Genomic DNA, 57212 nt, shown 5'->3' with positions numbered 1-57212 from the left:
CCTGAAAATATAGAGTTAGATTTTACCTTTGTAAAAGAAAATGAAAAAGTAAAAGAAGAGATTCACAGAAAAAGTTTTACTTTTGCTGAAGATGCATGGAGAAAATTAAAACAAAATAAACTTTCTATATTAGGGTTGATATTTATTGTAATAATAACAACACTAGCAGTTGTTGTTCCTATATTTTCGAAATATAGTATATTTGAAACAAATTTAAGTATGACAAATAGATTTCCAAATGCAGCTCATTGGTTTGGAACAGATCAATTAGGAAGAGATATTTTTGTGAGAGTTATGTATGGGGCACGTTATTCTTTAGCAATTGCATTTATAGCATCTTTTTTAAACCTAATAATCGGAATTTTATATGGTGGAATTTCAGGATATTTTGGTGGAAGAGTGGATATGATAATGATGAGAATTGTTGATATTATATACTCTGTTCCAATGACAATTTATGTGATTTTAATAATGGTTACTTTTGAAAAAGGAGGTTTTTTTAATATAGTCTTAGCGCTAGCTTTGTCATATTGGATTGGAATGGCAAGAATTGTTAGGGGAGAGATATTACAACTAAAGCAGCAGGAATATATTTTAGCAGCAAGAACTTTAGGTGCTTCAAATAGAAGAATACTTTTTAAACATCTTTTGCCAAATAGCATGAGTTCAATAATAGTTACACTAACTTTACAAATACCATCAGCAATTTTTACAGAAGCATTTTTAAGTTTTATAGGTTTAGGAATTACTCCACCAGCAGCTTCTTGGGGAACATTAGCAAATGATGCATTAGGTGGATTTAGATTATATCCGTATCAATTAGTATTTCCAACTTTAGCAATATGTTTAACAATATTGGCATTTAATCTATTAGGGGATGGATTAAGAGATGCATTAGATCCTAAGGTAAGGGGGTAGTTATGGAAAAGTTATTAGAAGTAAAAAATTTAAGAACATCTTTTGACACACATCATGGAGAGGTTCAGTCAGTTAGGGGAGTTACCTTTGACCTTTTAAAAGGAGAGGTTTTAGGAGTAGTAGGGGAATCAGGAAGTGGAAAAAGTATTACTATGATGAGTATAATGAAACTTCTTGAAGAGAATGGAAAAATAAAAGAGGGTGAAATAATTTTTAAGGGGCAAAGAATTGATAATATAAATGAAAAACAGATGAATAAAATTAGAGGAAATACAATGTCAATGATATTTCAAGATCCTATGACATCGTTAAATCTTTTAATTCCTATAGGAAAGCAGATAATGGAAACACTTATTGTTCATAAAGGGATGAGTAATAGCGAGGCTTTTGAAAAAGCTGTGGAACTTTTAGATGCGGTGGGGATTCCCATGGGAAGAGCTAGAATGAATCAGTACCCACATGAGTTTTCAGGTGGGATGAGACAAAGAGTTATGATTGCTATGGCACTAGCTTGCAATCCAGAGCTACTTATAGCAGATGAACCAACAACAGCTTTAGATGTAACAATTCAAGCACAAATTTTAGATTTAATGAGAAAGATAAAACAAACAATAAATACATCAATAATTTTAATAACTCATGATTTAGGCGTGGTAGCAGAGATGTGTGATCGTGTAAATGTGATGTACGGAGGAGTAATTGTAGAACAAGGATTTACAAGAGATATATTTTATAATACGAAGCATCCTTACACAGCAGGACTTTTAAAAAGTGTACCAAACCCAGAAAGATTAGGAAAAGAACCACTAAAACCAATAATGGGAACACCACCAGATCTTTTAAATCCTCCAAAAGGATGTCCTTTTTATCAAAGATGTGATTTTGCAATGAAGATGTGCAAGGATAATATGCCACCATTTTTTCAAATTGATGATAATCATAAGTCAGCTTGTTGGTTAAATCATAAGGACGCACCTAAAGTTAATATAAAATAGGGAGGAAATATGGAAGAAAATTTACTAGAGATAAAAAATCTATGCAAATATTTTAACTTAAAAAAAAGTATATTCACTAAAAATAAAAAAATACTTCATGCAGTTGATGATGTAAGCTTAGAAATAAAAAAAGGAGAAACTCTAGGACTTGTAGGAGAATCAGGATGTGGAAAAACAACTTTTGGAAGAACTGTAGTAAAACTATATGAACCCTCGTCAGGAACTATTATATATAATAATAAAAATATAACCGATTTAAATTTTCAAGAGATGAAAGGGTTTAGAAGAAAAATTCAAATGATATTTCAAGATCCATATGCCTCTTTAAATCCAAGACAAACTATTGGAGATATAATAAAAGAGCCTATGGAGATTCACAATTTATACAAGGAAAATGAGAGAGATAAAAAAGTTTTGGAAATTTTAGAGTTAGTAGGATTAAACCCGTCTCATATAAGTAGATATCCTCATGAATTTTCAGGAGGTCAAAGACAAAGAGTTGGAATAGCTAGAGCTTTGGCTTGTGATCCAGAATTTATAGTTTGTGATGAACCGATATCTGCCTTAGATGTTTCTATTCAAGCTCAAATAATAAATACTCTAGAAGAGTTACAAAAAAAATTAGGATTGACTTATCTTTTTATAGCTCATGATTTATCTATGGTAAAACATATTTCTGATAGGGTAGGAATAATGTATTTAGGAAAATTAGTAGAACTTTCAACGAGTGATAGTATATATAAAACTCCACTACATCCTTATACAGAGGCATTATTATCAGCAATTCCAATTCCAGATCCAGATATATCTTTAAAAAAAGAAAGAATAATTTTAGAAGGAGATATACCAACTCCAATAAATCCAAAGGATGGTTGTAGATTTAAAAGCAGATGTCCAAAAGCATTTGAAAAATGTGAAGAGATAGAACCCAAATTAATAGAGGTAAGAGAAAATCACAAAGTTGCATGTCATTTATATACTAATATCTAAAAGGAGGAGTTTATGTTCGGGAGATTAAATGGAAAAAGTTTAGCAATAGCATCAGCAGTTTTATTTTTAGTTGCATGTGGTGGGAAAGATGAAGAGAAAAAAACACAGGCTTCAACAGAGAGTAAGAAAAATTCAATATCATATAATTTAGCAACTGATCCAAGAACAATAGATCCGCAGTTAAATACAGCAGTAGATGGTTCAATTGTTGCATCTAACATATTTGAAGGGCTTTTCATGGAGGGAGATGACGGAAAGTTAGTTCCAGCAGCAGCAGAAAGTGTTGAAGTATCTCCTGATGGAAAGGTGTATACTTTTAAATTGAAAGAAAATGGAAAATGGTCTGATGGAAAACCAGTAAAAGCACAAGACTTTGTTTATTCGTGGAAAAGAGGATTAACACCTGATACAGGAATGGAGTACGCATATATGTTGTTCTACATAAAAAATGGTGAAAAGTTTTATAATGGAGAGGTTACAGAAGAGGAAGTTGGAGTAAAAGCATTAGATGATAAAACATTAGAGGTAACTTTAGAAAATGCAACACCATATTTTTTATCTTTAACATCTCTTCCATCATATTTTCCACTTAGAGAAGATGTTGTAAAAGATAACCCAGCATGGGCTATAGATGCTAAAACTTACATAGGAAATGGACCATTTAAAATTAAATCATGGAGTCCAAAAGAGAATATATTATTGGTTCCAAATGAAAATTATTGGGGAAAAGATGATGTAAAATTAGATGAGCTTAGATTGGATATAATTGTAGATGATAAAACATATTTAAATGCATTTAAAGCTGGAGAAGTTGACATAATTGATGCTCCACCAGCTAGTGAGATACCATCACTTTTAGCTAGTGGAGAGGGAAAAATATATCCATACTTAGGAACATATTTTTATGTTGTAAATGTGTCTGGAAACAATAGCAATCCAGAAGTAGTAAAGTTTTTAGGAAATCCAAAAGTGAGAAAAGCACTTGCTTTAGGTTTGAATAAAAAACTTATTGTTGAAGAGGTTACAAAAGCTGGACAGCTCCCAGCCAGAAGTTTTGTTCCTGAGGGAATAGTTGCCACAGATGGAAATGACTTTACAAAAAATAGTACATATCTTCCTGGAGAGGGAGATGTTGAATTAGCTAAAAAATTAATGGCTGAGGCTGGTTACACAACACCAGAATCTATACCAAAATTAACATTTACATTTAATACAGGGGATGGACATGCAATGGTGGCTCAAGCAGTTCAAGATATGTGGAAGAAAAATCTAGGTGTAGATGTAGATTTAAAAAATGAGGAGTGGGCAGTATTCCAAACAACTAGAAATAATAAAAATTATGATATTGCAAGACATGGTTGGATAGCTGATTATAATGATCCGATGAACTTCTTAGACCTTTGGGTAACTGGAGGAGGAAACAATGTATCGGGATATTCTAATCCAGAGTATGATAATTTAATTAAGGAAGCTCAAAAGGAGAATGATCCAGAAAAGAGAACAGCATTGCTTCATAAAGCTGAAAATATTTTAATGGATGATATGCCAATAATTCCACTTTATTATTATACAAGTGTTGTTGCAGCTAATCCAAAAGTAAAAGGATGGGTAAAATCACCTTTAGGAGGATATTACTTTAAAAAAGCTTATGTAGAAAATTAAAATTAAAAACTTCACCTAATTTAAGGGTGAAGTTTTATTTTTTTATAATTTTTTAAATGAAATAGTAAAAAATAGCGAATAAAATTAAAAAAGAGAATGGAGGAGAGAGATGTTTAAAAATAAAAATATAACAATAGGATCCTTACTTGTAGCTCTTGGAATAGTTTATGGTGACATAGGAACCTCCCCTCTTTATGTTATGCAAGCTATTTTATACACTAATAACAATGTAGCTACAAGAGAGTTAATATTAGGAGGAGTTTCTTTAGTATTTTGGACGCTGACACTACAAACTACAATAAAGTATGTTGTTTTAACTTTGCAGGCTGACAATAATGGTGAGGGAGGAATTTTAGCTCTTTATGCTCTTGTAAAAAGATATTTTAAATGGTTAATAGTTCCAGCAATAATTGGTGTCGCAGCAATTTTAGCTGATGGAATATTAACTCCTCCAATATCAGTAAGTTCAGCTATTGAAGGATTAAATTTAATTGTATTTTTAAAAGAGGGTACAACAGTAACTATAGTTTTAGTAATTATTCTATTACTATTTTCTGTGCAAAAATTTGGAACAGAGAAAATAGGTAAAATTTTTGGTCCTATTATGTTTATATGGTTTTCTATGATTGGTTTTTTTGGAATCGTTCAGTTGGTACAAAACCCAAGAATACTAGAGGGAATAAATCCATACTATGCCTTTAAACTTTTAGTTAGTGGAAATGTCCCATATATATTAGGAGCTGTGTTTCTATGTACAACAGGGGCTGAAGCACTATACTCAGATCTTGGTCACTGTGGAAGAGTAAACATATATTATAGTTGGATTTTTGTAAAAATAACTTTGTTATTAAGCTACTTTGGACAGGGAGCATATCTACTTTCAAGAGAGGGACATACATTTGTAAATAGTCCATTTTTCTTAATAATGCCTAGATGGTTTATTATACCAGGGGTAATAATAGCGACGCTAGCTGCTATTATAGCCAGCCAAGCTCTAATATCTGGATCATTTACTTTAATATCTGAAGCGATAAAGTTAAATATTTTTCCTAAATTAGCTATAAGATATCCAACAAAGGAAAAGGGACAAGTTTATATAGGAACGGTAAATAAAGCTCTATGTATTGGATGTGTAGGAATAATATTTATTTTTAAACAATCACAAAATATGCAAGCGGCATATGGGCTATCTATAACAATAACAATGCTTATGACAACACTACTTTTATCTCAGTATATAAGATTTGTAAAAAATCAAAAAAAATTATGGATTGTTGTCTTACTAGTTTTTGGAACTATAGAACTATCATTTTTATACGCAAATAGTTTTAAAATATTAAGTGGTGGATATGTAACATTGATAATTACAGCGGCATTGGCATTTGTAATGTATGTATGGCAGTATAGCTTTGAAATTAAGAAAAGATATCTTAAGTTTGTTAATTTAACTGATTATAAAGAGAATTTTAATATATTAAAAACAGACAGTGAGCTACCTCTTTATGCAGGGAATGTAGTTTATTTAACAAAATCTAAATTATGGAATCAAGTAGAACCAAAGGTTATCTATTCAATATTTAATAATGAACCTAAAAAAGCAGATAACTATTGGTTTATAAATATAAATGTAACAGACGATCCTTATACAAGAGAGTATATTTTTAACAAAATAGAAGAGAATAGAATTTTTGTAATAGACTTTAATCTAGGATTTAGAGTATCTCAGGGAATAAATACACTTATGTTTCAAGTCATTCGTGATTTAATAAAATCAGGAGAGGTCGTATTTAAACCAAGAAACTATATGATAGATTATGAAAACCTTAAAGGTATTGGAAACTTTAAATTTATAATAATAGAAGAGGTATTAGCTTTAGAAAATGATTTCTCAGCATGGGATAGTTTTATAATTTCCACTCAGTTATTTATAAAAAAATTCACAGTTTCTCCTCAAAAATGGTATGGCATAGATACAAGTGTTGTAGATGTTGAAAAAGTACCTATTTTATTTGGAAAAAATTTACCAGAAGAAAATTTAAAAAGAATAAAATAAAAAAAGGTCGTATAGACCTTTTTTTATGCTTTTAAATAGTTGTATTCTTTCATTACTCTTTTAACGTAATTTTGTGTTTCTTTAAATGGAGGAATTCCTTTATATTTTTTTACATTTCCAATTCCAGCATTATACGCAGCTAAAGCTAATTTCAAATTATTATTTTGCTGTTCTAAACACCAAGCTATATATTTTGTACCACCTTTAATATTTGAGTTCATATCATAAGGATTAACTTTCATAAGTTTTGCTGTTTTAGGCATTAGTTGCATTAGACCTCTTGCACCGGCAGTAGAAATAGTACTATGATTAAAATCACTTTCTACTTTTATTATAGCAGCAATAAGCTCTGGTTCAACATCGTGTTTTTTAGAGTTTTCAATAATACTTTTATATATGTTAGTAGCAGTTTTTTCTGTATTAGTATGTTTTTTTACGTAATTTTTTATTTTATCTGTTGAAGCATCTTCTTTAGAAAATACACAGATTGTTAAAATAAAAAATAGCGCAACAAATTTAAATATTAATTTCAATAAACCTCACCTCTTGTAAAAAATATTACTAAGTTATTATACCATAAAAATCAAAAAAATAAAAGGAAACCACAGGTCAACTGATTTGATTGACTGTGATTTCCATAGCTACTTGCTTATTCTAAGAATAATTTTTATTTATTTATTTTGTAATCTTAGACTTTCTATGTGAGAATTTTCCTTAAGAACTATCCCCTCTTTTTCTTTTTTTCTCATTAAATCTTTAATTAGAATTTTTTTTAAATCCATAAAAACACCCCCAAAGTACTTACTTAATATAATATATACTATATATTTTTTTATAAAGCAATATATTCTAAATAAATATACTGCAAAAGATATGTAAAACCTTTTGAAAAAATAAAAAATAAACCTATAATAATTATAAATCATATATATAATAATTTGAAAAACCAGTTTTAGAAAAGTGATTTGAGATAAAGGATAAATTTAGAAAGAGTGAAAAAAATCACTTGAATACCAATTCAAAACAACAAAAACTAAAAAAGTATTGATTTTTAGTACAAAAAGAGCTATTATTAGTGTGCACTAATAATTATACATTTTATAGGAGGTCATTATGTCACACGCTTTTTTTATGCCATCAATTTCTTATATGGGAGAGGGATGTATTAAAAATCTAGGAAAAGAAATTAACTCAAGAGGTTTAAAAAAATCTTTAATAGTAACAGATAAAATATTAGTAAATATTGGACTAGTTAAAAAGTTAACAAATGTATTAGATGATAGCAAAGTAGAGTATATAATCTTCGATGAAACAAAACCAAATCCAACAGTGACAAATGTTAATGATGGATTAAAAATTTTAAAAGAAAATAATTGTGATTTTGTAATATCTTTTGGTGGTGGATCACCTCATGATGCAGCAAAAGGAATAGCTTTAGTAGCTGCTAATGGTGGAGATATAAAGGATTATGAAGGAGTAGATAGATCTGCACATCCTCAACTTCCTCTAATGTCAATAAACACAACAGCTGGAACAGCTTCAGAGATGACAAGATTTTGTATAATAACAGATGAAGATAGACATGTAAAAATGGCTATAGTAGATAAAAATGTAACTCCAATAATAGCTGTAAATGACCCAGAACTAATGCTAGATATGCCAAAGAGCTTAACAGCAGCAACAGGAATGGATGCTTTAACACATGCAATAGAAGCTTATGTTTCAACAATTGCAACTCCAGTAACAGATGCATGTGCTGAAAAAGCTATAGAACTGATTTCTAAAAACTTAAGAGATGCTGTATTCAATGGAAAAGATATTAAAGCAAGAGATAATATGGCTTATGCAGAGTATTTAGCAGGAATGGCTTTTAATAATGCTTCATTGGGATATGTTCATGCAATGGCTCACCAATTAGGAGGATTCTATGATTTACCTCATGGTGTATGCAATGCAATTTTACTACCTCATGTAGTTAGATATAATGCTGAAGTATCAAAAGAAAAATTAAGAAAAGTTGCAGTATTGTTAGGAATAAATCCTCATATTTTAAATGAAAACAATTCAGCTGATTTAGCAATAGAGGAGATTGTAAAATTATCAAATGATATTGGAATTCCAAAAGGAATAAAAGAGTTAGGAGCTAAAGAGGAAGACTTTACTATTTTAGCAACAAATGCTTTGAAAGATGCATGTGGATTTACGAATCCTAAACAAGCTACTTTAGAGGAGATTATTGAGATATATAAAAGTGCAATGTAAAAAATAATATAAATATTTTTAAATGAAGTGTCAGAAAATGTTTCTGACACTTTTTTATTTAAAATTTCATTTGAAGTTTAAAAATAGTTTTTACAATTAATTTACTGATAATTTATGTTATCTTAACAAGAAGGTGATATATTTAAAGTAGATTAAGATTTGAGGAGGAATAATGAAGAAAATTATATTATTAGCAACGTTCTTATCAACAGTATTAACATATGGGGAAACTTTACAAGAAATTCAAGAGAAAGCACAAAAAGAAGGAGAAGTAATATCTGTAGGAATGCCTGATAACTGGGCAAATTGGAAAGATACTTGGAGTCAAATAAAAGAAAAATATAATATAAAACATAGCGATACTGATATGAGTAGTGCTCAAGAGATTGCAAAATTTAAAAATGAGGGAAAAAATGCCACAGCAGATATTGGTGATATAGGAGCAGGATTTGCAAATATAGCTGTGAAACAAGGGGTTACTCAACCATACAAAACAAGTTATTGGGAAGAGGTGCCAGAGTGGGCTAAAGATAAAGAAGGACATTGGATGTTAGCATATACAGGAACAATAGCCTTTATAGTAGACAAAGATAAAGTTCCAGAAAAAGATATACCTAGATCTTGGGAAGCTTTAAAAAATAGTAAATTTAAAGTAAGTCCAGGAGATGTAGGAACGGCAGCTCAAGCTTCAAGTGCAGTTTTAGCAGTAGCTTATGCATTAGGTGGAAATGAAAATAATATTGAACCAGCAATAAAGTATTTTACTAATTTAGCAAAAGAGGGAAGAGTATCAGCAGCAGCACCAAATATTCAAAATTTAGAAAAAGGTGAGGTTGAAGTTGGATTGATTTGGGACTTTAATGGTTTGAGCTATAGAGATTCAATTGATAAAGATAGATTTGAAGTTTTAATTCCTTCAGATGGATCTCTTATAAGTGGGTATACGACAATAATAAATAAATGGGCAAAGAATCCAAATGCAGCAAAATTAACAAGAGAGTATATATTTAGTGATGAAGGACAAATAAACTTAGCTAAAGGAAATGCAAGGCCAATTAGAAAAGTGGATTTACCAAAAGAGATAAAGGAAAAAATGATTCCAGATGAGCAGTATAAAAATGCAAGAGCTATTGAAAATCATGAGGCTTGGGACAAAACTTCAAAAAATTTAGGAAGAGTTTGGCAAGAGGAAGTTTTAGTAAATAGAAAGTAGGAGGAATAATGAAGAAGTTAATTTTAGTTTTAATCGATGGTATGGGAGATCATGTAAGTCATAAAATGGGATATTTAAAAGCGTTAGAATCTGCTAAGATGGGAGAAAAATTTTCTTTATTAAGTGAGCTTCCAAGTCTTTCAAGGCCACTTTATGAAACTATTTTAACAGGGAAGACTCCAATAGAAAGTGGAATAATAAATAATCAAATAAATAGAATGTCTAAAGAGGAAAGTATATTTTCTTTGGCAAAAAAAGCTAATTTAAAAACAGCAGCAGTTGCATACCATTGGGTACACGAACTGTATAACGGACCTTTCAATACAGAAGAGGATATTGAAGTTGAAGATTTAGAAAAAAATATAAACTATGGAAGATTTTATTGGGAAGATAGCTATCCAGATTCTCATCTATTCTCTTTAACTAATAAGCTTATAAAAGATAAAAATCCAGACTTTTTACTTTTACATACAATGAATATTGATGATGCAGGTCATAAATATGGCGGACTTTCAAAAAAGTATGAAAATAGAGTTCACAAATTAAATTACTACTTCTCACACTATATACCTATGTGGCAAGAGGCTGGATATGAGATTATAATAACTTCTGATCATGGAATGGATGAAAAGGGAAATCACGGAGGAGATAACAAACTTGAAAGAGAAGTTCCTCTTTGGATTTTAGGAGATATATCTAAAGATTATAAAGAGAAAAAAATAGATCAAAAAGATATAAAGAAAATATGTTGTGATATTTTAGGAGTAAGTTGAGATTGGAGGAAGCCTTGGAAAATATTTTAAAACTTGAGAAATCCAAAAAAATAAGTATACCGAAAAGAGGATTAAAAGAACATGAGAAAGGATTTTTAATACTTATTCCCTTTATAATATTAATAGGAATGTTTTTAATAAGTCCTTTTATCTCAGTTTTCATAGGAAGCTTTTTAAATGAATTTAATGAGATTACTTTAGAGAACTATGAATATATATTAAAAAGTAAATTTATAAAGCAGTCTATTTTTAATTCAATAGAACTTGCTGTAGTTTCAACTTTTATGGGACTATTAATATCTCTTCAAGGAGCATACTCCTTAAACAGATTAAAAAATAGTTCGAAAAAGAATATATTACTATTTATAAATATGCTTTCAAATTTTAGTGGAATACCACTTGCTTTTGCTTTCATAATTCTTCTTGGAAGTAATGGTGTAATGACAATTTTACTGAAAAATATTGGACTAATAGATGGGTTTGATGTTTATTCAAAAACTGGTTTGATGCTTATGTACATATATTTTCAGTTGCCACTAGGATTGCTTTTATTATATCCAGTATTTGATAGAGTAGATCCGCAATGGCAAGAAATGGTTAATATAATGGGGGGAAGTACTTTTACATTTTGGAAAAGAGTTGGAATTCCAGTTATGTTAAAGGAAATTTTAGGAACAATGTTAATAATGTTTGCCAATGCAATGGGAGCTTATGCATGTACGTTAGCTTTAACAAATGGAACATATAATGTAATGACAATAAGAATTACTAGCTATATAGCTGGAGAAGTAGCTTATGAACCAGGCATAGCTAGTGCAATGTCAATAATACTAGGGGGAATATTGATTTTTGTTGTAATAATAAATGAAGTGATGCTAAAAAAGAAAAGAGGAAAATATGAAAAATAAAATTCATATGTGGATTGTAACAACTATATTAACTGCACTATTTTTACCAATATTAGGGACATTGGTGTATTCGTTAAGTACAAAATGGACAAATACTTTATTACCACAAGGATTGACATTAAAATGGTATTTAGAGATTTTTCAAAATGAAATGTTTTTAAATGCTGTGGGAAAAAGCTTTTGGATTTGTTTAATCTCTCTGTTTTTTATAGGAATAGTGCTTGTCCCAACGGTGTTTGTGACAACTTATTATTTTAAAAAAATAGAAAAAATGATGGAGTTATTGGTATTAATTTGTTTTGCTGTTCCTGGGGCAGTATCAGTTGTAGGACTTATAAAATTATATTCAAATGAACCTTTTAGATTAGTAGGAACAACTTATATTTTAGTGGGAGTATATTTTGTCTTAGCTTATCCATTTGTTTATAGAGGGATAAAAAATAGTTTAGATGGATTAAATATAAAAGAGTTAGTTGAAAGTGCTAATATATTAGGGGCCAGCACAAAAGTAGCTTTTTTTAAAGTGATAGTTCCTAATATATCAAAGGGATTAAGTGTTTCAATGTTGCTAACTTTTTCTATGTTATTTGGAGAGTTTTTATTAGTAAATATGCTAGTTGGAGGAAAATTTCAGACTGTTCAGATGTACATAAATAGCATAAAATCTGGATATAGTGGACATTATTCAAGTGCTTTAGTAGTAGTATACTTTATGATACTTCTAATGTTGACAGGATCAGCTTTTTATATAGGGGAAAAAAATAATAGGAGATAAATATTATGAACTTTATAGTTGGAAAAAATTTAGAGAAAAGATATGATAAAACTAAAGTTTTTAAGGATATAAACTTTAATATAAAAAAAGGTGAGTTTGTAACATTATTAGGGCCATCTGGTTGTGGAAAATCAACATTGTTGAGGTGTATTGCAGGACTAAATGATGTTAATAATGGAGATATTTATATTGATGGAGAAAATGTAACAGATAAATCAGCTAAAGATCGTGGCATAGGAATGGTTTTTCAAAACTACGCTCTTTTTCCAAATATGACAGTATTTGAAAATATAGCTTTTGGTTTAGAGATGAAAAAGATGAAAAAGGCTTATATAGAAAAAAAAGTTGATGAGATGTTAAAATTAGTTCATTTAGAAGAGAAAAGGGATTTTTATCCAGCTCAACTTTCAGGTGGGCAAAAGCAAAGGGTTGCTATAGCTAGATCTTTAGCAACAGAACCTAAGATACTGCTTTTAGATGAACCACTATCAGCTTTAGATGCTAAAGTTAGAAAATCTTTAAGAGAACAATTAAAAGAGATTCAAAAAGAAACTAATGTTACAACAATTTTTGTGACTCATGATCAAGAGGAAGCTCTTACAATTTCAGATAGAGTTTTTATAATGGATAAGGGAAATATAGTTCAAGTGGGAACTCCAGAAGAGATATATACAAATCCAAAGACAGTTTTTATGGCTCAATTTATTGGAAACTATAATATTTTAAAAGATGAGGAAACAAAAAGAATATTTGGAAATGAAATATTTGGGAATATAGCTATAAGACCAGAGGCTATCTATATAAGAGAAATAGAAAGAAATTATAACTTAGATAATTTCATAATAAAAAAAGGGGTAGTAAAAGATTTTTCTATACTAGGAAATGTAATAAGATATTTTGTTGAATGTAAAGGTGTAAGCTTAAGAGTGGATGTATTAAATAGAGGAGAAGGAAAACTTTATGAAGTGGAATCAGTTTTGGACTTAATGTTTTTAAAAAAAGAGATTAGATATTATTAACAAAACTTTTACGAAAATTTTATACTTATTTAACATCTATATGTTAGACTGATTTTAGAAAATAAAAACTAAGGGGGAGTAAAGATGAGTAAAATGAAGATTAAGTTAGTTACACTAACAGCATTTTTAACAATGACAGCAGTGACACAAGGGGTACAATTAAAAGATGTAAAGCCAGGATTTGCTAAAAATGTAATCTTTTTAATTCCAGATGGATCAAGTTCAACAGTTTCAACTTTAGCTAGAGCAGTATATAATAATGGTGAAAGTTTAAATATTGATGAGATGGCATCAGGAATGGTAAAAACTTATAACTCAGATACTTTTATAGCAGATTCAGCACCAGCAGGAACAGCTCTTGCAACAGGATGGAAAACACAAGATAAACTAATAGGGGTAAAACCTAAGGCAGCAACTTTAAATGGAGCAAGAGTTCCAGAGGTAGGAGATGAGTTAGCACCAGCAGCTTCTGTTTTAGAAGCAGCTAAGTTAGAGGGGAAAGCTGTTGGAATTGTTGCAACTTCTGAAGTTTTACACGCTACTCCAGCAGATTTTACAACACACTCAATACATAGAAATAACTACTCTGTAATAGGAGAGCAACAAGTTCATCAAAATCTAAATGTAGTTTTTGGAGGGGGAAGAAGTTATCTTAAAAAGGATAATGCAATAGAAGCAAATTCTAAAAAGCGTACTGATGGAGAGGACATGTTAGAGTCATTACAAGCTAATGGTTATAATATTGTTCAAACTTTAGATGAGATGAAAAGTTTAAATAAAGATTTCGTATGGGGGCTATTTGCTGAAAAAGATATACCTTATGATTTAGATCGTGATAAAGCAACAACTCCATCTTTAGCAGAGATGACAGAGAAAGCTATTGAACTTTTATCAAAAGATAAAGATGGATTTTTCTTAATGGTAGAGGGATCTAAAGTTGATTGGGCTGGACATGCAAATAATCCAATTGCCATTACATCAGAGTATGCAGCTTTTGATAAAGCTGTAGGAGTAGCATTAGACTATGCAAAGAAAAATAGTGATACTTTAGTAGTAGCAGTAACAGATCATGGAACTGGTGGATTATCTATAGGAAACTTAAAAACATCTAAAAATTATCCAGAGCTACCAGTAGATGTATTTACAAAAGATATGAAAAAAGCTAAATTTACAGAGGTTCTAACAGCTGAAAAAATATCTAAAGATAAAGCTAATACAAAAAGTTTAGCTAAAGAGATGTTAGGATTAGACTTAACAACAGAAGAGTTAAATATGATTGAAAAAACTCAAAAAACATCTGAGATAGAGACAATTTTAGGAAAAGCTATGAGTGAAAGAGCTCATTTAGGTTGGACAACAAATGGGCATACGGGAGAGGATGTACCTCTTTATGTTTACACATCTAACCATGCAAATCAGTTAACAGGAACTGTTAATAATTCTGATATAGCTTTGTATATTGCAAAAGCTATGAATTTAGATTTAGATAAAGCAACAGATGAGTTATTTGTATCTGGTAAAAAAATTAAAGATATGGGAATAGAGTTAGATATAGATTCAACAAATAAATTCCAACCTGTATTCAAATTAAGTAAAAATGGAAAGCAGTACACATTCCATGAAAATAAAAATTACTATGAAACAGATGGAAAAAAAGTTAAGTTTAATGGAATAGTTGTATTTAATGGTAAAGAGGTATTCATTCCAAATGCAGCTATAAAAGATATAAAATAATAGAAGATAATAAAAAAGCCACTGAGAGTAAAATATATTAAAAATACTCTAAAGTGGCTTTTATTATTTTAAAATGTTTAATTTTTTAAAGATATATGTAATAACCACGGTTATAATAATTCCAATAAATGTGTCTAGAACTCTTTTGAATCCATATAAGTATGGAGCTTCAGAGGTAATTCTATAGACAATAATTAGAAAAACTACAGAAGCGATAGCAGAGGGTATATTTAATTTTTTCTCACAAAAGAAAATGATGATAAATTCTCCAATAATAACTTTTAATATTAATGGAAATGGAATATACGAAAAGATAATACCAATAACTCCTCCGATTAGAGTACCAAAGCCTCTATTTTTAGCATTTTCAATTAGTTTATCAAAATCTACATGAGTTATAATAACACAAGTTATTGCTGTATAAAAAAGACCAATAGGTTCTACATTAAAAAGTTGACCGACTACAGTTGTAATAACGATAGATGTAATAGTGATTATAGTTTTTTGAATTAGTTGATCCATAAAATTTAAACTCCTTCACTTAAATTGTGGGCTTAACTTTTAATACAATAGTTGATTAAACTTTCCTGTAAAAAAGAAAAAAAACTTTACTAATTATATACACTAATATATAATTTAAGATAATAGAAAATAATAAGGAGTATTTATGATCAAGAGTACAATATTTATTTTGTTTACTTTAGCTAGTTCTGCTATGGCTTCAATGGGAAGTTATTCGATTAATGAAAAATTAAATTTGAATCCATCTCTTTCAATCGAGAATATAAAGGTAAAAAATAGGAGTGTTACTAATGATAAATTTTCTTTTTCACCAAATAGTTCAATAGAAAAATTGTATCAGGAGTTAAATCTAAGAAATAAAATGGAATTTACTACTTTTTCTAATGCTATATCAGGGATGAAAAAATTAAAAGATGTAAAAGAGGATATTATAACAATAATAGATTTTACAAAATCTTCGATTAAAGAGAGGTTTTTTGTAATTGATTTGAAAAATAAAAAGACACTATTTTCAACATATGTTATGCATGGAAAAAATAGTGGAGAAAGTATACCGAGAGAGTTTTCAAATGTTGTAAATTCTTTTAAAAGTTCACCTGGATTTTATAGAACTGAAAATACGTATAATGGTGAATATGGATATTCGTTGAGGATAGATGGATTAGAAAAAGGAATAAATGATAAAGCTAAAGAAAGAGCAATAGTAGTTCATGGATCACAATATGCAAAACCCAAACCAGGTGCAAAAAAATTAGATAGAAGTTTGGGATGCCCTGCAATACCTAAAGATATATCTGATAAAGTTATAAATAAAATAAAAGATGGAAGATTACTTTATATACATACAGATTCATCAAGTTATATAAAAAAAAGCTCAATAATTTAGAAAAAGGATAGAAGCATACTTTTTAGAATAAACTTTACAAAAGCATGAGTAGTTGTAAGGGGGTAAAAAATGTTAATAAAAAAATTAAAAAGTCATATGGGAGAAAGCAAATTTGACTGGTTGTATTCTCTGCATCATTTCTCTTTTGGTGAGTACTACGATTCTCATAATTTAGGAGTTGGACCTCTTAGAGTTATAAATGACGATATTATAGCTCCTCACACAGGATTTGAAACTCATTCACATAAAGATATGGAGATATTAACATATATATTAGAAGGAGCGATAACTCATAAAGACAACATCCATAATGAAGAAAAAAAAGTTGAAAAAGGATCAGTTCAGTATATGAGTGCAGGAAAAGGGGTGTCCCATTCAGAGTTTAATAAGGAGAATATAGAAACCAGATTAGTGCAAATTTGGATAATTCCTGATAAAAATGGTTATGAACCAAAGTATGGACAAGTTGATTTTAAATGGGAAGATAGAGTTAATAAACTTTTATTAATAGCCTCTGGTGAGAAAGAAGCTCCTATAAAGATAAATCAGAGTGTAAATATATATGCTTTATATTTAGAAAAAAATAGAAAAATAAAATTTTCTCCAAATAAAGGATATGGTTATTATATAGCATTTTTTCAGGGAAAGACAAAAATATCAGATTTAATTGCGGATAAATATGAAGCAATAATGGGAGATGAAAATATCGAAATTAACTCTTTAGAAGATACTCACATGTTAATTTTTGAAATAAAGAAAAAATAAAACTGAGATAAATTCTCAGTTTTTTTTATAAAAAAAGAGAGTACACATGCGATATAGTATAAGAACTAAATCCAACTTACTCTCTTTTCAACTTAGCTTTGAAATTTTAAATCTTTAATATTGAAAAAAATTAACGCTACGTAAAATATACATGCGATATAGTATAAAAACTAAATCCAACTTATTTTATCGTAAATAGCCAAGTTGTTGGTATAATTTTAACGTAATTTTTAAAAAAACACAATATTTTTTTGAAATAAAAATTCTTAAAATATATTTTTAAGTGATATATAAATTGTTACACATGCAATATAATAATTAATTATTTTTGTGACTCTTTGAAAAGTTCACTTAAAGTAACTATATTTTGTAATTCACTAGGAATAATGATTTTTGTAGCTTGACCATTTGCAACTTTTTCAAAAGCTTCCATTCCTTTTATCATAAGAACACTTTTATCAGGAGCAGCTTCTTTAATAAGTTTAATAGCTTCAGCATTAGCTTTTTGGATACTAAGAATAGCTTCAGCCTCTCCTTCAGCTTCTTTAATTGCAGCTTCTTTTTTAGCTTCAGCTCTTAGGATAGTAGCCTCCTTTTCTCCTTCAGCAACTAATATAGCAGATTTTTTTTGTCCCTCAGCCCTAAGAATTGACTCTCTTCTCTCTCTTTCTGCCTTCATCTGTTTTTCCATAGCATCTTGAATTTCAGCAGGAGGAATGATATTTTTAAGTTCTACTCTATTTATCTTTATTCCCCAAGGATCGGTAGCTTCATCTAAAATAACTCTCATTTTAGTATTGATTGTATCTCTTGATGTTAGAGTAGCATCAAGTTCTAACTCTCCAATTAAATTTCTTAAAGTTGTTGCTGTTAAATTTTCAATGGCATTTAAAGGATTTTCAACACCATAAGTATATAATTTAGGGTCGGTAATTTGGAAATAGACAACAGAGTCTATTTGCATAGTAACATTATCCTTTGTAATAACAGGTTGTGGTGGAAAATCAATAACTTGTTCTTTTAAAGATACTCTTTTAGCAATTCTATCGACGAATGGAATTAAAACATTTAAACCAACATCCCAAGTAGCTAAATATGCTCCTAATCTTTCTACAACGAAAGCTTGTGATTGAGCAACGATTCTAATATGTGTTCCAATTAAAAATACAGCAATAAGTATTAAAATAAATAAAAATAACATATAATCCCTCCTAATATTTTTTAGCTAAAACTAATTTGTTTCCCATAATTTTTTCGACAATAGCTTCATCTCCAACGCTGAAGTTAGATTTAGATATACCTTCCCAGATTTTCCCATCTAAATATACAGTATAGAAATTATTGCTTCCACGAATTTCAATTTTTTCGATTTTTACAACTTTTCCTTTAATACGATTTAATTCCTTGCTATTTCCTTTAAAATGTTTTAAAGCAAGCTTTCGGATTAAAAATAAAAAAAGTAAAGAGGCACCGACGAAAATATAAAACTGATTTTCTAAAGAAGCTTCATAAAAAATCATTGTTAAAAAAGCCCCTAGTGCGAACCAAATAGATATAAGTCCAAATGTTAAGATTTCAACAATTAAAAAAATGATCCCTATAATAAACCAAAGTAACATGAGCATAGCTCCTTTCTTAAAAGATTAATCTAATTATGAAAATACTAACATAAAACTACTTAAGAAGCAATGAATTAAGAAAATATTAAATTGAAATGAAGAAATATAAATGATATTATGTGATAAAAACTTGGTGGGTGATTATATGATAAGATGTCCTTGGTGTGAAAGTAGCGATTTATACAGAAAATATCATGATGAAGAGTGGGGAAAGCCTGTTTATGATGATAGAATTCATTTTGAATTTTTAGTTTTAGAATCAGCTCAATCAGGGTTAAGTTGGATAACAATATTAAAAAAAAGAGAAAATTATAGGGTGGAGTATGATAACTTTAATCCAAATATAGTGGCCTTATATGATGAAAATAAAATATTAAAAATGTTGGAAAATCCTGGAATAGTAAGGTATAGAAAAAAGATAGAGTCATCTATAAGTAATGCAAAAGAGTTTTTAAAAGTTCAAAAAGAATTTGGATCTTTTAATGAATATATATGGTCTTTTACAGAAAAAAAAATAATAAAAAATAATTGGTCAAGCTTAAGTGAAGTTCCAGCAAAAACAGATCTATCAGATATGATAGCGAAAGATCTGAAAAAAAGAGGATTTAAGTTCTTAGGGAGTACAACTGTTTACTCATATCTTCAAGCTGTGGGAATAGTAAACGATCATTTATTAGAATGTCAATTTAGAGATTAAAAAATGGATGAACAATAAGTTCATCCATTTTATCTTTAAAATAAAGTACTAGTAGATGCATATGGATAATCAGATGTCCATATGTATTTCTCAGTTTTATAACTATACTCAAATTTACAAGTATATGCAACAAATCTATTTATATTTATATACCCCTTATCTTGGGCAGCTTCAATACCTTTTGAATTTAAGAATGCAATAATTCTAATATCTCCTGATCCATAACTTCCTATCTTTTTAAAGCTAATCATATGTGCTGAAGAAGTTTTCAAATCAAAGCCATATTTTTCAGCTTCTGCTTTTAAGATGTTTTCTTCTACAGTATTTGCTACTTTAGTATCGTTTATAGAATATTCTTTATATGGACTTGCAGAATCATTAATTGCTTTTTGAGCATTGTTGCTATCAGTATTACATCCTGCTAATAAAGAGATGAAAGTTAAAGTAAACAATAATTTTTTCATAATACCCCTCCTAAATTAATATATTTCAAAAAGAATATCTTTTAAAATATAATCAGTTAAATTTTTACCGCACTCTTTATAAAGTATTCCATTTCTTTTCATAATTAAGTAATTATGCAGATTATGCAGATGAGAATATAGGGGCAGTAATTCCATATCTTTATAAGTTTGTAATAAATGTTTTTTATCTGAATCATCATAATAAGTATCCGTTTTTTCAATAATAAACTTTTGTATTTTCTCAATAGGTGTGTGATTTGATTTTAAAATTAAAGTTCTAGTATAGTAGATATCTTTTTGTAAAATAATAACTTTGTCAGCTGAACTGATATTTTTAGTAATAGCTAAATAATTAATAAAATTTTGAAGTTGATTGGACATTGCAAGCTCCTCCTCCTTAAAAATTCAAACAATACTTTTTAAATATAAATACAAAAAAAAATTAGATTTCTTTTAAAAAAATAAAAAATATTTAAGAAAAAATTTGAAAAAAGAATAGTAGTTGACAATAAAAATTAAAAGAATATAATACAGTTATTATAGCAACTGTATTGGAGGTTGAGATTTATGGATAAAAAAGAACTTATAAAAAAACTTAATATATTAAGTAAATTTAATTTAGAAAAATCATTATTGGAAAATACTGCAACAGGAGTTACAATTCCAAGATTGAGATTGTCCTTTATCACTGGTGGTGGAATAATAACTGGTGATATTATGACTTTAGAAGAATTGAAAGAGGAGTTTTTAGGGTTCGGTTCAAGTAAAAAAGAGCATGAATCTTTATCAGAAGTAAATCCTCTAAGTTTAGTTTTACGTGACAATGACTTACAAAATTCTATTTATGATAATTTTTTACCATTAAAAGATGTATCCATTGCCAACTCTGAGCATATAACTAAATTGAGCTTTTTAGCACTATTTTATGATGAAGTAATTGGTGTAACTGTTGGAAAATTGAGTTAAAAGTATGAAGAGATTGAGTTGCTATATAAAAAAGCTGCTAGAGAGATTCTTTAGCAGCTTTTTATTTATAACGTAAGAGTTCATAATTATAACAAACTACAAGATAAATAACAAAATTCTTAAAAGATGTTAATAATAATTAGTACGAGATCTTTTTCTATGCTTGATTTTTTGATATAATATTGAGGATATAAATTTAAATTTTCTATAAGGAGGTTATTAAATGAAGGAATATATCTCAATAAGAGATATTGTAAAAAGTATGGATTTAACAACAAGAACTTTGAGATATTATGAAGAGATTGGATTAATAAAATCGACTCAAGAAGGAAGAGGAAATAGACTTTATTCTAAAGAGGAAATAAATAAACTTATATATTTAAATGAGCTTAAAAATAGAGGGTTTAGTTTAAAAGAGATAGAGGGTCTTTTGGGAAATAAATGTTGCAATCAAAAAAATATATTTTTAAAATCTAGAGTTGAAGAAAATGAAAAGACAATAAATTATTTAAAATGGCAAAATGAAAAAATTTTAGAAGAGATGGATATAATAGAAAAATTAGATATGGAAAATGTTTATATAGCCATTGAAGAGATGCCTTTAAGAAGATACTTTTCAGTTAAAGAGATGAATAAAATTTATGAGGACCCAGATGTTGAAAGTGTTTGGAATTTAGAAAATTATGACATAATGGATGAAAAAACTTATTGTGGAGATTTTAAGAAATTATTATTAAAAGAGAGTGATGAATACACTTTAGAACTTTACTCTCATAAAAGTGGTGATTATATATTGCAGGATGGCAAATATGTGGTTGCTTATTCTAGAGATGGCTTAAATAAACAAATTGAAGTTTTTCAAAAAATGGAAAAATATTTAAAAGAGAAAGAGTTAAACTACGAAAATGAAATTTACGTAGAAAATAAATTTAGAATATTTTGTAAAAGAGAGCGGAAAGTTGTTTTAATAACAAAAGCTTTTATAAAGATTTCATAAAATTACAAAAAAGATTATAAATTAATCATATAAAATTTATTTTAAATCAATTTTAACGTAACGTCAAAAAAATATTGACGTTACGTTATTTTTTTAATATACTAGCATTATTGAAAAAACTTGAGGAGGATTTTATGGAAGGAAATTTGAAAAAAGGATTATTTTTTGGGGGATTAGTTGGATTTGCATGGGGACTTGATACTGTATTAATGGGACTTGTAGGAGAGAGTACAATTTTAAAAACATCATCTTCAAGTACTTTAGTTTCAGCATTTTTACATGATGCTTTTTGTTTTTTCTGGTTAGTGCTAGTAGCTCTTTTTAATAAACAACTTATAGATACTTTAAAACTTTTGAAAACAAAAAAGGGAAAAGTAACATTTTTAGCAGCATTAGTTGGAGCTCCAATAGGAATGAGTGGATATGTAATAGGAATTAAATACGCAGCGCCAGCCTATGCATCAAGTTTATCAGTTATATATCCAGGAGTAGGAGCGATATTATCATATTTTATACTTAAAGAAAAACTTTCAAAAAGAGCTATTATTGGAATAACAGTAAGTTTAATAGGGTCTGCGGCCCTTGGATATTCAAAAGTAGATTTAAATATGTATCCAGAGTTTTATAAAGGGATGGCGTTTACATTACTAGCAGTTTTAGGATGGGCTTCAGAAGGAGTTATAATTGGATATGCTATGAAAAAAATAAAGAATGAAGATCATATAAAAGCCTCTCCAGAACAATTTTTAACACTGAGATATTTAACATCATTTGTTGCATATGGAGCAATAATAATGCCTATGGTAGATGGGTATAAAGTGGTAGGGCAATTAGCAACAAACAATGAATTAATATATTTCCCAGGAATTGCAATATTAGGAGCAATAACTTATTTATCATGGTATAAAGCAGTAAATTATATTGGTGCTTCAATGGGAACAGCTTTAAATAGTACAGCTGCATTTTGGGCAATTGCTTTTAGTAGTTTAATTTTAGGAACAGAAATAACACCATATTTAGCTATTTGTGGATTAGTTATAATATTAGGAGTATTTATATTTGCAGTAGATTTTAAAGAGTTTTTTGGGAAAAGATCAAAAGTTCAAAATTTAAAAGAGGTATAAAAGATGTTGAAAAAAGAAATTATAGAAAATATGAAATATATTGTGGATAACTGTATGGGAGAGGAAAAGTCAGCTTGTACTACAGCATGTCCAATGAATACGGATGCTAAAAAATATATAGCTCTTATCAGAGAAAATAAGGGAGAAGAGGCTATAAAAGTTATAAGAGAAGAACTTTTTATACCAAGAGTTTTAGGAAGAGTTTGTGCTCATCCTTGTGAAAAGGCTTGTAGAAGAGGAGAAGAAGATGAAGCAATATCTATAGCAGGATTAAAAAGATATATAGCAGATAATTTTGATGATCCTAAAATGTGGGATTTATCAAAAAAGGAATCAACAGGAAAAAAGATCGCAGTTATTGGATTTGGACCTGCTGGAGCTCAAGGAGCAATAACACTTTTAAAAGAAGGACATGAAGTCACTATATTTGAAAAAAATTCTTTTTGCGGTGGAATGTTGAGATATGGTATTCCTGAGTATAGACTTCCAAGAGAGATAGTAGAAAGTGAATTTAGTTTAATAAATAAACTTGGGGGAAAAATAAAATTTAATGTAGAAATTGGAAAAGATATAAGTTTTGAAATTTTAGAAAAAGAATACGATGCTATTTTAATATCTATTGGAAAGCAAATTGGTAGAATAGATAAATCTTTAAATAACTTTGATGCTAAAGGTATATTATCAGCTGTAAAGTTTTTAGAAGAGGTATCATTAACAAAGGATTCAAAAGATATCAGAGGAAATATTCTAACAGTTGGTGGAGGAGATGTTGCTATGGATTGCGCAAGATCTGCTTTGAGATTAAAAAATTCTAAAAATTCATATGTAATGTTTTTAGAAAAAGATCTTAATACATTAACGGCATCTAAACATGAGGTAGAAGCAGCATTAGAAGAAGGAGTAAAATTTATTCCAAGCTCGGGAATAGAGGAGATTTTTGTTGATAAAAATGGAAGAGTTAAAGAGATTTCTATAAAAAAGTGTGAATCTATTTTTGATGAAGAGGGAAAATTTAATCCGAAATTTAATGAGGAAAATATAGAAAAATTAGAAATAGACAGTTTAATTTTTGCAATAGGACAAAATATAGATTTAAGCATAAATAATGGAGAAAAATTTGAATTTTGTAAAGAGAGTTTACAAAGTAAAAAGAATCCAAAAGTTTTTTATGCAGGAGATTGTGCTTCTTCAAGTATAGTTGTTCAAGCTATGGCAGAGGGAAGAAGAGCAGCTAAATCAATTATAAGATTTTTAAATAATGAGGATATTTGGTCAGGAAGAGATATAGCTTTAGAGGGTGGAAAAAGTGAAACTAAGCTTTATTTACCGATAGAATATCTTCCAGAAAGTTGGGATTTAGATAGTAAAATAAAAAGAAGAAAAGGTGAGCAGTTAGATCCTAAAGAAAGAATAAAAACATTTTTAGAAGTTGAAAAAACTTTTACACATAAAGTTGCTTTAGAAGAAGCTAATAGATGCTTACAATGTGAATGTAAACTTTGTATGAAAGAGTGTATGATGATGCCTGAATATACAACATGTCCAAAGGAGTTATTTAAAAATTATTTAGAAAATGGATATGAAAATATGGATATGAACATTGCATATTCATGTAATGAATGTAAACAATGTACTATAAAATGTCCTAATAGTTTTGAAATAAGAGAAAACTTTATAGAGATGAGAAAAGAGTATGTAAAAGCAAATGGAGATATATCTCCTTTAGACGGACATATAGGATTAGATGATGGTCAAGAACTAGAATGCAGCAAAAAATATTCAGTGACTATTCCTGGGAAAAAACAAAGTAAATATGTATTAATTCCTGGATGTACTGTTCCAGCATCATTTCCAGAATTAGTTGAAAAAACATATGAACATATGAAAGAAACTTTAGGAGAGGAGAATGTAGGAATAATACTTCAATGTTGTGCTAGACCAACTGAAATTATAGGAGAAACAAAATTATTTGAAGAGAGATACTCTAGAGTACAAAAAGAGATAGATGATATTGATGCTGATGTAATTGTAACTCTTTGTCCATCATGTTATTTAACATATGAAAAATATTCAGGAAGAAAAGTTATTTCATATTGGGATTTAATGAGGGAAATAATAGGGATACCTAAATCACAAAAAGGAATTGGAGAGGTGTCAGATGTTATATTTAATATCCATGACTCATGTCCTACAAGAGAGGTTACATCACATCACGACAGTATAAGATGGATATTATCACAACTTGGATATAAAATTGAAGAGATGGCAAATATAAGAGAAAATACAAGATGCTGTGGTGTAGGAGGGATGCTTGGTTGTATAAATTCAGATTTATATAAGAAAATCGTTGATAGAAGAGTAAGGGATGCTACTCAAGATCATATAATTTCATATTGTGGATCTTGTAGAGGTAGTATGGAATTAGGTGGATTAGATTCGCTTCATATTTTACAGCTTATTCATGGTGAGTGTTATTATAAAAAAGATGCCAAAAAAAGAAGTGAAAATTATGGAATGCACAATAGATTAGAAACAAAAAGAATAGTTTTAAAATAAAAACAGAACCTCTAAGGATATATAGCTTAGAGGTTTTATTTTTATAAGAGTTATCTTAAATAATTTGCTTATAAATATTTACTTCTATTTGTTGCGTAACAAGAATCTCTAACTGAGGTATGATTTTAATAAAATGTTCAGAAGCAAAATGAGATTCTAAAACTTCAATATTTTCCCATTCTTCAATTATTGAAAAAATAGTACTTTTAGTATTGTCTTCAAAAAGCTCATACTTAATACATCCATTTTCTTTTCGAGTATTTTCAATAAGTTCTTTAGATAATTTAAGAAATTCCTCTATTTTGTTTTGATTTACAAAAAACTTTGCAACTACTTTGATCATAAATATACTCCTTTTTAATTTAATTATAAATAAAGATTTAATAATGCTAAACCAAAATCTTTTGCACCATCAGGACCATTGCTAGTAATTATATCCTCATGAACAACAACATTTTTATCTAAATAATTCGCATGATGTTTAATTAATTTATTAATCATAATATCAACAGGATAACATGTTGCACTTCTATTAGCAAGTAGATTCGTTTCAGCTATACTAACAGCTCCTGCACATATTCCAGATATAAGAATATTCTTTTTATGAGCTTCATTTAAATACTTTATTAAAGATTTATTTTCCCATAGATAGTCAATAGTTCCAGAACCACCAATAACAGAGATTATATCAAAGTCGTTAATATTTAAATCAGAAAAAATATTTGTAGAAATGGCTATTCCTTCATAATCACCAGTAATTTCACCAATTCTTGTACTAGATACTACAACCTCAATTCCATTATCTGTTAAAACATTTTTTGGAATATTTAATTCCTCTTCGTTAAAACGCTCAGGCGGAATAATAAATAAAACTTTTTTTTTCATAAAATGTAAACCTCCAATTGTATAAAATTTGTATTATGTGAAAAATTATATTATCATTATAGTAGTAATACTTTTTTTAGTAAAGAATGCACTATTTAGTAATATAGTTACTTTTTTGTAACTATGATTATAAAAAAAGTTTCAATTGGAGGATTTTAATGAGTGATAACTTAAGAAAAGAGATAAAAAAGAAAATTGAAAATAATGAGTTTAATTGTGAAAAAGAATTAACTTTATCTATAATAAGTGGGAAATGGAAAGTAGTAATTCTTTGGCATTTAGGTCATGAGGGAACTCATAGATTTAGTGAGCTACAAAGATTATTTAATAAAATATCTCATAAGATGTTAACGAATCAACTAAGAGAGTTGGAGGAAGATGGAATAATTCAAAGAAGAGTTTATCCACAAGTTCCACCGAAAGTTGAATACTCATTAACGGAATTAGGAAAAACTTTAATTCCTATAATTGATATGCTTTATAGCTGGGGAAAAAAACGAGTAGAGGAGTTAAAACAAGAGAAAAAATAAAAGATAATTTAAAAAGGTAGGTTTTTAAATAAAAAATACCTACCTTTGGTTAAAAAAATTATATTTTATTAACTACATAGTCCATAACTTGTGCAAAACTATCTCTAATTACTAAAGTCGCATACTGATCGTACTTAGTTTCATCAGCATTTATAATTATTAAATTTTTTCCTTTAAAATACTGTAGATAGTAAGCGGCGGGATATACAGTTAAGCTAGTTCCAGCTACAATTAAAGTATCAGCTTTTTTTATGGCATTAATAGCTAAGTTTGTTACTTCTTCATCTAAATTTTCTCCATAAAGAGTTACAGGTGGACGAGTAATACCGCCGCAGTCACATCTAAAATTTTGAGACTCTTTTTTTCCACAAGATAAACAATAAAAATATGAAATATTACCGTGAAGTTCTAAAACATTTATAGATCCAGCATCTTGATGTAAATTATCAATATTCTGTGTTATAACAGCTTTTAATTTTCCTATCTCTTCTAATTTAACCAAAGCTCTATGCCCTTTATTGGGTTTGATATCTTTAAAATTCATTTTTTCTTCTAAAAATTCATTAAAAAGCTTTCTATTTTTTAAAAAGAAATCAATATGTAATATCTCTTCAGGATCATATCCTTTATATTTTCTACTATAAAGACCATCTTTCCCTCTAAAATCAGGAATTCCACTTTCTGTTGAAGTTCCAGCTCCGCCAAAGAAAACAATGTTATTGCTATTTTTTATAATGTTAGCTAATTTATCCCATTTTTCATTCATTTAAATTACCTCCATTTTAAAAATTAAAAATTCTATTTTTTTAATTATATTACTATTAGATTATATTTGCAAAAAATAATAAGAACCTCTGGGGGGGAGAGAGGTTCTTATCTTGGGGGGGATTAAATTATTTTTTACTTTTAACACTTTTATACAATTTAGACCAGGGATTTTATAAAAAAGTTTTAAATTTATAAAAAAAATAAAAAAGATTTAAAAATAGCGTTGTAATTTTAAAAATGATGGAGTATTATTAATTTACTAAAGGGAAATAGGAGGTATCTTATGAAATTATTATATTTAGATACAGAGACGACAGGATTAACGGATAACTCTGCAGTAGTTCAAATAGCAGGTGCTATTGAGATAGATAACGAGGTTGTAGAGTGGTTTAATATTAGATGTAAACCCCATAAAGGAGCGGAAATTTCAGAAAGTGCTTTAAAAACTATTGGATTGACATTAGAAGAGCTTAATAAAGAACAGGAACCGAAAGAAGCATTAAAAGAATTAGAAAATATTTTTGCAAAATATGTAGATAAGTATGATAAAAATGATAAATTAATTATGATTTGCCACAATTATCCATTTGATTTTAGAATGCTTTATAACTTTTATAATAGATTAAATAATAAATATATGGGAAGTTTTATAGATTTTAAATTAAATGTATGTACTCTTAATTTAGTTAAATCTCTTCAAGTTATGCAAATTTTACCAATTTTAGAAAATAATAAGTTAGAAACTTGGTGTAAATATTTCAATGTTTCTTTAGAAAATGCTCATGACGCTTTAGAAGATATAAAAGCAACAAGAGAGGTTTATAAAAATATAGCTAAAGTTTTAGAAAAATCTAAGCAATAAAAAAAGTGCTATAAAAGCACTTTTTATTGCTTGTTTCGGCCTTTTATTATAGAGATTATTTGGTATATTAAAAGAGCGATATCTCCGATTAAAAATAAAATAAAAGTCATTAACTCTTCATCAGTAGAGTCCATTTGAAATAAATGAAAAGATATAAATAAAATTAATATTATATTGGCAAAGAAAAGAGCTCTTTTTCTCTTGTTTTGAAAAAAATTGTTGTTTATCATAGAAACCATCCTTAAAAAAATTTAAATTACTTTTGTTTTATTATATCATTATTGGTAAAAAAAAGAAAACAAATAAAAAAGTAGTTGACTTTTTTTGGAAAAGTTGGTATGATAATTAAGTCGTCAGGAAGAAGTCAAATTTCTTAACTGAACGCCTGGGTGGCGGAATAGGTAGACGCACAGGACTTAAAATCCTGAGCTATCTGATAGCGTGCCGGTTCGATTCCGGCCCCAGGCACCATTTCGCGGGGTAGAGCAGTTGGCAGCTCGTCGGGCTCATAACCCGAAGGTCGTTGGTTCGAATCCAGCCCCCGCCACCAAATATGCGTCATTAGCTCAGATGGTAGAGCACACGACTTTTAATCGTGTTGTCACTGGTTCGAGCCCAGTATGACGCACCAATACTTGCCCCGTTCGTTCAGTGGTAAGGACAATAGATTTTCACTCTATAAACAGGGGTTCGATTCCCCTACGGGGTACCATTAATGGGGGTGTAGCTCAGTTGGTTAGAGCGCATGCCTGTCACGCATGAGGTCGCGAGTTCGACCCTCGTCACTCCCGCCATTAAGGTCTTTAAAAGATGTAGAAATACATCTTTTTTTTATTTTATAGAATTATTAAGTTAAAAGAGTAGCAGCTAACATTCATGAGTTGCTACTCTTTTATTATTTTATATAAAAAATTTGACAAAACTACAAAGATGAGGTAAAAAGTAGTAACGCTACAAAAAGTTTGAATTTAGAGAATATCAAACAATAAATTTTAAGAAAAAGGAGGGTGTATAAATAAATACTTTTATGTATTTATGATACAAAGCAGTTATGAGAAAACCAATAATAGGAATTACATCATCACATGAAAAAGAAAACGGACTTAGAAATTATCATAGAACAACAGTTAGTATTGATTATACAAAAGGAGTTATAGAGGGGGGAGGAATACCAATAATAATTCCTACAACAGGTAATATTGAAGTAATTAAAGAACAACTAAAATTATTGGATGGATTAATTTTGTCAGGTGGACCAGATATAAATCCAATTTATTATGGAGAAGATTTTAAAGAAAAAATGGGAGTTATCTCACCTGAAAGAGACGATAACGAAATAAAAATATTAGAAGAATTTTTGAAGACCGAAAAACCAATATTGGGCATCTGTAGAGGTCATCAACTTTTAAATATATATTTCGGAGGAACATTATATCAAGATTTATCTTACTTTAAAGATGAAGTTTTAAAGCATAGACAAGATCTTTATCCTGAGTTAGAAGTTCATAATGTCTTTATTGAAAAAAATAGTACTTTAGAAAAATTATATGGTGAGTCTATTAGAACAAATTCTTTTCATCATCAAGCAGTTAAAAACTTAGGAAAAGGATTTAAAATTATTGCTAAATCTAGTGATGGAGTAGTTGAAGCAATAGAAAAAATAGATCATAAATTTTGCTTGGGAATCCAGTGGCATCCTGAAATGATGGTAGCAAGAGGAAACAAAGATATGGTAAAGATTTTTAAATTATTAGTAGAAAAAAGTTACTAAAAGGAGATGGGGAGAAAATGTTAGAAATATTTGAATGGATTGTTAGTTTTTTATGGGGATTACCACTTATTATTACAATATTAGGAACAGGATTTTATTTTACTTATAAAACAAAATTTTTTCAAATAGTTCATATAAAGCATATTTTGGGAGAGACAATATTTAAAGTTATAAAACAAGGAAATAAAGCAGAGAAAGGAGCTCACGGATTAATAACTCCTTTTGAGGCAGTTGCAACAGCCATTGGTGGATCTGTAGGTGTTGGAAATATAGGGGGGGTTGCAACAGCTATGGCAACAGGTGGCCCAGGAGCATTATTTTGGTTATGGGTAGCATCTTTTGTTGGAATGATATTAAAAATGTGTGAAGTATCGCTAGGAGTTTATTATAGAGAAAAAGATGAAGAGGATAATCATTATGGTGGACCAACTTATTATATGGAAAAGGGATTAGGAAAAGAAAAGGGTTATAAATGGTGGTGGATATTTGCAGTAATATTCGGAGGAGGGATTTTTTCGACATTCTTTATAACAGTTCAAAATTATACTGTGTCTGAAGCTGTTAGCTCTGCATTTGGAGTAACTATATTACAAGCTAGTTTAATTTATGTTGTTTGTAATTATATACTTATAATCGGTGGGATAAAAAATTTGGGAAAATTAGCAGCTAAAATAGTTCCAGTTATGTGTTTTTTCTATATATTTGCAGGAATGTTTATAATCATTAAAAATATATCGCTTTTACCATCTGTGTTTTCTTTAATATTTAAAAGTGCATTTACAGGTAATGCTGCTCTTGGAGGATTTATAGGTGCAAGCTTTATTCAGGTTATGAGAGTAGGAATGGCTAGATCAGTATTTAGTAATGAAGCAGGATGGGGAAGTTCTCCTATGATTCATGCTTCAGCTCAAACAAATCATCCAATAAGACAAGGATTATGGGGAGCATTTGAGGTTTTTGTTGATACAATGGTTGTTTGTAGTATAACATCTCTTGTAATAATAATAACAGGACAATGGTCAACAGGGCTTACAGGTGCAACTTTAACATTATCGGCATTTGAAGTAGGAATGGGAAGTTTTAGTAAAGTTTTTATAGCAAGTGGAATATTTATATTTGGAGTTACAACTTCATCAGGTTGGTATGCTTATTATGAAATAATTTTAAGACATTTAATGAAAAAAAATGTTAAACTAAAAAACTTTATCCTTAAGTTTTATAGAATATTTTACCCATTACCTGGATTTCTAATGGTTTTAGCAGCTGTAACAATAGGAATGCCAGGTAGTACTGTATGGTTGTTTGCAGATTTTACAACAGCAGTTCCAACATTTATAAATGTTGCAACACTTTTACTTTTAAGTGGAACATTTTTCAAACTTTTTGAAGATTATAAAAAAAGATATATTTTAAAAGAAAATCAAAAAGAGATTCCTTTGTTTTATCAAGAATTAGAGGAAGAAAATGTAGATATTGAGGAAGAAATAGCTGAAGTAATATAAAAAAAGGAGGTACTACCTCCTTTTTTTATTAATTATTATATAGTATAATCATAGTATATTAAATTATCGCAGGGAGGAGATGTTTTGGAAAAAATAATAAATTTATCCACTAAATCTTTAACAAAAGGAGAAAAAAAAATAGCCGAGTACATAATATCAAATCCTGAAAAAGTTTCGGATATGTCAGCATTAGATTTAGGAAAAGTTTTAAATACCAGTGATGCTTCAATTGTAAGATTTTCAAAGAATATAGGTTTTAAAGGGTTTTCTGATTTGAAGACATATTTAAAGATTCAGATAAATTCATTTAAAAAACCTCAAAATAAAATTTTAGAAAAATGGAATAATTTTCAAAGTGGAAATGACATTGTAAATAAAGTAATAAAATCAGATCTAAAAAATATAGAATCTTTTCTTTTACAAATAGATTCAAATAAAGTAGAGGAAGCGGTAAGTGTTTTACTTTCGACTAAAAAAGTATTTATAGTTGGTATGGGATGTAGTAGAGGAGTCGCTCAGTTTATATCTTGGCATATGAAAAGGATTGGTATAAATGTAGAGCTTCTGCAAGAGAGTGGAATTGGTCTTTTAGAAAGTTTAATACATTTAAAAGGTGAGGATAGTGTATTGCTATTTACTTTTCCTAGATATTTAACAGATGAGGTTCAAATTTCTAAATTAGTAAGAAAAAAAGGTGCTAAGTTGATCTTAGTGACAAGCGAATTATTTTCAGAGATTAGTATGAATAGTGATATTATATTTAAAGTTGCAGTAGATAATGATAGTTTTTTTAATTCTTATATGGTTCCAATGGAGTTGTGTAATATTATTTTAACTAGTATTTATGAGAAAAATAAGGATCAAATTTATAAAGATTTGGAAGAAGTCAGTTCATTCAAAGATTATCTATACTTAGAGTAATTAGTAAACTAGTCTTTTAGTTAATTTATAGAAAGCTTGATAAAATATTTTTTTATTTTGTAAATCAGGAAATGCAATATAAATAAGTATATCTATAATATGGAGGTGTATTATATGATGTTAAAAAAAATATTAGTCTTATTGTTTTCAACTTTATTTATAAGTTGCTCAAACTCTCCAAAAATAGAGGAGAATTCCAAATTTTCAATAGAAAAATATTTAGGAAGATGGTATGAGATAAAGAGATTTGATCATAGTTTTGAAAAAGGATTAAAAGAAGTAACAGCAAACTATACATTGGAAAGAAATGGAAAAATATCTGTTGTTAATAGAGGGATAGATTCTAAAAATAAAGAGAGTATATTTCATGCAACAGCTAAGCAAACAGATGTTCCAAACTTTTTGAAAGTATATCCTAACTCGTTTCCTATAATTGGAGCACAATATAATATAGCGTGGATAAGTGATAATTACAACTATGCTATAGTAACAAGTTCGTCATTCAAATATTTATGGTTTTTATCAAGAGAAAAAACTATTCCTTTAAATATTTATAATGAGATGATCCAAAAAGCCAAAGCACTAGGTTTTAATACAGAGAATTTAATAGATGGACAATAAAAAAAGTAAAAGCTCCTAAATCAATTAAGGAGCTTTTTATTTTTTATTTAGTCCATGAATCTATAGCAGCTTTTACAGATCTATTCATCTCTTTCATAAAGCTAGAAGTTATTTTTCTTTTATACATGTGGATAGCTTCGTTGTGACATCCAAGAAGGAAATTAGGTTTTGAAATTTTATTTCTTTCAATTTCCATAGCTTTAAACTCTTCACTTTCAATATGTCTATAGCTATTTTCAAAAACAATCATTTCTTTAGGGTATCTAAGAGGTTGAGGTCGATTTTTTTGTTGTTCAGTTGGATATCCAAAACAGATAAGAGTAATTGGGAAAGTATATTTTGGAAGATTAAACATATCTTTATGAATTTCAAAATTTTCCATAATATCTCCAATATAACAACTTCCAATACCTAACATTTCAGCAGAAGTAACAGCTGTTTGTGCAGCAATCAGAGCATCGTTAATAGCAAGTAGTAGATCTCCTTCACCAGGGTGGTACATCTCAAGATTGTTTTCTTTATTATACTCATCTACTCCAGAAGCTTCTAAATAGTCCATCCATCTTTGAAAATCTGCTAAAAATAGTAAAAGATATGGAGCTTTACCAATCATAGGTTGGTTATCACAAGTTTCAACTAATCTATTTTTTAAATTTTCATCTGTAACTTCAATAATGGAGTACATCATCATATTTCCAGCAGTTGGAGCTCTTAGAGTTGATTCAATAATTGCGTTTTTAATCTCTTCAGGAATTTTCTTATCACTGTAAGCTCTAACAGATTTTCGATTCATCAATACATCAAGATTTTTTAATAAACTATTCATTTAACTCCCCCTTGATAAATAATATTTTTAAAAGTTTAAAGAATAATATCATAAAAGAGTGCTCTTGTCTATTTTCTTTTATTGAAATTTAAAGGATTTATGAGATCTTTATAGTAACATGTGGGTATATATACTTATACAAAAATTTAAGAGGTGAGTTGTTATGAAAAATGAAAAAATTAGAGTAGTTCAGTATGGTTGTGGTAAGATGTCTAAGTATATTTTGAGATATTTATATGAGAAAGGTGCTGAAATTGTAGGTGCAATAGACTCAAATCCAGCTTTAAAAGGAGTAGATGTTGGTGAATATGCTGGATTAGGATTTAAATTAGGTGTAAAAATAAGTAACGATGCTGATAAGGTTTTAGATGAAACAGATCCAAACATAGCGATAGTAACAACTTTTAGCTTTATAAAGGATTGCTATGAGCAGTTTGAAAAATGTCTGTTAAGAGGAATAAATGTGGTAACAACTTGTGAAGAGGCTATATACCCTTGGACAACGGCATCAGCTTTAACTAATAGATTAGATGTATTAGCTAAGGAGAATGGATGTACGATAACTGGTTCAGGAATGCAAGATCTTTATTGGATAAATATGGTAGCGTTAGTTGCAAGTGGAGTTCACGATATAAAGAAAATAACAGGGGCTGTTAGTTATAATGTTGAAGATTATGGTTTAGCTTTGGCTAAAGCTCATGGAGTTGGATTTACAAAAGAGGAGTTTGAAAAAAGTTTAGCTCATCCAGAATCTTTAGAGCCAAGCTATGTTTGGAATTCCAATGAAGCTCTTTGTAATTTAATGGGATGGACTATTAAGAGTCAAACTCAAAAATGTGTTCCATACTTCCATGAAAAAGAGATCTATTCAAAAACTTTAGATAAAACAATAGAGGTTGGAATGTGTATAGGAATGAGTGCTGTTGTAACAACTGAAACATTCCAAGGACCAGTAATAGAGACTCAATGTATTGGAAAAGTTTATGGTCCCGAAGATGGAGATATGTGTGATTGGAAAATTATAGGTGAACCAGATACAGAGTTTTATGTAAAAAAACCAGCAACAGTTGAACATACTTGTGCAACTATTGTAAATAGAATTCCAAGCATAATAAATGCTCCAGCAGGATATCTAACTGTAGATAAATTAGAAAATCCAGTTTATTTAAGTAGTCCTATTAGCTTCTATAAAAAATAAAGAAAGTACCCTTGAAGAATTTTTATCTTCAAGGGTACTTTTATTTTAATTCTTTAATGTTTTTATTAAGATAATTCTTAATCATTTCCACTTTTTCTTTTCTATTCATTAAGCTATAGTAAGTAAGCCAGTCATTTACTGATTGTAAAGGAATAGAGATGTTTTCTAAACAAAAGTATTCTGCAATACTGTTTTTTTCAAGTGGAAAATAGTGGTCGCAGTTATTGTTTACTATAACAAATCCACTGATAATATCAAAATCTATACCATCAACATTAAATTCTAAAAAGCATTTAGATTTATATTGAAGATTAGGATTCTTAGCATATTCTTTTCCAAGAGATAAAAATATATTTTTAGTTTTTTCAATATCATTTTCAGCTACCATAAGATCAATATCATTAAATTTATCAGTAATCCCTTTAAGGTATAATAATAGAGAGGCTCCAACAGCCCAAGTGATATTATTTTCATTTAATATTTTGGCAACTTTTAAAAAAGTAGCAATTTTTATTTCATTAGTCATAAATTTATTTCACCTCTTATATGAAAAAATGTCTATTTCTTAAAATAGATTTTAACATTAATTATAGTAATAAGCAAATTTGATTGAGATAGAACTATTTCTAATCTTGTTATCTATAACTACATAAGGTATACTAAGTAAAAAGAGATGAAAATAGGAGTGAAGATGAAGACAATATATTATTTTTCAGGAACAGGGAATACATTATATTTAGGAAAATATTTAAAAGAAAATTGTTCGTACAATTTAGTGAATATATCAGCAGTAAAAGATGAAAAAGTAATATTAAATGGAGAGATAGGTTTTTTATTTCCAGTGTATGCAATGGGAATTCCGAAAATAGTGGAAGAGTTTTTAAAAAAAGTTGAAATTGAAAAAGTAGATTATTTATTTGCAGTTGCAACTTGTGGTGGAAGTGGTTATGGAATACCATTTAATCAAGTTAATAATATTTTATCAGAGAAAGGAAGAGTGTTAGACTACTCTGAGTACTGCCATATGCCAGATAACTATTTAAAACTATTTAAGGCTATGTCAGAAGATAAAGCTAAAATTGATATTGAATCATCTAAAGGTAAGATGAAAATAATTTGTGATGATATATTAAAAGGAAAAAAATCTTCAGCGAATAGTAATATCTTTTTATATCCAATATTTCTATTGATTTATAAGTTTTGGAGACTTGGATTAAAAACAGTTTCTAAAAAGTTTAAACTGAATGATGAAAGATGTATAAGTTGTGGAATATGTAAAGATGTTTGTCCTGTTGAAAATATAGAACTAGTTGATGGGAAACCTGCTTGGGGTAAAAACTGCGAAGATTGCTTAGCATGCGCAAATCTATGTCCAACTGTTGCTATATCTTGTGGTGGTAAAAGCAAGTATGACAATAGGTATAAAAACCCTTATATTGGGATTAATGAGCTGAAAAATAAAGGTTTATTATAATGCAATAGTTGTAAAAAAAGCCTTAAAGTGCTTAAAAAATAGAGTATTTATATCAAAGTATTGTAATTTAAGTATGATAATGGTCAATTACTATTTTATAGACAAAAGTACATAAAAATGACACTCTAATATGAGTTTTAAGGCGTTCGTTTGAAATTACCCTAATTAGTAGTAGGAGGGTGGAAAAATGTCATATAACAAGTTATAGATGTTCATATAAAGCCTTGAAAACATTGTATTACAAAGTAGTTTTAAGGTGGAAAATAGAGTGATAAAAACTAAAAAAAGAGAAGATTTTTCTTCTCTTTTTTTGTTTAAATACCACACTCTTGGATCTTCTCTTTAAGCTCAGGTATTGTATTACAATAAAATAGTATATTTTCATAAGTTAAAGGTGTCATAATCTCTTCAGAAAGATGATTCTTAACTTCTGCTTCTGATGAGCAATTAAGAATATAGTCATATTTTGCCCAACCATGATTTGTGATTCCAATGATAAATTCTTCCTCTATATCCCAAGTTCCCCCATGAGTTGTTCGAGTACTTACTTCTCTTCTATAAAAAGGAAGTATCTTTTTTCCAAAATGATCAAAAACTTTAGGAATTTCGCTATTAGAAAGATTTTCAGAAATAGTTTTAATTTTTTTTAACATAATTTATTATTCCCTCCCCCGGTAAGTGTTATAAATATTTTAGCATAAAAAAAAGGGTTTTTCTATAATTTAGGAAGAAAAATAGTTGTTTTTTGATACAATTTTTAAAACGTATCTTAAAAATGTACACAATTTAAGTTGTATTTTGAGAAATAAAGAGTTTGAATTTGTTGGATAGCAATTTAAAAGAAAATCTTAGCAAGATAATACTTGTAATTGAAAAATTAAAAATATAAAATTAAATAATAAAAAACTTAGATTTTTAGTAGTTTTAAAATATGGAATTTTTTTAGCAATGCTAGAGTTTGGATAAAATATTTCTTTAATATAAATATTTTAAAGATAATTAAGACAGTATAATCCCCTTAAGGCTTTATACGTCTCTTTTTTACTATCTCTCTACCTTGAGGGGATTATATTAATTTTATTCTTTTTTTATAATATCTTTGGTTTTTTTCAAGTCTAGTTTTAAAATCTTTGAAATAGAATTGGACAATTTATCAAAATCATTTGTAATCAGAAGATTATTGGATAATAATTCTTTTAATAATTCTATCTTAGGATTTGATAAATTTTCTTTGAAAAAAAGATCTAAAGAGTTATTATTTCTGACCGTTACTATATCAGGATCAATTCCTGGAGGTGTTACTTTGAATTTATTATTACTTTTCTGCAAGGTATTGTTTAAAAGTTGAAATTCTCGTAATTTTTGGATATCAATTTTGTCAACTAAAAGATTATCATTAATTCCTCCTTTTAGACATCCTAAAATCATACTTTCTTTTTTTGTAGGTTGCATGATTTCACAATCACCATAAATAGAAGTATTACTTTGAGCAACATAGACATGTAAATCTCTACAAGTGGATTCTAAAATATTTTTAAAGTAATGAAGATCTCTATTAAAAACAGAGGCTATTAATAAATCAATATAATTTTTTAATTTACTTCTTCCTTCAATATCAGATAATTCAAAACAATTAAAATTTGAAAAGTGAATACCTTCCCATGAAAAAATATCATACTTTATTGGAAAAGGTTTAGGAATCGAAAAGTTTTTGCCTTCGATAAAATCTTTTTCACCTGGAGCGTAGTGGTTTTTTAGTCTGATTTTTATAAATGAAGATTTGTAACTACTAGTTGAAAAAGGCAATGTTGTAAATAAATAATTATAAGCATATTTTTTGTACGAATCCTTGTATTTTATACTAGGACAATGGATATGCTCAAGGCCGCCAGTAATCAAAATTTGATTTTTTCTCGAGAACTCATTAATAAATTTTAACCATTGAAAAGGGATAGATACTTCAGGAAAAATTAAAATGTTAACGTTATGTTTTTTGCTCAAATTAAGAATATCCATAATACGCTCTTTTTTATTAAACGATAGATTGTAATTTCCATCAAGAACATTAAACACTTTTTGATCATCAATAAGCAAACTTGCAATCCCTATAGTTACTTCTTTAAGTTCTTTTTTATCATTAGATTTAACTTTATATAAGTGAAGATTATTATATTCTACATCACAGATATTATTTTTAAATACTTCAATTTCTTTTTCTTGGTTTTTTCTTTTAAAATTAAGAGTGAATTTTTCTTTACTAATATCTAAATAATCAAAATTTTTATCATGATTAAGGATATGTCTTTTGATATAAAATATATTTAATTCATCTAAGTGAATAAAACGAGGAGATAATTTTAATTTTTGATCGCAGAGATTAAAATTTTCAAAATTATCAGGATTTTTTTCAAAATCAAAGTACCTAGCTTCAAAAAAATTAAAATTTAAATAAATTTCTTTAGTTAAAGGAAGATAACTTAGAAGAGGATAATGTATCATTTTTTGTTTTAACATATTTGAATTAAAAATTTTAAATAAAGTTTCTTCTAAGTCATCATCTTTAAAAATAGATTTAAATTCAAAAGTAAAATTTTTTAAAAGTTTTGGGTTAAGACTTAGAGCAAAAAAGAAAGAATTATTTAGGTATTCTTTTAAATGAATATAATTAATATGAGGTTTATTAGGGGTTTCATTTTGAGCTAATTTACTTAGATAAGTATTGATTTTTTTATAGAAATTTTCAATTTCTTTTGTGTCTTCTATCATTACTAAAAAAATAAAAATTTTTTCAAAGTAAACAGAATATTTGATAATATTTTCTTCTCCAAAGAAATCAAGTAAATCTTTAGTATTCTTTTTAATATGAGAAATATTTTCATTTTTATTTATTCCTGAAAAAATAGTTAAAATTTTTGCTAAGTAAACAGAAACATCATACTTTTTGCTTTTAGTATCTTCATGTTCTTCAGAGAAAATTTTTCTATATAAATCTTCAATATTTTTTTCATTTGGTAAAAATGTAAAGGTGCTGGCTCTTTCCAAGAAGCTATTTTCAATTTTTAGTATCTCAACTTTTTTATTTTCATTAGTTAAGAATATAGTTTTATGTTTTGTGTTTTCAATTAGAAGTTCTTGACTAAAACACTTTTCTAAGCCAATATTGTCGATAAAAGTTTTTTCTATAAGAGGAGCTAGTTTTTCTTTTAAATAATTTTTCTTGGATATAAACTTTCTAGAATCGTATTCTTTAAAAACAATAAAGAGATCGTCGACATACCTTCCATAATAAGACGGATTTAATTTTAGGATATTTTCATCCAATTCTTTTAGATAAATATTAGCGAGAATATGAGAACTATATAAACCAATGGGAAGAATATGTTTTTCTCGGTTTTCATTCATATCTTCTGAAACAAGAAGATCATATTGTTTATTTATATTTAGAATTATTTTTGTTAGATAATTATCCGAAATATTTTCAAAAATACTTTCCATTTTTGACTTCAATATTTCATGACTTATACTATAGTAAAATCTTTTTAGATCTAAACTTATTAAAACAGCATTTTCATTATCAGTAAGAGTAATTTCTTTAGCTTTTTTTATTCCATTATTTTTCCAAGCTTGATATTGTGTTATATATCTTTTAAAAGGATGTTTTGTATCTAAGATATCATTGGTAAAATTTAATCTATATCCATAAGAGTATCTTTGTACTGTTTTATCAAATTTATATCCAACTTTAAAAATCCATAATATAGATAAAATATGTAAAGTGATATCACAATCAATTATATAATTATACTGTAAGGTTAAAGTAGTATCATCTGCTAATAAAATATCGTTAATTTTTTGTATTTTATCTTCGCTTAATAAATTTTTATCAGATGGAGAAATAATATTTAAAATATCTAAATCTTTAGAATTATCATTTAATTTTTTTATAACTTTTTTAAAATTAAGAGAATTAATTAAACTGTCAAATGTATTACCATTATTCAAAAGATTTTCTAAAGTGTAAAAAAAGGATGATCGACTTTCTTCTGATGTAAAATTATTTTTATTCTCGAAATCTGCTAATTGCATTTTTAAATGAAGTAAGACATTATTTTCATAATAAACTAATTCTTTAAACGTGAGATATGCTAACTCAATTTCTTTAGCTTTAAAAGCCATAAAAACCCCTCCCAAAATTACTAGTATTGATAATATAATAATACAACAATAAATATAAAACAACACAATTTTTTAATAAAAAATAGAATTTAAAAATATTAAAATAAATATACTCTGTGTATAAAAGTAAATAAAGAAAAAGAGCCTTTAAAGGGCTCTTTTCAATCTTTAAAGGTCATTCTAAGTCCAAAGAATTTAGAATGCCTTATTTATTCTATATTTATAAGTAATATAAAACTACTCCCACTCAACTTTGAAAAAAATGTTTATTTTTAAATGTATTGATTTTATTAGGTTTTTAATGGGTCAAAAATTTAAAAATAAGTATTTTTTACTGTTTTTTTAATAAAATGGGTGCATTTTGGGTGCAGTCAAAAATATTTATTAAAATATTGTAAAAGCAAAATGCTTTACAAAATTAAAAATAAGGCACAGGTGTGACACATGTATACTCCAATACTAAAAAATGTTTAAAGAGGCAAAAAAAGGCAAATAAAACAGTTTTAAAAATAAAAAAACTAGATTTTTAAAAAAAAATATGTTATCATAATTTTACAATAAAATAAAAAAAGTATCTTAGCGCCAACTAAGATACTTCTACTAGGATATTTCCTTCATGAGTAATAAAATGCTCCCCAGCGATTTTACTCTCTTTTTTCGTGCAAATTTTATGTAATAATTATTACATAAAAAGCAGAAAAAGTAAAGATAAAAATTTACTTTTTAGTTAATTTTTGCTTACAAGCATTAAAAAAATAAGCGAAATATTCTAGATTATTTTATTTAAAAATTAATCTAGGAGGTATTTGAATTCAAATAAAAAACTAAAATATTTACAACATGGTACTATTGAAATAGTTTTTTATCTTATTTTGTATGCTTGGAAAAAGCAAGGAGTCAACTTGAAAAAATTAAGAAAAAATTATACTGAAATTATTAAAAAATTAGAGAGTTATAGCAAAGAACAGTTGGTATGTTTTTTAAGAAGTTATAGCTCAGAACTAAAAAATATGGAAAGTCATTGTGCTGATCTTTGTGATACTGAAACTGGAACACCGTATATGAGTTCTGTTTTAGCATCAGGATTAAAAGTTTTGAATGCAAAAAGAAATACATACCAAATGTCAGAAGAAGTTCATCAAAAAGCCAACAGTATAATAGGTTATGTTCAAAAAAATTCAAAACACAATTATACTGAGCAAGAGCTTATGTTCACAGTAGGCTATATTGCAATATATTATAAAATCGCATTTGAAAAAATAAAAGTAAGTTGATATATAGTAGCGAATTGACATTAAGAAAAAGTTATAATATAATCTTTCTTAGGGATAAAAATATGATACTAAATAAATATAAAAATATTAAAAAAATAAAATAAAACATAAAAAAGACTATCCATTTTAACATGATAGTCTTTTTATATGAGGGGGATCAAATGGAAAAATGGCTTGAAAAAATAAAATATTGGTCATATGACACACTGGGCTTAATTTTACCAGGTACGTTATTTACAGTTATGCTATGCTACACCTTTGATTTAGAATTATCAATCAGTTTAAAGAAACTGTTTGATTTTATGAAAGATCATAAAGTTGAAAAAGGGTGGTTATTTTTAGGAATATGTATATGCTTATATTTAGTTGGAAATGTTATTAAAATTGCTTCACAAATATTTTATGATTTTTTTTCAAGTTTATTTGATAAGTGGATATTAAAAAAATATGAATGTAAAGAAAGTGGCGGTATAATTAAATGTTTTCTATGTTTTTCTAGAAAAATTGTAGAAGAAGAAAAATGGCCCGTAGCTAAATTTTTAAGAGATTACTTAAGATATATTTTTTATTTTAAAGCTCCCAAATATTTTCCTGAAAATCAATTTATGATTGAGGAAATAATAGAAAAAATTAATAAAGAAAAAAAAACTTCTTTAAAAAAAGAGTGGTATAGTATTTATAAAATAAGTAAATTTTATGAGGATAATGAAAATATAAAATCTTTAAGTTCAACATTCTTAGCAAAATACACATTATATAGATCTTTATCATTTATTTTCTTTATTAATTTTTGTTTGTTGGTTTTTAAAGATGATTATTTAACTGAAGTTAAAATGAAAATACCTACAGGAATTTTTTTATTGATGATGTTTATTAGTTGGTTAACATTTCATATAAAGTATAAAAAATATTACTCGTTATGTGGTAATGAAACTTTAGTTGGATTATATTATAAAATAGTCTTAAAATCGGAGGTTAAAAAAAATGAAATTATTATTTATTGATACAGAAACAGGCGGAATTAACGAAAAAGAAAATAGTTTATTAAGTGTAGCATTGATTTGTTGGAACGATAAATTAGTGGTAGACAGATTAGAATTTTTCATAAAAGAAGAAAGCTATAATGTGACAGAAAAAGCTATGGAAATTAATCAATTAAATTTAGAAGTAGTAAAAAAAGCTGGAATAAAAAAAGAAGAAGCAGTAAAAAAAATTAATGACTTTATTATTAAAAATTTTAAAGAAGAAAAAGCCGTTATTTGTGGACACAATGTTAACTTTGATATTAGATTTATAAAAGAGTTATATAATAAAGTTGGAAAAAATTATGAAGAATTTATTTCTTATAGATCGTTAGATACGGCAAGTATTTTCAGATTTTTAACTATAGCAGGAAAATTTAAAAATGAACAAATTAATTCATTGGATGATGCTATTAAATATTTTAATATTTCTTTTGAAAATAGACATACAGCAATGGGAGATATTGAAAAAACAGTAGAAATTTTTAACAAATTGATTGAAATAGTTTAAAAGGTATAAATTAAATATAAGGAACTTTTTATTAAAGTCCCTTATATCCTTTTCAGCAGCTCCATCATCTCCTTATTGCTATTAGGAAATAGATGAGAGTAAGTATTTAAGGTTGTTTCAACCTTTTCGTGCCCCAATCTTCTAGCAATAGTAAGAGGATTAACACCTAAATGAATAAGTAAGGATGCATGTGAATGTCTAAGATCATGTATCCTTATTTTTTTTACTCCAGCAATTTCTGAATATTTTTTCATAGCATGTTCAAAAATATATTTAGTATGAGGAATCAATCTTGTACTAGGTTTTGGTTTATAAAGTGTCTTGAGATAATCCTTTAGTACAGGAATTAACTGAGAAGGCATTTCGATGATTCTTTTACTCTTAGGAGTCTTAGGCTCAGTAATTACATCCTCTTTATTTAATCTCTGATAAGACTTATTAATATTTAAAGTTTCATTTTCAAAATCAATATCTTTTATTTCAAGAGCTAGGAGCTCTCCAACTCTAAGACCACACCAGAACAAAATATTAAATCCTACATAAGCAGCGGGGTGATCCTTAAGAGTTTCAATAAATAATTTAAATTCTTCTGGAGTCCAGATATTCATTTCCTCAGCATGTTTCTTTCCAATACTTCCAGCTTTATGGCAAGGGTTTTCTTGTAATGAATGAAACTTAATAGCATAGTTAAAAATAGCTGTAAGTTGATTGTGAATAGTTTTAATATAGGTTTGACTATATGGATTTCCACTGCTTGGGTTTATAGCTTTTAAAAGTTCGTTTTGCCATTTTCTAACTATAACTGGAGTAATATCATTAAGTTTCATATTTTTAAAAAATGGTAGAATTTTCATTTCAATTATATATTTTTTGTTTATGATAGTATGTTCTCTTAATCTATGACTTAAATCATCTATATAAAGTTCATATAGGCTTTTAAATGTCATAGTAACTTCAAATTTATACTTAGATAAAAACTCTCTTTCATATTCAAGAGCATCCCTTTTAGTTTTAAAACCTCTCTTAAAAGTTCTTAATCTATTTCCTTGATAATCTACATAATAGAAACGGGACACCCAAGTCCCGTTCTTATCCTTAGTTGCAGGCATAATTAATCTCCTTTCTCTATTCCAAATCTCTCTAACAAATAAAGTTTATTAACTCTACCTCTAATTATTAGATAGCCTTTTTCTTTCATTTCCTTATTAACTTCTCTAATTATTTGATAAGCTTTACCATTTCCAACATTGCAAAGTTTAGCAACTTCTTCAACCGTTATCATAGTAGACATAGCAATCCTCCTAATTATAATTTATAAATTTAAAATTGTATTTAATAATTACCTATCCAATTAACTTAATATTATTTTTATTATCAAAATCTAAACTTCTATCAGCTAAAGATTTCTTCAATTCTTTAATATATTTTTCGAATAGATCAATCTCTTTTTCAACTTGAGATATTTGTTTTAAATCCATATTAGATATATTTTTTCTTAACTTTTCAAAGTTTTTATAACTAACACATTTCTTAGTTTCCTTTTGGATAAAAGGTTCTATTTTATATTCATTTTCTAAATCTATTACTATATGTTTAGTAATAAAGTAGAAAAATAAGTTGTTTGAAACTAAAGTAAATTTGATTTTAAAAAAAAATTGGGTATATAAATTATTAGTATTCAAAATAAAAGAGGGGGAATTAACATGTTTTGTGAATATAATCAATATAAATTAACATGTTTTTTTAGAAATAATCGTTATAGATTTAAAAATTGTCCTTTTGGTTATTTAAGGAAAAATAATTTTAACATTTTAAGCAAATCTAATGATTATAAAAAATATTTTAATGATGAAAATTATAATGTGTTTACTGGAATATTAAAGCCTAGTTTAAAAAGAGGTGAATACGCTAATATTTATAATTTCTTAAAAAATATAATTAAAATAAATAAGCAATTAAAAAATATATTAGAAATATATAATAAAATTTTAAAAAAAGAAAATATAATAGAGGATTTAAGAGCAATTTTAATAGATATAACATTAGATCAACTAAGTGAAAAAATAAAAGGTGACTTAGAGAAAAATGAAAAATATCAACAATTGTCAGAAATGGATAAAGTAGTAACTTTAATATCTGTTGATGGAATAATTTATGTTATAAAAAATAAAATAGAGATACTTTAAGAGCAACTAAAAAAACACCTTGAAAACTATTTGTAATCAAGGTGTTTTGTATTATAATCCTACTCCCATTCTATTGTAGCAGGTGGCTTAGATGAGATATCGTAAGTTAATCTGTTGATTCCCTTAACCTCATTTATGATTCTATTAGAAACTTTATCTAAGAACTCATATGGTAATCTAGACCATGTAGCAGTCATAAAGTCAATAGTGTTAGCTGATCTTAAAACAGCAGTGTACTCATAAGTTCTTTCGTCTCCCATAACTCCAACTGATTTAACAGGTAAAAGTACAACGAAAGCTTGGCTAACCTCTTTATATAAATCAGCAGCTCTTAACTCTTTAATAAAGATATCGTCAGCTTCTCTTAAAATATCAGCTTTCTCTTTATCAACTTCTCCTAAGATTCTGATTCCAAGTCCTGGACCTGGGAATGGGTGTCTGTCAACCATGTGAGCAGGAATTCCTAACTCTCTTCCAACAGCTCTAACCTCATCTTTGAATAACTCTCTTAAAGGTTCTAACAATTCAAATTGCATATCCTCAGGAAGTCCTCCAACGTTGTGGTGAGATTTAATTGTAGCAGAAGGCCCTTTTACAGATTGAGACTCTATTACGTCTGGATAGATTGTTCCTTGAGCAAGGAATTTAACATCAGTTAATTTAGATGCCTCATCATTGAATACTTCAACGAACTCTTTTCCGATTATTTTTCTCTTAGCTTCAGGATCAGATACTCCAGCTAATTTGCTTAGGAATCTCTCTTCAGCATCAACACATTTAATATTCATGTGGAAGTTCTCTCCGTAGATTTCCATTACGTTTTTAGCTTCGTCTTTTCTAAGAAGTCCTGTATCAACGAAAATACAGATTAATTGATCTCCAATAGCTTTGTGTATTAATGCAGCAGCAACAGAAGAGTCAACTCCTCCAGAAAGTCCAAGTAAAACTTTCTTATCTCCTACAGTTTCTTTTATAGATTTAACTGTTTCTTCAATGTAGTTACCCATTGACCAGTTCTTTTCACATTTAGCAACTCCGAATACGAAGTTCTCTAACATCTTTGCTCCATACTCAGAGTGAGTAACCTCAGCGTGGTATTGGATACAGTAGATATTTTTTTCAACATTAGCAGAAGCAGCTATACAAGAATCTGTGTGAGCGATTTGCTTAAATCCTTCTGGTAATACTGTTACGTGGTCTCCATGACTCATCCAAACTTGGTTTAAGTTAGGAACATCTTTGAATAATGGACTTTCTAATTCGTCAATAATAAGCTCAGCTTTTCCAAACTCTTGCTTATCAGCTCTTTCAACAGTTCCACCTAATAATTGAGAAGTTAATTGCATTCCGTAGCAGATTCCTAAAACTGGAATTCCTTGCTCATATAATGCCTTTTCAATTGTTGGTGATCCATCTAAATAAACTGAAGCAGGTCCACCAGAAAGGATAATACCTTTAGGCTCTCTAGCTAAAATATCTTCTAACGGTTCGAAATAAGGAACAACCTCAGCGTAAACTCCCATTTCTCTTACTCTTCTTGCTATTAACTGGTTATACTGAGAACCAAAGTCAAGAATAATGATGCTATTTTTCTTCATAAAAACCTCCAAAATATAATAAAAAAAGAGACAATCTTACTCTATAAAAAAACAGAAGGTAGACTAATCCCTTTTATCTTTTTCATAGAAACTAATTTACGGTTAGTTGTAGAGACGCTGCACCATATTTGCAACTTATACGAATGAATATATTTACTTTTGCAACATTCTAGCATATAAAGGGAAGGTGTGTCAACTTATAATTAAATAATTTAATCACAAGTGAAAAGACCTATAATCATATAAAAATAAAAAAATAGTATTACCTATAAAAAAATGTTACAATTAAATATAAAATTCATGTTTAAAGTTTGAGAGGATATAAATTTATGAAAAAGACAATTAAAGAAGTTATCGTAGTTGAAGGAAGAGACGATATATCTGCAGTAAAAGCAGCAGTAGATGCTGAGATTATACAAACTAATGGTTTTGCTATTAGAAAAAAAGGAAATATAGAAAAATTAAGAGTTGCTTATGAAAATAAAGGAATAATAGTTTTGACTGATCCAGATTTTGTTGGTGAAGAGTTAAGAAAATATATTTTAAAATTTTTTCCAGAAGCAAAACAAGCTTATATAAGCAGAAGAGAAGGAACTAAAGATGGAGATATTGGTGTCGAAAATGCAAATCCAGAAGCAATTATAAAAGCTTTAGAAAATGCAAAATGCGAAGTAGTACAAAATACAGAAGCTATATTTACTATGGAGATTTTAATGGACCATAAACTTTCAGGATTTACTGAGTCTAAGGAGTTAAGAGAAAAGCTTGGAACAGAGTTAAGAATAGGATATTCTAATGCAAAGCAGTTTCTATCTAAATTAAATAGATATGGAATAACTATGGATCAATTTTTAGCAGCAATAGATAATATAAAAAAAACCAAGGAAAATTAATCCTTGGTTTTATTTTTCTTTCATTAGGTTTTACTATTAGAAAGAGATTATTTCAGCAGTAGCTTCGTACCACTCACCCTCTTCATCCTCTCCAAACTCGATAAAGAAGTTAACTTGAACGTCTTCTAAAGTAAATCCAACACAATTCTCATCTTCAACAGTAAAAAACTCTATTTTTTTAAACTTAATAGCATCTAATTTGTCTCTTAAATCTTCTCTTTGCTCGAAAAGTTCAAGAATATCCTCTTTTATAAAGAAATCTCTTTTTTCAAATTCCTCGTTTATTCTATCTATTTTTTTCATTAACTCTTCTGTCATATCTTCCTCCTAAAATTTAAAAATTCTTTTAACTCGTTTCGCAATCTTTAATAAAGACAGCACAAATTTAATTTTTTTTATTTCAAAGGGAACCTTTTCCAATGCTTTTTTCATCTGAAGGTCAATCTCTTTTTCAGTCATACTCATAAAAAATCTTCTCCTTTAAAAACAACTATATCGTAAAGTATACATCAAAAAAAATATATAGTCTATATTTATATTATAATTTATTTTTTTTTAAAAAGTGTGCTATAATATACAAGATATAAAAAAATGTAAGCAGTAACACTTAAGGAGGAAAACAAAAAATGAAAAATTGCATATTGATCGGAGTAGCTGGAGGAAGTGGAAGCGGAAAAACTACAGTAGCACATAATTTAGTAAAGGCTTTCAAATCAGAAGATGCAGTACTAGTTGAGCAAGATGCTTATTATAAAGAGCTAACTAACTTAACATTAGAAGAAAAAGCAGCTGTTAACTTTGACCATCCAAATTCAATAGAGTTTGATTTATTAAAAGAGCATTTAACAAAGCTTGTAAATGGAGAATCAATAGATAGACCAATATATGATTTTACAACACACTCTAGAAAAGAGGGATGCGTAAAAATTCATCCATCAAAAATAATAATAGTTGAAGGAATTCTTATTTTTGCAGTGCCTGAAATTAGAGAACTTTTCGATGTTAAAATATTCGTAGATACAGATGCAGATGAGATGATTTTAAGAAGAATTGAAAGAGATATGACAGAGAGAGGAAGAAGTTTTGAATCTGTTAAAAATCAATATTTAAAAACTGTAAAACCAATGTATTTAGAGTTTTGTGAGCCAAGCAAGAGATATGCAGATGTTATAATTCCAAGAGGTGGAGAAAACAAAGTTGCTATTGGAATGGTAACAAGTAATTTAAAAAGATTCCTTCAAAAAGGAGTGTTAGGATAAAATTATGAAAAATGTTATCTGTATAGAAGGAGTTGTTGGAGCTGGAAAAACAACTTTAGGAGAGTTATTAGCTAAAGAATTATCTATAGAGTTTTTTCAAGAACCTTATATAGATAACCCTTTTTTAGACAAATTCTATTCAAATAAAGAGAGATACTCTTTATTGAGTCAAATGTACTTTTTAAATAAAAGAATAGAGATTATAGAGGAAGCTTCTAAATTCAATGGTTGTATAATGGATAGAAGTATCTATGGTGATTATTTATTTGCTAAGATGCATTTAAGAAATGGATTTATGACAGAGGATGAATTTTCACTGTATCAATCTTTTTGGGAAAAACTGATATCAGCTAGAACTAATCCTTTATTAATTATTTATTTAGAAACGAGTGTTGACAATGCTGTAAGAAAAATACATGAAAGAGGAAGAGATTTTGAACTTGGAGTGGAAAAGGAATACTGGAACTCTTTAAATGAAGAATATTCTAATTTTTTTGATGAGTATAATGGATCAGTTGTTTTAAAGATAAATATAGATAATATGGATATAAGAGATAATGAAAAGGATAGAAAATTATTTTTTGATATAGTTAAAGCTAAATTAAAAGAACTAAACCTGTAAGCTCCCAATTAAAGGAAATTGCTTTCTATTTCAGTAGAATTATGCTAGAATTGATAAATGAAAAAACATTTATAGAAATACACTTTTGAGGAGAAAAATCATGATTTTTTTGAAAGGGATTATAACAGGTTTAATATTATCACTTCCCTTTGGACCAGTTGGCATTTATTGTATGGAAAAGGCCATGATCGAGGGAGAGAAAAAAGCGTATGTATCAGCGCTAGGAATGGTAACTGTAGATATAATCTATGGAATCATATCATTTCTATTTATAAGTAGAGTTGAAAGTTATGTTATTAAATTTGAAACTCCGCTAAAAGTATTGATAAGTGTATTTTTAATCTTCGTAGGAAGTAAAAAGTTTTTTGGAAAACCAAAAGTTAAAGAGGTTGAAGACGACAACTTTACTTTAGTTCAAGATTATTTTGAAACTTTTTTATTAGCAATATTTAATATCTCATCAATTCTTGTAATAGCAGGGATTTACACGTTACTTGGGATATTAGATAGTCCTATTAGAGAGATGACAGTATTAGAGTTAGGAACTGGAATTGGAATTGGAGGAGCATCACTTTGGTTTACAACAATCTTTTTAATATATCATTTTAAAAAGAAAGTAACTATGGATATTCTTTTAAAACTAAGCAAACTTTCAGGGCTTATAATTCTAATCTTTGGAATTGCAACTATTATATTTGCCTTCTACAAATAATAATAGAATATTTTATTAAGGATGGTAATATTTATGAACTTAGAGTTTAATAAAGAAAACGAAAACAAGGTTATAGCAGTGGCTATGAGTGGAGGAGTAGATTCGTCTACAGTGGCTTACCTTTTAAAAAAACAAGGTTACAAAATTTTTGGTGTAACAATGAAAACTTGTGGAGAAGAGGATAAGGATGCTAAAAGAATATGTGATGATTTAGGTATCGAACACTATCTTTTAGATGTAACAGAGGATTTTGGGAAAGAAGTTATTGACTATTTCGTAGATGAATATAGCTCAGGAAGAACTCCAAATCCGTGTATGGTTTGTAACAGAAAAATAAAATTTGGAAAACTTATCGAGTTTGCAAAAGAGTTAGGAGCAGAAGCACTAGCAACTGGTCACTATGCAAATATCATTGATGGTACATTAGCTATTGGTGATGATATGAATAAAGATCAAGTTTATTTCTTATCGCAAATAAAAAAAGAGAATTTAAAATATATCATTTTTCCTATTGGAAAAATGGAGAAGCCATCTGTTAGAGAATTAGCTAAAGATTTAGGTGTAAGAGTTTATGCAAAAAAAGATTCTCAAGAGATATGTTTTGTTGAAGATGGAAAGTTAAAAGAGTTTTTAATGGAAAAAACTGGTGGAAAAATTGGAAAGCCAGGACAAATTGTTAATCTAAAAGGGAAAGTTTTAGGAAAACACAATGGATTAGCATTCTACACAATAGGACAAAGAAAAGGATTGGGAATAGCATCAGCAAACCCACTTTATGTTATAGAGTTAGACAGAAAAAATAACAGAGTCATTGTTGGAAGTAACGAAGATCTTATGAAGAATACTCTAATTGCAAATCAACTGAACCTATTTTTAGTAGAGGATGTAAAAGAGTTAGATGGAATGGATTGTTTTGTAAAAGCTCGTTCTAGAGATAAATTACATCCATGTAAAGTAAAAGTAGTGGATAAAGATACAATAGAGATTTTATTTACAGAGGATAACGTAAGAGCTGTTACTCCAGGACAAGGAGCAGTTTTATATACTGAGGATGGAAAAGTTATCGCAAGTTCTTTCATAATTAAATAGAATTTTATGACCTGTAAGTAATAAACTATTATTTACAGGCTTTTTTTTACTTTTTTTTAATAATATACTTGTTAAATAGATAAAATTAAGATATACTTATATTGCCAAAGTGTTTTATTTTTTAAAGAAAGAGAGGTGTTACTATGAGTTTTTTCAATAAATTTAATGATACAGATAAAATTAATCTTTTTTTAGGTGATTTTTTAGTAAGAAACGCTGGATATCCAACAAGAAGAGAGTTAGCAAAACTGTTAATGAAAGATATGAAAGAAAATATAAAAGGTTATATAAGAGATGAAAATTCTTTATTTCAAGTTAGCCAAGTTTACTTAGATGGAGTTGTTAGCAGTAGAAGTTCATTATTGAAAAAAATCAAAAATTTGTACGAAACAAACAGAGAAACTGCAGAGGTACTAAATATTTTCTCTGAAAGTAATAAGATTAATGCTGTTTTTTCAACAGATTATGATATAGTTTTAGATGATATAAATTCAAACAAAGTAGTTAAAATACTACCGACAGATGAAGAGTTGGCAATGGCATCGAATGGAGAGGTTAAGCATTACAAAATCCTTGGGGATGTGAATAGACACGAGAAGATTTTTGTTTCTATCCAAGACTTTAGAAAGTTAAAAGTTTTAGATTTCTACAAAAACTTTTTTAGAGGTATTAAAGAGGATATAGAAAATTATCCAACGCTAATTTTAGGATTAGACTTAAATAACTCAGATTTTATAGATATGCTAGAGGCTGTATTAACAGATGTAAATACTAAAGATGTTATTTACGCTGTAAGTAATTCAAATGTTTTAAAAACAAAAACAATTGAAAGATTAAATGAGCTAGGAGTAAAACTTCTGCCGCATAGTGAAGAGGAGTTTTTTAAAGAACTAAAAGGATATTTATGTTCAAACTCAATGGATGAATCTGAATTAAAAGAGGCATATATTGGAAAAAAGCTCTTTCGGTAACTTCAGAAAATTCTGATGAAATAGTAGATGAAGTATTTTTAAAAGAGGAAGTAGTTAATGAAGAGACTACAGAGATTTTAGAGATTAGAACAGAATCTGAAGAAAATACAGATATTTCAACAGAAGAAGAGAAACAAGATGAAATAAGAGATCCAAAAGTATTAGATGTTAAGAATGAAGATTTTATGATTCTAGAGAGTGCCTTAGAAATAAGGTATAGCTCTTTAAAATTGGATAGGTTACCAATTGAATTTTCTACGATAAAAGATATGAAAAATCAAAACCTAATAAAAACTTTTGGGGTTACCGATTTAAAAGTTGAGGAACTACATATAAAAGACTGTCATAGTAGAATAGTTGAAATAAACAGAAAAAAATATTTAGAACTAAAAAACAGAGAGTTTAAATTAGGTTTAGAGATTGATTTAAAAGAGGATGGATCTTTTAATACAGTAATAAATAATTACTATTACAAGATATATCAATGCAGTAATATCAAAAGATTTATGTTCAATATAAGATTTTTAAAAGAGATCTTTATGGGACATCTTATCCAGCTAACTGGAAAATTGGTTACAGGGAAGGTATCTTTTGAGAATAGAATAGAAATTATGAAGTTAGATTTATTAGAAAAAGAGATTTTAGGATTAGAGGAAATAAAAAAAGAGAAGTTATTACAAGAAGAAAACTCTTTGTATTCTCTTGCTTTATTAAATCTTATTGATAAAACTCCAACACTTCAAAGTTGGGTAAACTTTAGATGTAACTTAGATAAAGTTCAGTTAATTGAAGGAGATAGAATATCTGTTGAAAGAATTCACATTATTAAAGGAAATGACTTTAATATTAGAGAGAAAATAGTTACACTTACATCAGTAGAAAAAAGAGAGATAAAAACTACTGAAGCAGTAGCTTATAGAAAAACTTGTGAAATTTCATTAGAGAAGATACCTAGAAAATAATAAAGAGGTGTTTAATTTGATATTAGATAATACAATAGACAGAGAAGAATTTTTTAAAGCTTTCTGTATAACAGAGGAGTATTTTCACTCAACTGGTCTTAACTGGGATGAGCTTATGAAAATTTATGCTGACTATATAAAATTAGTTCCTTATTTAGAAAAAGAAGCTGAACACATAGTATCTAAATTAATTGATAGTGAAGGAGTTCACTCAGTTAGAAGAAGAGTAAAAAGAGCAACACATCTTATTGAAAAAATCATAAGAAAAGGTAGAAAATACGCAGATCGTGGAATAAATGTAGAGAATTACAAGGAGATTATAACTGATCTTATTGGAATACGTGTGCTACATTTATTTAAAGATGACTGGCGTGGAATTCATTGTGAAATAACAAAATTATGGGATACAAAAGAAACTCCTCAAATAAATATTAGACGAGGGGATTATAATATCCAAGATCTCAAAAATACAATTCAAGATTTAGATTGTGAGATTATAGTTAGAGATCACGGTTATAGATCGATACACTACTTAATAGGAGTTCCAGTTACAAAGCAAGATGAAGTACTTGTTGAAATTCAAGTAAGAACAGTTTTTGAAGAAGCTTGGAGTGAGATTGATCATTTAATGAGATATCCTTACGATGTAGATAATCCAATTATAACTGAATACTTAGGTATATTTAATAGAATAGTTGGAAGTGCTGATGAAATGGGGATGTTTATAAAAAAAATAAAAAAAGAGTTTTCTAATGGAAAAGGTTTAGAAGATAATTTTAGAGAGTTGGATTTAAAATTCAAATAAAAAGAAGAGTTTCGACTCTTCTTTTTTTCTAAAAAAGTTAGAGGTGACTAAATGAAAGAGATATTCATAGCATTAAAGGACTACTTAGGTTTTGTTAATATTGTATTTGCATGTATCGTTATATTTTTTGAAAGAAGAAGACCTGTTTTTACGTTGTTTTGGATAACAATATTATTGTTAACATCTTATTTTGGATTTATAATGTATCTATTTTTTGGTATTAGCTTTAAAAAACGTAGAGCTTTATCAAAATATTACCTTAAAAATAGTCATGATTATTTAAAAAATTTAAATAAAAAATCTATGGTTAGTATTAAAAAATGGATAGGATTAAGCAGATATTTAGATGGTGTTCTTTTAGGTAAGATGACACATAACAATAGTTTTACATTTTATCCTGAAGCTAAGTATTATTTTGAAAGTTTAACTCTGGCTATAAAAAATTCAAAAAAATCTATATATATGGAGTATTATATATTTGATGATGACGAGGTTGGAAAACCTATATATGATTTACTTTTAGAAAAAGTTAAAGAAGGGATAGAAATAAAAATAATTGTTGATGGGGCAGGAACAAGAGGAGTCTCAAAAAAAAGAATTAAACAATTGAGAGAATCAGGAATAATGTTTGAAGTTTTCTTTCCTTCGTACTTTCCTTTTGTAAAAGTTGGAAATCTAAGAGCAAACTATAGAGATCATAGAAAAATTGCTCTTATCGATAATAAAATATGTTTTTCTGGCGGATTAAATATAGGTAAAGACTATGTAGGAAAAGGACGTTTAGGAAATTGGCAAGATATAGGATTCTCTTTAAAAGGAGAAGCTATAATAGATTATCTTCATGAGTTTGAAAGAAGTTGGAAATTTTTAAAAAAGGATACCACAGATATATTTCAAACAATAACTTTTGATAAGAATGATCACAATGTAACTCCGATTCAAGTTGTAAGTTCAGGGCCAAACTATGAATTTCATACTATAAAAGATACGTTTTTGAGCCTTATCGTAAAAGCAGAAAAAAGTATTCATATAGAAACACCTTATTTTATACCTGATGAACCGATTTTAGATGCTTTAAAAGTAGCTTTAGTATCAGGCATAAAAGTTAAAATTATTATTCCAAGCGTAGGTGATCATGCTTTTGTATATTGGGCTAATCAGTATTTTTATGGAGAGTTAATAGAACTTGGAGCTGAGATATATAAGTATAAGTATGGATTTATACATAGTAAATTAGTTGTTATAGATGGGGAGATTGCTTTTATAGGAACAGCAAATTTTGATTATAGAAGTATGTATCAAAATTTTGAAATAAGTCTTTTAATCTTAGGAAACAATATAACTGAACTAGAAAATAGAATTGAAAATGATATATTAAACTCTAAAAAAGTAACTTTAGAGGATTATAAAAATAGAGGTAAAAAAGATAGAGTGCTTGAATCTATATCAAAATTGATGGCACCAATATTATAAGGAGGAGTTATGATAAGAGTAGCTATAGTAACACTAAGTGACAAAGGATCAAGAGGAGAGAGAGTAGACGTAACTGGTCAAAAGTTGAAAGAGATATTTGAAAAACATTTAAGTTACGAAACGGTTTACTACAATATGCTTCCTGATACTTACGAAGAGATTTGTGAAGAGTTAAAAAAATTGGCAGATGAGGATATAGCTGATTTAATAGTTACCAATGGAGGAACTGGATTTTCTAAAAGAGATGTAACTCCAGAAGCTACTCTTGCAGTAATTGAGAGAGAGGCTCAAGGAGTAGCTGAATATATGAGAGCTAAATCTTTTGAAATAACACCAAAAGCTATGTTAAGTAGAGCAAGATGTGGAATAAGAAAAGGAAGTATAATCTTAAATCTTCCAGGAA

Annotated in this window: 61 protein-coding genes, 5 tRNA genes and 1 riboswitch (2 of these 67 running past the window's edge); of the genes, 46 read left to right on the top strand and 20 right to left on the bottom strand. The window is 28.0% G+C overall.

Annotated elements, in window-relative coordinates; translation table 11 throughout:
- The 5 genes from NON08_RS01170 to NON08_RS01150 all read left to right on the top strand — a co-directional run.
- Positions 1-918 carry the 3' portion of an ABC transporter permease gene (locus tag NON08_RS01170; RefSeq protein ID WP_256689705.1) on the top strand. 81 nt of this gene lie to the left of the window's left edge, so the window shows 918 of its 999 coding nt (coding positions 82-999); its start codon lies beyond the left edge, outside the window; its stop codon occupies positions 916-918.
- A gap of 2 nt (positions 919-920) precedes the next feature.
- Positions 921-1913: an ABC transporter ATP-binding protein gene (locus NON08_RS01165; RefSeq protein WP_256689704.1), complete on the top strand. Its 993-nt coding sequence runs from the start codon at positions 921-923 to the stop codon at positions 1911-1913.
- Positions 1914-1922: 9 nt separating this feature from the next.
- The gene (locus NON08_RS01160; protein WP_256689703.1) at positions 1923-2903 is read left to right on the top strand and encodes an ABC transporter ATP-binding protein; all 981 of its coding nucleotides are present in this window, start codon (positions 1923-1925) and stop codon (positions 2901-2903) included.
- Between the two features lie 12 nt (positions 2904-2915).
- The gene (locus NON08_RS01155; protein WP_256689702.1) at positions 2916-4565 is read left to right on the top strand and encodes a peptide ABC transporter substrate-binding protein; all 1650 of its coding nucleotides are present in this window, start codon (positions 2916-2918) and stop codon (positions 4563-4565) included.
- A gap of 109 nt (positions 4566-4674) precedes the next feature.
- Positions 4675-6618 carry a KUP/HAK/KT family potassium transporter gene (locus NON08_RS01150; RefSeq protein ID WP_256689701.1) on the top strand — a complete coding sequence of 648 codons (1944 nt, stop codon included), beginning with the start codon at positions 4675-4677 and terminating at the stop codon, positions 6616-6618.
- A gap of 23 nt (positions 6619-6641) precedes the next feature.
- Here NON08_RS01150 and NON08_RS01145 read toward each other — a convergent pair whose 3' ends face one another.
- Entirely contained in the window at positions 6642-7151 is a 510-nt protein-coding gene (locus tag NON08_RS01145) for a lytic transglycosylase domain-containing protein (protein ID WP_256689700.1), read from the bottom strand.
- Between the two features lie 577 nt (positions 7152-7728).
- Here NON08_RS01145 and yiaY point away from each other — a divergent pair.
- The 7 genes from yiaY to NON08_RS01110 all read left to right on the top strand — a co-directional run bounded on the left by yiaY (position 7729) and on the right by NON08_RS01110 (position 15302).
- Positions 7729-8880, top strand: coding sequence for an L-threonine dehydrogenase (gene yiaY / locus NON08_RS01140; RefSeq protein ID WP_319941552.1), 1152 nt, complete (start codon positions 7729-7731; stop codon positions 8878-8880).
- A gap of 172 nt (positions 8881-9052) precedes the next feature.
- Positions 9053-10093, top strand: a complete 1041-nt coding sequence (locus tag NON08_RS01135) for an ABC transporter substrate-binding protein (protein ID WP_256689698.1) — start codon at positions 9053-9055, stop codon at positions 10091-10093.
- A gap of 8 nt (positions 10094-10101) precedes the next feature.
- On the top strand, positions 10102-10866 hold the full coding sequence (locus NON08_RS01130; protein ID WP_256689697.1) for an alkaline phosphatase family protein: 765 nt from the start codon (positions 10102-10104) through the stop codon (positions 10864-10866).
- A 14-nt stretch (positions 10867-10880) separates the two neighbouring features.
- The gene (locus tag NON08_RS01125) at positions 10881-11774 is read left to right on the top strand and encodes an ABC transporter permease (protein WP_256689696.1); all 894 of its coding nucleotides are present in this window, start codon (positions 10881-10883) and stop codon (positions 11772-11774) included.
- Positions 11764-12549 (top strand): ABC transporter permease, encoded by a 786-nt coding sequence (locus NON08_RS01120; protein ID WP_256689695.1) that lies wholly within the window; start codon positions 11764-11766, stop codon positions 12547-12549. The genes NON08_RS01125 and NON08_RS01120 overlap by 11 nt, the downstream gene beginning before the upstream one ends.
- 5 nt (positions 12550-12554) lie before the next feature.
- Positions 12555-13568, top strand: coding sequence for an ABC transporter ATP-binding protein (locus NON08_RS01115; RefSeq protein ID WP_256689694.1), 1014 nt, complete (start codon positions 12555-12557; stop codon positions 13566-13568).
- An 84-nt stretch (positions 13569-13652) separates the two neighbouring features.
- Positions 13653-15302 (top strand): alkaline phosphatase, encoded by a 1650-nt coding sequence (locus NON08_RS01110; protein ID WP_256689693.1) that lies wholly within the window; start codon positions 13653-13655, stop codon positions 15300-15302.
- A gap of 63 nt (positions 15303-15365) precedes the next feature.
- Here NON08_RS01110 and NON08_RS01105 read toward each other — a convergent pair whose 3' ends face one another.
- Positions 15366-15824: an FUSC family protein gene (locus NON08_RS01105; RefSeq protein ID WP_256689692.1), complete on the bottom strand. Its 459-nt coding sequence runs from the start codon at positions 15822-15824 to the stop codon at positions 15366-15368.
- A 145-nt stretch (positions 15825-15969) separates the two neighbouring features.
- On the opposite strand from NON08_RS01105, the gene NON08_RS01100 reads away from it, so the two are divergent.
- On the top strand, positions 15970-16710 hold the full coding sequence (locus NON08_RS01100; protein ID WP_256689691.1) for a murein L,D-transpeptidase catalytic domain family protein: 741 nt from the start codon (positions 15970-15972) through the stop codon (positions 16708-16710).
- A gap of 69 nt (positions 16711-16779) precedes the next feature.
- The gene (locus tag NON08_RS01095; RefSeq protein ID WP_256689690.1) at positions 16780-17475 is read left to right on the top strand and encodes a pirin family protein; all 696 of its coding nucleotides are present in this window, start codon (positions 16780-16782) and stop codon (positions 17473-17475) included.
- A gap of 322 nt (positions 17476-17797) precedes the next feature.
- Here the strand turns inward: NON08_RS01095 and NON08_RS01090 are convergent, their stop codons facing one another.
- Complete coding sequence (locus NON08_RS01090; RefSeq protein ID WP_256689689.1) at positions 17798-18676, bottom strand: SPFH domain-containing protein; 879 nt, start codon at positions 18674-18676, stop codon at positions 17798-17800.
- A gap of 10 nt (positions 18677-18686) precedes the next feature.
- A complete protein-coding gene (locus NON08_RS01085; RefSeq protein WP_256689688.1) occupies positions 18687-19094 on the bottom strand; it encodes an NfeD family protein in 408 nt (135 codons plus the stop codon).
- Between the two features lie 109 nt (positions 19095-19203).
- Between NON08_RS01085 and NON08_RS01080 the strand changes: the two genes are divergently transcribed.
- Positions 19204-19791 (top strand): DNA-3-methyladenine glycosylase I, encoded by a 588-nt coding sequence (locus tag NON08_RS01080; protein WP_256689687.1) that lies wholly within the window; start codon positions 19204-19206, stop codon positions 19789-19791.
- Between the two features lie 35 nt (positions 19792-19826).
- On the opposite strand, the gene NON08_RS01075 is transcribed toward NON08_RS01080, so the two are convergent.
- Positions 19827-20255 (bottom strand): hypothetical protein, encoded by a 429-nt coding sequence (locus NON08_RS01075; RefSeq protein WP_256689686.1) that lies wholly within the window; start codon positions 20253-20255, stop codon positions 19827-19829.
- Between the two features lie 15 nt (positions 20256-20270).
- Complete coding sequence (locus NON08_RS01070; protein ID WP_256689685.1) at positions 20271-20636, bottom strand: hypothetical protein; 366 nt, start codon at positions 20634-20636, stop codon at positions 20271-20273.
- Between the two features lie 186 nt (positions 20637-20822).
- Here NON08_RS01070 and NON08_RS01065 point away from each other — a divergent pair, with 186 nt between their 5' ends.
- The 4 genes from NON08_RS01065 to NON08_RS01050 all read left to right on the top strand — a co-directional run bounded on the left by NON08_RS01065 (position 20823) and on the right by NON08_RS01050 (position 25898).
- Complete coding sequence (locus tag NON08_RS01065; RefSeq protein WP_256689684.1) at positions 20823-21221, top strand: hypothetical protein; 399 nt, start codon at positions 20823-20825, stop codon at positions 21219-21221.
- A gap of 223 nt (positions 21222-21444) precedes the next feature.
- Positions 21445-22218, top strand: coding sequence for a MerR family transcriptional regulator (locus NON08_RS01060; RefSeq protein WP_256689683.1), 774 nt, complete (start codon positions 21445-21447; stop codon positions 22216-22218).
- A 134-nt stretch (positions 22219-22352) separates the two neighbouring features.
- Complete coding sequence (locus NON08_RS01055) at positions 22353-23342, top strand: DMT family transporter (RefSeq protein WP_256689682.1); 990 nt, start codon at positions 22353-22355, stop codon at positions 23340-23342.
- A 3-nt stretch (positions 23343-23345) separates the two neighbouring features.
- Positions 23346-25898: an FAD-dependent oxidoreductase gene (locus tag NON08_RS01050; RefSeq protein WP_256689681.1), complete on the top strand. Its 2553-nt coding sequence runs from the start codon at positions 23346-23348 to the stop codon at positions 25896-25898.
- A gap of 55 nt (positions 25899-25953) precedes the next feature.
- Here the strand turns inward: NON08_RS01050 and NON08_RS01045 are convergent, their stop codons facing one another.
- Positions 25954-26241 (bottom strand): putative quinol monooxygenase, encoded by a 288-nt coding sequence (locus NON08_RS01045; protein ID WP_256689680.1) that lies wholly within the window; start codon positions 26239-26241, stop codon positions 25954-25956.
- 23 nt (positions 26242-26264) lie between these two features.
- Positions 26265-26783, bottom strand: a complete 519-nt coding sequence (locus NON08_RS01040) for a DJ-1/PfpI family protein (protein ID WP_256689679.1) — start codon at positions 26781-26783, stop codon at positions 26265-26267.
- Between the two features lie 158 nt (positions 26784-26941).
- Here NON08_RS01040 and NON08_RS01035 point away from each other — a divergent pair, with 158 nt between their 5' ends.
- Complete coding sequence (locus tag NON08_RS01035) at positions 26942-27313, top strand: winged helix-turn-helix transcriptional regulator (protein ID WP_256689678.1); 372 nt, start codon at positions 26942-26944, stop codon at positions 27311-27313.
- 58 nt (positions 27314-27371) lie between these two features.
- Here the strand turns inward: NON08_RS01035 and NON08_RS01030 are convergent, their stop codons facing one another.
- The gene (locus NON08_RS01030; protein WP_256689677.1) at positions 27372-28079 is read right to left on the bottom strand and encodes an NAD-dependent protein deacylase; all 708 of its coding nucleotides are present in this window, start codon (positions 28077-28079) and stop codon (positions 27372-27374) included.
- A gap of 285 nt (positions 28080-28364) precedes the next feature.
- Here NON08_RS01030 and NON08_RS01025 point away from each other — a divergent pair, with 285 nt between their 5' ends.
- A complete protein-coding gene (locus NON08_RS01025) occupies positions 28365-28943 on the top strand; it encodes a 3'-5' exonuclease (protein WP_256689676.1) in 579 nt (192 codons plus the stop codon).
- Between the two features lie 23 nt (positions 28944-28966).
- On the opposite strand, the gene NON08_RS01020 is transcribed toward NON08_RS01025, so the two are convergent.
- Complete coding sequence (locus NON08_RS01020; protein ID WP_256689675.1) at positions 28967-29173, bottom strand: hypothetical protein; 207 nt, start codon at positions 29171-29173, stop codon at positions 28967-28969.
- Between the two features lie 153 nt (positions 29174-29326).
- On the opposite strand from NON08_RS01020, the gene NON08_RS01015 reads away from it, so the two are divergent.
- The 9 genes from NON08_RS01015 to NON08_RS00975 all read left to right on the top strand — a co-directional run bounded on the left by NON08_RS01015 (position 29327) and on the right by NON08_RS00975 (position 33758).
- Positions 29327-29414 (top strand) — tRNA-Leu (locus NON08_RS01015).
- 3 nt (positions 29415-29417) lie between these two features.
- A tRNA-Met gene (locus NON08_RS01010) sits at positions 29418-29493 on the top strand.
- A 5-nt stretch (positions 29494-29498) separates the two neighbouring features.
- Positions 29499-29574 (top strand) — tRNA-Lys (locus tag NON08_RS01005).
- A gap of 6 nt (positions 29575-29580) precedes the next feature.
- Positions 29581-29655, top strand: a tRNA-Glu gene (locus NON08_RS01000).
- Between the two features lie 5 nt (positions 29656-29660).
- Positions 29661-29737, top strand: a tRNA-Asp gene (locus NON08_RS00995).
- Between the two features lie 257 nt (positions 29738-29994).
- Positions 29995-30714, top strand: a complete 720-nt coding sequence (locus NON08_RS00990; protein ID WP_256689674.1) for a gamma-glutamyl-gamma-aminobutyrate hydrolase family protein — start codon at positions 29995-29997, stop codon at positions 30712-30714.
- 17 nt (positions 30715-30731) lie between these two features.
- Entirely contained in the window at positions 30732-32216 is a 1485-nt protein-coding gene (locus NON08_RS00985; RefSeq protein ID WP_256689673.1) for an alanine/glycine:cation symporter family protein, read from the top strand.
- Between the two features lie 84 nt (positions 32217-32300).
- Entirely contained in the window at positions 32301-33137 is an 837-nt protein-coding gene (locus tag NON08_RS00980) for a MurR/RpiR family transcriptional regulator (RefSeq protein WP_256689672.1), read from the top strand.
- Between the two features lie 114 nt (positions 33138-33251).
- On the top strand, positions 33252-33758 hold the full coding sequence (locus NON08_RS00975; protein WP_256689671.1) for a lipocalin family protein: 507 nt from the start codon (positions 33252-33254) through the stop codon (positions 33756-33758).
- A gap of 43 nt (positions 33759-33801) precedes the next feature.
- On the opposite strand, the gene NON08_RS00970 is transcribed toward NON08_RS00975, so the two are convergent.
- Positions 33802-34584 (bottom strand): nitroreductase family protein, encoded by a 783-nt coding sequence (locus tag NON08_RS00970; RefSeq protein ID WP_256689670.1) that lies wholly within the window; start codon positions 34582-34584, stop codon positions 33802-33804.
- Positions 34585-34747: 163 nt separating this feature from the next.
- On the opposite strand from NON08_RS00970, the gene NON08_RS00965 reads away from it, so the two are divergent.
- Entirely contained in the window at positions 34748-35782 is a 1035-nt protein-coding gene (locus tag NON08_RS00965; protein ID WP_256689669.1) for a hypothetical protein, read from the top strand.
- Positions 35783-35822: 40 nt separating this feature from the next.
- Here the strand turns inward: NON08_RS00965 and NON08_RS00960 are convergent, their stop codons facing one another.
- On the bottom strand, positions 35823-36308 hold the full coding sequence (locus NON08_RS00960) for a hypothetical protein (RefSeq protein ID WP_256689668.1): 486 nt from the start codon (positions 36306-36308) through the stop codon (positions 35823-35825).
- Between the two features lie 165 nt (positions 36309-36473).
- On the opposite strand from NON08_RS00960, the gene NON08_RS00955 reads away from it, so the two are divergent.
- Entirely contained in the window at positions 36474-37256 is a 783-nt protein-coding gene (locus NON08_RS00955; protein ID WP_256689667.1) for an EFR1 family ferrodoxin, read from the top strand.
- 314 nt (positions 37257-37570) lie between these two features.
- Here NON08_RS00955 and NON08_RS00950 read toward each other — a convergent pair whose 3' ends face one another.
- Both NON08_RS00950 and NON08_RS00945 read right to left on the bottom strand, forming a co-directional pair.
- The gene (locus NON08_RS00950; protein ID WP_023051376.1) at positions 37571-37909 is read right to left on the bottom strand and encodes a hypothetical protein; all 339 of its coding nucleotides are present in this window, start codon (positions 37907-37909) and stop codon (positions 37571-37573) included.
- 424 nt (positions 37910-38333) lie between these two features.
- Positions 38334-41432 carry a reverse transcriptase domain-containing protein gene (locus NON08_RS00945; RefSeq protein WP_256689666.1) on the bottom strand — a complete coding sequence of 1033 codons (3099 nt, stop codon included), beginning with the start codon at positions 41430-41432 and terminating at the stop codon, positions 38334-38336.
- Between the two features lie 806 nt (positions 41433-42238).
- Between NON08_RS00945 and NON08_RS00940 the strand changes: the two genes are divergently transcribed.
- From NON08_RS00940 to NON08_RS00930, 3 genes are all read left to right on the top strand, one after another.
- Positions 42239-42706, top strand: a complete 468-nt coding sequence (locus tag NON08_RS00940; protein WP_256689665.1) for a hypothetical protein — start codon at positions 42239-42241, stop codon at positions 42704-42706.
- A gap of 161 nt (positions 42707-42867) precedes the next feature.
- Positions 42868-43710: a hypothetical protein gene (locus NON08_RS00935; RefSeq protein ID WP_256689664.1), complete on the top strand. Its 843-nt coding sequence runs from the start codon at positions 42868-42870 to the stop codon at positions 43708-43710.
- A complete protein-coding gene (locus tag NON08_RS00930) occupies positions 43691-44239 on the top strand; it encodes a 3'-5' exonuclease (RefSeq protein ID WP_256689663.1) in 549 nt (182 codons plus the stop codon). The genes NON08_RS00935 and NON08_RS00930 overlap by 20 nt, the downstream gene beginning before the upstream one ends.
- A 41-nt stretch (positions 44240-44280) precedes the next feature.
- Here NON08_RS00930 and NON08_RS00925 read toward each other — a convergent pair whose 3' ends face one another.
- From NON08_RS00925 to NON08_RS00915, 3 genes are read right to left on the bottom strand one after another with little or no spacing between them, the layout of a single operon-like run.
- Positions 44281-45348: a site-specific integrase gene (locus NON08_RS00925; protein ID WP_256689662.1), complete on the bottom strand. Its 1068-nt coding sequence runs from the start codon at positions 45346-45348 to the stop codon at positions 44281-44283.
- A 2-nt stretch (positions 45349-45350) separates the two neighbouring features.
- Positions 45351-45530, bottom strand: coding sequence for a transcriptional regulator (locus tag NON08_RS00920; protein ID WP_256689661.1), 180 nt, complete (start codon positions 45528-45530; stop codon positions 45351-45353).
- Between the two features lie 52 nt (positions 45531-45582).
- Positions 45583-45921 (bottom strand): hypothetical protein, encoded by a 339-nt coding sequence (locus NON08_RS00915; protein ID WP_256689660.1) that lies wholly within the window; start codon positions 45919-45921, stop codon positions 45583-45585.
- A 21-nt stretch (positions 45922-45942) separates the two neighbouring features.
- Between NON08_RS00915 and NON08_RS00910 the strand changes: the two genes are divergently transcribed.
- Positions 45943-46425, top strand: coding sequence for a hypothetical protein (locus tag NON08_RS00910; protein WP_256689659.1), 483 nt, complete (start codon positions 45943-45945; stop codon positions 46423-46425).
- Positions 46426-46484: 59 nt separating this feature from the next.
- Here NON08_RS00910 and guaA read toward each other — a convergent pair whose 3' ends face one another.
- Positions 46485-48035, bottom strand: coding sequence for a glutamine-hydrolyzing GMP synthase (guaA, locus tag NON08_RS00905; protein WP_413774008.1), 1551 nt, complete (start codon positions 48033-48035; stop codon positions 46485-46487).
- Positions 48036-48088: 53 nt separating this feature from the next.
- A riboswitch (purine riboswitch) is annotated at positions 48089-48186 on the bottom strand.
- Positions 48187-48352: 166 nt separating this feature from the next.
- On the opposite strand from guaA, the gene rnmV reads away from it, so the two are divergent.
- Positions 48353-48916, top strand: coding sequence for a ribonuclease M5 (rnmV, locus tag NON08_RS00900; protein ID WP_256689657.1), 564 nt, complete (start codon positions 48353-48355; stop codon positions 48914-48916).
- 36 nt (positions 48917-48952) lie between these two features.
- Here the strand turns inward: rnmV and NON08_RS00895 are convergent, their stop codons facing one another.
- Complete coding sequence (locus NON08_RS00895; RefSeq protein WP_256689656.1) at positions 48953-49234, bottom strand: hypothetical protein; 282 nt, start codon at positions 49232-49234, stop codon at positions 48953-48955.
- Positions 49235-49243: 9 nt separating this feature from the next.
- Positions 49244-49381: a hypothetical protein gene (locus NON08_RS00890; protein ID WP_256691244.1), complete on the bottom strand. Its 138-nt coding sequence runs from the start codon at positions 49379-49381 to the stop codon at positions 49244-49246.
- A gap of 161 nt (positions 49382-49542) precedes the next feature.
- On the opposite strand from NON08_RS00890, the gene udk reads away from it, so the two are divergent.
- From udk to NON08_RS00845, 9 genes are all read left to right on the top strand, one after another.
- A complete protein-coding gene (gene udk, locus NON08_RS00885) occupies positions 49543-50175 on the top strand; it encodes a uridine kinase (RefSeq protein ID WP_256689655.1) in 633 nt (210 codons plus the stop codon).
- A 4-nt stretch (positions 50176-50179) separates the two neighbouring features.
- Entirely contained in the window at positions 50180-50797 is a 618-nt protein-coding gene (locus NON08_RS00880) for a deoxynucleoside kinase (RefSeq protein WP_256689654.1), read from the top strand.
- Positions 50798-50897: 100 nt separating this feature from the next.
- Positions 50898-51509 carry a LysE family translocator gene (locus NON08_RS00875; protein WP_256689653.1) on the top strand — a complete coding sequence of 204 codons (612 nt, stop codon included), beginning with the start codon at positions 50898-50900 and terminating at the stop codon, positions 51507-51509.
- A 33-nt stretch (positions 51510-51542) separates the two neighbouring features.
- Positions 51543-52598: a tRNA 2-thiouridine(34) synthase MnmA gene (gene mnmA, locus NON08_RS00870; protein WP_256689652.1), complete on the top strand. Its 1056-nt coding sequence runs from the start codon at positions 51543-51545 to the stop codon at positions 52596-52598.
- A 143-nt stretch (positions 52599-52741) separates the two neighbouring features.
- The gene (locus NON08_RS00865; RefSeq protein WP_256689651.1) at positions 52742-53569 is read left to right on the top strand and encodes an SIR2 family protein; all 828 of its coding nucleotides are present in this window, start codon (positions 52742-52744) and stop codon (positions 53567-53569) included.
- A gap of 185 nt (positions 53570-53754) precedes the next feature.
- Positions 53755-54531: a hypothetical protein gene (locus tag NON08_RS00860; RefSeq protein ID WP_256689650.1), complete on the top strand. Its 777-nt coding sequence runs from the start codon at positions 53755-53757 to the stop codon at positions 54529-54531.
- A gap of 19 nt (positions 54532-54550) precedes the next feature.
- Positions 54551-55336 carry a RelA/SpoT domain-containing protein gene (locus NON08_RS00855; protein ID WP_256691200.1) on the top strand — a complete coding sequence of 262 codons (786 nt, stop codon included), beginning with the start codon at positions 54551-54553 and terminating at the stop codon, positions 55334-55336.
- A 51-nt stretch (positions 55337-55387) separates the two neighbouring features.
- Positions 55388-56809: a cardiolipin synthase gene (gene cls, locus NON08_RS00850; protein ID WP_256689649.1), complete on the top strand. Its 1422-nt coding sequence runs from the start codon at positions 55388-55390 to the stop codon at positions 56807-56809.
- A 9-nt stretch (positions 56810-56818) separates the two neighbouring features.
- Positions 56819-57212: the 5' portion of a molybdenum cofactor biosynthesis protein B gene (locus NON08_RS00845; RefSeq protein ID WP_256689648.1), read on the top strand. Its footprint extends 110 nt past the window's final position; the window shows 394 of its 504 coding nt (coding positions 1-394); its start codon is at positions 56819-56821; its stop codon lies off the right edge, out of view.

Source organism: Cetobacterium sp. NK01, from assembly GCF_024506395.1.
GTDB classification, from domain to species: domain Bacteria; phylum Fusobacteriota; class Fusobacteriia; order Fusobacteriales; family Fusobacteriaceae; genus Cetobacterium_A; species Cetobacterium_A somerae_A.
Note: the sequence above shows the minus strand (reverse complement) of the source record. Positions and strands in the feature narration are given on the sequence as shown.

Bases quoted from the DNA above. Each gene is read 5' to 3' on its own strand.
- NON08_RS01165 (WP_256689704.1), top strand. From the start codon at position 921: ATGGAAAAGTTATTAGAAGTAAAAAATTTAAGAACATCTTTTGACACA.
- NON08_RS01160 (WP_256689703.1), top strand. From the start codon at position 1,923: ATGGAAGAAAATTTACTAGAGATAAAAAATCTATGCAAATATTTTAAC.
- NON08_RS01155 (WP_256689702.1), top strand. From the start codon at position 2,916: ATGTTCGGGAGATTAAATGGAAAAAGTTTAGCAATAGCATCAGCAGTT.
- NON08_RS01150 (WP_256689701.1), top strand. From the start codon at position 4,675: ATGTTTAAAAATAAAAATATAACAATAGGATCCTTACTTGTAGCTCTT.
- NON08_RS01135 (WP_256689698.1), top strand. From the start codon at position 9,053: ATGAAGAAAATTATATTATTAGCAACGTTCTTATCAACAGTATTAACA.
- NON08_RS01130 (WP_256689697.1), top strand. From the start codon at position 10,102: ATGAAGAAGTTAATTTTAGTTTTAATCGATGGTATGGGAGATCATGTA.
- NON08_RS01120 (WP_256689695.1), top strand. From the start codon at position 11,764: ATGAAAAATAAAATTCATATGTGGATTGTAACAACTATATTAACTGCA.
- NON08_RS01115 (WP_256689694.1), top strand. From the start codon at position 12,555: ATGAACTTTATAGTTGGAAAAAATTTAGAGAAAAGATATGATAAAACT.
- NON08_RS01110 (WP_256689693.1), top strand. From the start codon at position 13,653: ATGAGTAAAATGAAGATTAAGTTAGTTACACTAACAGCATTTTTAACA.
- NON08_RS01105 (WP_256689692.1), bottom strand. From the start codon at position 15,824: ATGGATCAACTAATTCAAAAAACTATAATCACTATTACATCTATCGTT.
- NON08_RS01100 (WP_256689691.1), top strand. From the start codon at position 15,970: ATGATCAAGAGTACAATATTTATTTTGTTTACTTTAGCTAGTTCTGCT.
- NON08_RS01095 (WP_256689690.1), top strand. From the start codon at position 16,780: ATGTTAATAAAAAAATTAAAAAGTCATATGGGAGAAAGCAAATTTGAC.
- NON08_RS01090 (WP_256689689.1), bottom strand. From the start codon at position 18,676: ATGTTATTTTTATTTATTTTAATACTTATTGCTGTATTTTTAATTGGA.
- NON08_RS01085 (WP_256689688.1), bottom strand. From the start codon at position 19,094: ATGTTACTTTGGTTTATTATAGGGATCATTTTTTTAATTGTTGAAATC.
- NON08_RS01080 (WP_256689687.1), top strand. From the start codon at position 19,204: ATGATATTATGTGATAAAAACTTGGTGGGTGATTATATGATAAGATGT.
- NON08_RS01075 (WP_256689686.1), bottom strand. From the start codon at position 20,255: ATGAAAAAATTATTGTTTACTTTAACTTTCATCTCTTTATTAGCAGGA.
- NON08_RS01070 (WP_256689685.1), bottom strand. From the start codon at position 20,636: ATGTCCAATCAACTTCAAAATTTTATTAATTATTTAGCTATTACTAAA.
- NON08_RS01065 (WP_256689684.1), top strand. From the start codon at position 20,823: ATGGATAAAAAAGAACTTATAAAAAAACTTAATATATTAAGTAAATTT.
- NON08_RS01060 (WP_256689683.1), top strand. From the start codon at position 21,445: ATGAAGGAATATATCTCAATAAGAGATATTGTAAAAAGTATGGATTTA.
- NON08_RS01055 (WP_256689682.1), top strand. From the start codon at position 22,353: ATGGAAGGAAATTTGAAAAAAGGATTATTTTTTGGGGGATTAGTTGGA.
- NON08_RS01050 (WP_256689681.1), top strand. From the start codon at position 23,346: ATGTTGAAAAAAGAAATTATAGAAAATATGAAATATATTGTGGATAAC.
- NON08_RS01045 (WP_256689680.1), bottom strand. From the start codon at position 26,241: ATGATCAAAGTAGTTGCAAAGTTTTTTGTAAATCAAAACAAAATAGAG.
- NON08_RS01040 (WP_256689679.1), bottom strand. From the start codon at position 26,783: ATGAAAAAAAAAGTTTTATTTATTATTCCGCCTGAGCGTTTTAACGAA.
- NON08_RS01035 (WP_256689678.1), top strand. From the start codon at position 26,942: ATGAGTGATAACTTAAGAAAAGAGATAAAAAAGAAAATTGAAAATAAT.
- NON08_RS01030 (WP_256689677.1), bottom strand. From the start codon at position 28,079: ATGAATGAAAAATGGGATAAATTAGCTAACATTATAAAAAATAGCAAT.
- NON08_RS01025 (WP_256689676.1), top strand. From the start codon at position 28,365: ATGAAATTATTATATTTAGATACAGAGACGACAGGATTAACGGATAAC.
- NON08_RS01020 (WP_256689675.1), bottom strand. From the start codon at position 29,173: ATGATAAACAACAATTTTTTTCAAAACAAGAGAAAAAGAGCTCTTTTC.
- NON08_RS00990 (WP_256689674.1), top strand. From the start codon at position 29,995: ATGAGAAAACCAATAATAGGAATTACATCATCACATGAAAAAGAAAAC.
- NON08_RS00985 (WP_256689673.1), top strand. From the start codon at position 30,732: ATGTTAGAAATATTTGAATGGATTGTTAGTTTTTTATGGGGATTACCA.
- NON08_RS00975 (WP_256689671.1), top strand. From the start codon at position 33,252: ATGATGTTAAAAAAAATATTAGTCTTATTGTTTTCAACTTTATTTATA.
- NON08_RS00970 (WP_256689670.1), bottom strand. From the start codon at position 34,584: ATGAATAGTTTATTAAAAAATCTTGATGTATTGATGAATCGAAAATCT.
- NON08_RS00965 (WP_256689669.1), top strand. From the start codon at position 34,748: ATGAAAAATGAAAAAATTAGAGTAGTTCAGTATGGTTGTGGTAAGATG.
- NON08_RS00960 (WP_256689668.1), bottom strand. From the start codon at position 36,308: ATGACTAATGAAATAAAAATTGCTACTTTTTTAAAAGTTGCCAAAATA.
- NON08_RS00955 (WP_256689667.1), top strand. From the start codon at position 36,474: ATGAAGACAATATATTATTTTTCAGGAACAGGGAATACATTATATTTA.
- NON08_RS00950 (WP_023051376.1), bottom strand. From the start codon at position 37,909: ATGTTAAAAAAAATTAAAACTATTTCTGAAAATCTTTCTAATAGCGAA.
- NON08_RS00945 (WP_256689666.1), bottom strand. From the start codon at position 41,432: ATGGCTTTTAAAGCTAAAGAAATTGAGTTAGCATATCTCACGTTTAAA.
- NON08_RS00935 (WP_256689664.1), top strand. From the start codon at position 42,868: ATGGAAAAATGGCTTGAAAAAATAAAATATTGGTCATATGACACACTG.
- NON08_RS00930 (WP_256689663.1), top strand. From the start codon at position 43,691: ATGAAATTATTATTTATTGATACAGAAACAGGCGGAATTAACGAAAAA.
- NON08_RS00925 (WP_256689662.1), bottom strand. From the start codon at position 45,348: ATGCCTGCAACTAAGGATAAGAACGGGACTTGGGTGTCCCGTTTCTAT.
- NON08_RS00920 (WP_256689661.1), bottom strand. From the start codon at position 45,530: ATGTCTACTATGATAACGGTTGAAGAAGTTGCTAAACTTTGCAATGTT.
- NON08_RS00910 (WP_256689659.1), top strand. From the start codon at position 45,943: ATGTTTTGTGAATATAATCAATATAAATTAACATGTTTTTTTAGAAAT.
- rnmV (WP_256689657.1), top strand. From the start codon at position 48,353: ATGAAAAAGACAATTAAAGAAGTTATCGTAGTTGAAGGAAGAGACGAT.
- NON08_RS00895 (WP_256689656.1), bottom strand. From the start codon at position 49,234: ATGACAGAAGAGTTAATGAAAAAAATAGATAGAATAAACGAGGAATTT.
- NON08_RS00890 (WP_256691244.1), bottom strand. From the start codon at position 49,381: ATGAGTATGACTGAAAAAGAGATTGACCTTCAGATGAAAAAAGCATTG.
- udk (WP_256689655.1), top strand. From the start codon at position 49,543: ATGAAAAATTGCATATTGATCGGAGTAGCTGGAGGAAGTGGAAGCGGA.
- NON08_RS00880 (WP_256689654.1), top strand. From the start codon at position 50,180: ATGAAAAATGTTATCTGTATAGAAGGAGTTGTTGGAGCTGGAAAAACA.
- NON08_RS00875 (WP_256689653.1), top strand. From the start codon at position 50,898: ATGATTTTTTTGAAAGGGATTATAACAGGTTTAATATTATCACTTCCC.
- mnmA (WP_256689652.1), top strand. From the start codon at position 51,543: ATGAACTTAGAGTTTAATAAAGAAAACGAAAACAAGGTTATAGCAGTG.
- NON08_RS00865 (WP_256689651.1), top strand. From the start codon at position 52,742: ATGAGTTTTTTCAATAAATTTAATGATACAGATAAAATTAATCTTTTT.
- NON08_RS00860 (WP_256689650.1), top strand. From the start codon at position 53,755: ATGATTCTAGAGAGTGCCTTAGAAATAAGGTATAGCTCTTTAAAATTG.
- cls (WP_256689649.1), top strand. From the start codon at position 55,388: ATGAAAGAGATATTCATAGCATTAAAGGACTACTTAGGTTTTGTTAAT.